General features: G+C 38.8%; 61 protein-coding genes (1 of these 61 running past the window's edge). 30 read left to right on the top strand and 31 right to left on the bottom strand.

Translation table 11 applies throughout. From position 1 onward, the window contains the following. Positions 1 to 855, bottom strand: the 5' portion of a protein-coding gene (locus A7A69_RS07150) for a CE1 family esterase (RefSeq protein WP_152876740.1). Its footprint begins 108 nt before the window's first position; 855 of the gene's 963 nt are visible here — the first part of the coding sequence; the start codon lies at positions 853 to 855; its stop codon lies beyond the left edge, outside the window. A 177-nt stretch (positions 856 to 1032) separates the two neighbouring features. Here A7A69_RS07150 and glyQ point away from each other — a divergent pair, with 177 nt between their 5' ends. The 4 genes from glyQ (at position 1033) to A7A69_RS07130 (ending at position 5443) form a co-directional block, all read left to right on the top strand. Then, positions 1033 to 2019: a glycine--tRNA ligase subunit alpha gene (gene glyQ, locus A7A69_RS07145; protein WP_152876739.1), complete on the top strand. Its 987-nt coding sequence runs from the start codon at positions 1033 to 1035 to the stop codon at positions 2017 to 2019. Next, positions 2019 to 4088, top strand: a complete 2070-nt coding sequence (gene glyS / locus A7A69_RS07140; protein WP_152876738.1) for a glycine--tRNA ligase subunit beta — start codon at positions 2019 to 2021, stop codon at positions 4086 to 4088. Before glyQ ends, glyS begins: the two co-directional genes overlap by 1 nt. Positions 4089 to 4158: 70 nt before the next feature. Then, positions 4159 to 4878 carry an adenylate/guanylate cyclase domain-containing protein gene (locus A7A69_RS07135; RefSeq protein ID WP_152876737.1) on the top strand — a complete coding sequence of 240 codons (720 nt, stop codon included), beginning with the start codon at positions 4159 to 4161 and terminating at the stop codon, positions 4876 to 4878. After that, positions 4871 to 5443, top strand: a complete 573-nt coding sequence (locus tag A7A69_RS07130; protein ID WP_152876736.1) for a hypothetical protein — start codon at positions 4871 to 4873, stop codon at positions 5441 to 5443. Before A7A69_RS07135 ends, A7A69_RS07130 begins: the two co-directional genes overlap by 8 nt. Positions 5444 to 5505: 62 nt before the next feature. On the opposite strand, the gene A7A69_RS07125 is transcribed toward A7A69_RS07130, so the two are convergent. After that, entirely contained in the window at positions 5506 to 6393 is an 888-nt protein-coding gene (locus A7A69_RS07125; protein WP_152876735.1) for a DMT family transporter, read from the bottom strand. Between the two features lie 104 nt (positions 6394 to 6497). On the opposite strand from A7A69_RS07125, the gene A7A69_RS07120 reads away from it, so the two are divergent. The 3 genes from A7A69_RS07120 to A7A69_RS07110 all read left to right on the top strand — a co-directional run bounded on the left by A7A69_RS07120 (position 6498) and on the right by A7A69_RS07110 (position 8530). Further along, positions 6498 to 7370 carry a LysR family transcriptional regulator gene (locus tag A7A69_RS07120; protein WP_152876734.1) on the top strand — a complete coding sequence of 291 codons (873 nt, stop codon included), beginning with the start codon at positions 6498 to 6500 and terminating at the stop codon, positions 7368 to 7370. An 85-nt stretch (positions 7371 to 7455) separates the two neighbouring features. Beyond that, positions 7456 to 7845 (top strand): hypothetical protein, encoded by a 390-nt coding sequence (locus A7A69_RS07115; RefSeq protein ID WP_120371336.1) that lies wholly within the window; start codon positions 7456 to 7458, stop codon positions 7843 to 7845. Between the two features lie 184 nt (positions 7846 to 8029). Then, positions 8030 to 8530, top strand: coding sequence for a hypothetical protein (locus A7A69_RS07110; protein ID WP_152876733.1), 501 nt, complete (start codon positions 8030 to 8032; stop codon positions 8528 to 8530). 22 nt (positions 8531 to 8552) lie between these two features. Here A7A69_RS07110 and A7A69_RS07105 read toward each other — a convergent pair whose 3' ends face one another. After that, a complete protein-coding gene (locus A7A69_RS07105) occupies positions 8553 to 9515 on the bottom strand; it encodes a 2-hydroxyacid dehydrogenase (RefSeq protein WP_152876732.1) in 963 nt (320 codons plus the stop codon). Positions 9516 to 9830: 315 nt separating this feature from the next. Between A7A69_RS07105 and A7A69_RS07100 the strand changes: the two genes are divergently transcribed. Further along, the gene (locus tag A7A69_RS07100) at positions 9831 to 10424 is read left to right on the top strand and encodes a hypothetical protein (RefSeq protein WP_152876731.1); all 594 of its coding nucleotides are present in this window, start codon (positions 9831 to 9833) and stop codon (positions 10422 to 10424) included. A 75-nt stretch (positions 10425 to 10499) separates the two neighbouring features. Here A7A69_RS07100 and A7A69_RS07095 read toward each other — a convergent pair whose 3' ends face one another. The 3 genes from A7A69_RS07095 to A7A69_RS07085 form a co-directional block, all read right to left on the bottom strand. Continuing rightward, positions 10500 to 11771 carry a hypothetical protein gene (locus A7A69_RS07095; RefSeq protein WP_120371346.1) on the bottom strand — a complete coding sequence of 424 codons (1272 nt, stop codon included), beginning with the start codon at positions 11769 to 11771 and terminating at the stop codon, positions 10500 to 10502. Positions 11772 to 12092: 321 nt separating this feature from the next. Beyond that, complete coding sequence (locus tag A7A69_RS07090; RefSeq protein ID WP_152876730.1) at positions 12093 to 12995, bottom strand: siderophore-interacting protein; 903 nt, start codon at positions 12993 to 12995, stop codon at positions 12093 to 12095. A 127-nt stretch (positions 12996 to 13122) separates the two neighbouring features. Next, the gene (locus A7A69_RS07085) at positions 13123 to 13971 is read right to left on the bottom strand and encodes an aldo/keto reductase (protein ID WP_152876729.1); all 849 of its coding nucleotides are present in this window, start codon (positions 13969 to 13971) and stop codon (positions 13123 to 13125) included. Positions 13972 to 14173: 202 nt separating this feature from the next. Between A7A69_RS07085 and A7A69_RS07080 the strand changes: the two genes are divergently transcribed. After that, positions 14174 to 14944 carry a class I SAM-dependent methyltransferase gene (locus tag A7A69_RS07080; protein ID WP_152876728.1) on the top strand — a complete coding sequence of 257 codons (771 nt, stop codon included), beginning with the start codon at positions 14174 to 14176 and terminating at the stop codon, positions 14942 to 14944. A gap of 30 nt (positions 14945 to 14974) precedes the next feature. Further along, positions 14975 to 15544 (top strand): hypothetical protein, encoded by a 570-nt coding sequence (locus A7A69_RS07075; protein WP_152876727.1) that lies wholly within the window; start codon positions 14975 to 14977, stop codon positions 15542 to 15544. A gap of 70 nt (positions 15545 to 15614) precedes the next feature. Here the strand turns inward: A7A69_RS07075 and A7A69_RS07070 are convergent, their stop codons facing one another. Together A7A69_RS07070 and A7A69_RS07065 are read right to left on the bottom strand one after the other, a co-directional pair. Next, the gene (locus A7A69_RS07070; protein ID WP_152876726.1) at positions 15615 to 16181 is read right to left on the bottom strand and encodes a hypothetical protein; all 567 of its coding nucleotides are present in this window, start codon (positions 16179 to 16181) and stop codon (positions 15615 to 15617) included. A gap of 196 nt (positions 16182 to 16377) precedes the next feature. Further along, positions 16378 to 16845, bottom strand: a complete 468-nt coding sequence (locus tag A7A69_RS07065; RefSeq protein WP_120371327.1) for a Holliday junction resolvase-like protein — start codon at positions 16843 to 16845, stop codon at positions 16378 to 16380. A gap of 138 nt (positions 16846 to 16983) precedes the next feature. Between A7A69_RS07065 and A7A69_RS07060 the strand changes: the two genes are divergently transcribed. Together A7A69_RS07060 and A7A69_RS07055 are read left to right on the top strand one after the other, a co-directional pair. Further along, a complete protein-coding gene (locus A7A69_RS07060; RefSeq protein ID WP_120371326.1) occupies positions 16984 to 17628 on the top strand; it encodes a ParA family protein in 645 nt (214 codons plus the stop codon). Positions 17629 to 17764: 136 nt separating this feature from the next. After that, entirely contained in the window at positions 17765 to 18874 is a 1110-nt protein-coding gene (locus A7A69_RS07055) for an AI-2E family transporter (protein WP_120371325.1), read from the top strand. Positions 18875 to 19099: 225 nt separating this feature from the next. On the opposite strand, the gene nadS is transcribed toward A7A69_RS07055, so the two are convergent. Together nadS and A7A69_RS07045 are read right to left on the bottom strand one after the other, a co-directional pair. Then, positions 19100 to 19372, bottom strand: coding sequence for a NadS family protein (gene nadS, locus A7A69_RS07050; RefSeq protein WP_152876725.1), 273 nt, complete (start codon positions 19370 to 19372; stop codon positions 19100 to 19102). Beyond that, entirely contained in the window at positions 19365 to 19685 is a 321-nt protein-coding gene (locus tag A7A69_RS07045) for a type II toxin-antitoxin system RelE/ParE family toxin (protein WP_152876724.1), read from the bottom strand. Before A7A69_RS07045 ends, nadS begins: the two co-directional genes overlap by 8 nt. 305 nt (positions 19686 to 19990) lie before the next feature. Here A7A69_RS07045 and A7A69_RS07040 point away from each other — a divergent pair, with 305 nt between their 5' ends. The 3 genes from A7A69_RS07040 to A7A69_RS07030 all read left to right on the top strand — a co-directional run bounded on the left by A7A69_RS07040 (position 19991) and on the right by A7A69_RS07030 (position 23233). After that, on the top strand, positions 19991 to 20602 hold the full coding sequence (locus A7A69_RS07040; RefSeq protein ID WP_120371068.1) for an NAD(P)-dependent oxidoreductase: 612 nt from the start codon (positions 19991 to 19993) through the stop codon (positions 20600 to 20602). Positions 20603 to 20724: 122 nt separating this feature from the next. Next, positions 20725 to 22875, top strand: coding sequence for a YccS family putative transporter (yccS, locus tag A7A69_RS07035; RefSeq protein ID WP_152876723.1), 2151 nt, complete (start codon positions 20725 to 20727; stop codon positions 22873 to 22875). A gap of 70 nt (positions 22876 to 22945) precedes the next feature. Beyond that, positions 22946 to 23233, top strand: coding sequence for a DUF3817 domain-containing protein (locus A7A69_RS07030; protein ID WP_152876722.1), 288 nt, complete (start codon positions 22946 to 22948; stop codon positions 23231 to 23233). A gap of 57 nt (positions 23234 to 23290) precedes the next feature. On the opposite strand, the gene craA is transcribed toward A7A69_RS07030, so the two are convergent. After that, a complete protein-coding gene (gene craA, locus A7A69_RS07025; protein ID WP_152876721.1) occupies positions 23291 to 24520 on the bottom strand; it encodes a chloramphenicol efflux MFS transporter CraA in 1230 nt (409 codons plus the stop codon). Between the two features lie 512 nt (positions 24521 to 25032). Between craA and A7A69_RS07020 the strand changes: the two genes are divergently transcribed. Both A7A69_RS07020 and A7A69_RS07015 read left to right on the top strand, forming a co-directional pair. After that, positions 25033 to 25626 carry an NAD(P)H-dependent oxidoreductase gene (locus A7A69_RS07020; protein ID WP_187349192.1) on the top strand — a complete coding sequence of 198 codons (594 nt, stop codon included), beginning with the start codon at positions 25033 to 25035 and terminating at the stop codon, positions 25624 to 25626. 10 nt (positions 25627 to 25636) lie between these two features. Then, positions 25637 to 25951 (top strand): putative quinol monooxygenase, encoded by a 315-nt coding sequence (locus A7A69_RS07015; protein ID WP_152876720.1) that lies wholly within the window; start codon positions 25637 to 25639, stop codon positions 25949 to 25951. A gap of 71 nt (positions 25952 to 26022) precedes the next feature. Here A7A69_RS07015 and A7A69_RS07010 read toward each other — a convergent pair whose 3' ends face one another. The 3 genes from A7A69_RS07010 to A7A69_RS07000 all read right to left on the bottom strand — a co-directional run bounded on the left by A7A69_RS07010 (position 26023) and on the right by A7A69_RS07000 (position 29455). Continuing rightward, complete coding sequence (locus A7A69_RS07010) at positions 26023 to 27492, bottom strand: AbiH family protein (RefSeq protein ID WP_152876719.1); 1470 nt, start codon at positions 27490 to 27492, stop codon at positions 26023 to 26025. An 88-nt stretch (positions 27493 to 27580) separates the two neighbouring features. After that, positions 27581 to 27949, bottom strand: a complete 369-nt coding sequence (locus A7A69_RS07005; RefSeq protein WP_152876718.1) for a hypothetical protein — start codon at positions 27947 to 27949, stop codon at positions 27581 to 27583. A 96-nt stretch (positions 27950 to 28045) separates the two neighbouring features. Beyond that, positions 28046 to 29455 carry an FAD-binding oxidoreductase gene (locus A7A69_RS07000; protein WP_152876717.1) on the bottom strand — a complete coding sequence of 470 codons (1410 nt, stop codon included), beginning with the start codon at positions 29453 to 29455 and terminating at the stop codon, positions 28046 to 28048. Between the two features lie 367 nt (positions 29456 to 29822). On the opposite strand from A7A69_RS07000, the gene serA reads away from it, so the two are divergent. From serA to A7A69_RS06985, 3 genes are all read left to right on the top strand, one after another. Next, on the top strand, positions 29823 to 31055 hold the full coding sequence (gene serA / locus A7A69_RS06995; protein ID WP_120371078.1) for a phosphoglycerate dehydrogenase: 1233 nt from the start codon (positions 29823 to 29825) through the stop codon (positions 31053 to 31055). 89 nt (positions 31056 to 31144) lie between these two features. Continuing rightward, a complete protein-coding gene (locus tag A7A69_RS06990) occupies positions 31145 to 32026 on the top strand; it encodes an EamA family transporter (RefSeq protein WP_152876716.1) in 882 nt (293 codons plus the stop codon). 101 nt (positions 32027 to 32127) lie between these two features. After that, positions 32128 to 32997 (top strand): EamA family transporter, encoded by an 870-nt coding sequence (locus A7A69_RS06985; RefSeq protein WP_152876715.1) that lies wholly within the window; start codon positions 32128 to 32130, stop codon positions 32995 to 32997. 44 nt (positions 32998 to 33041) lie between these two features. Here A7A69_RS06985 and A7A69_RS06980 read toward each other — a convergent pair whose 3' ends face one another. The 3 genes from A7A69_RS06980 to truB all read right to left on the bottom strand — a co-directional run bounded on the left by A7A69_RS06980 (position 33042) and on the right by truB (position 35324). Continuing rightward, positions 33042 to 33491 (bottom strand): hemerythrin domain-containing protein, encoded by a 450-nt coding sequence (locus A7A69_RS06980; RefSeq protein ID WP_152876714.1) that lies wholly within the window; start codon positions 33489 to 33491, stop codon positions 33042 to 33044. Positions 33492 to 33634: 143 nt separating this feature from the next. Further along, on the bottom strand, positions 33635 to 34405 hold the full coding sequence (locus A7A69_RS06975; protein WP_152876713.1) for a sulfite exporter TauE/SafE family protein: 771 nt from the start codon (positions 34403 to 34405) through the stop codon (positions 33635 to 33637). 13 nt (positions 34406 to 34418) lie between these two features. Next, positions 34419 to 35324, bottom strand: a complete 906-nt coding sequence (gene truB, locus A7A69_RS06970; RefSeq protein ID WP_152876746.1) for a tRNA pseudouridine(55) synthase TruB — start codon at positions 35322 to 35324, stop codon at positions 34419 to 34421. Positions 35325 to 35473: 149 nt separating this feature from the next. On the opposite strand from truB, the gene A7A69_RS06965 reads away from it, so the two are divergent. Continuing rightward, positions 35474 to 36517 (top strand): lipase secretion chaperone, encoded by a 1044-nt coding sequence (locus tag A7A69_RS06965; protein WP_152876712.1) that lies wholly within the window; start codon positions 35474 to 35476, stop codon positions 36515 to 36517. Between the two features lie 90 nt (positions 36518 to 36607). Beyond that, entirely contained in the window at positions 36608 to 37570 is a 963-nt protein-coding gene (locus tag A7A69_RS06960; RefSeq protein WP_120371084.1) for an esterase/lipase family protein, read from the top strand. 60 nt (positions 37571 to 37630) lie between these two features. Here the strand turns inward: A7A69_RS06960 and rplS are convergent, their stop codons facing one another. From rplS to ispH, 12 genes are all read right to left on the bottom strand, one after another. Then, positions 37631 to 38002, bottom strand: coding sequence for a 50S ribosomal protein L19 (gene rplS / locus A7A69_RS06955; RefSeq protein WP_120371085.1), 372 nt, complete (start codon positions 38000 to 38002; stop codon positions 37631 to 37633). A 259-nt stretch (positions 38003 to 38261) separates the two neighbouring features. Beyond that, entirely contained in the window at positions 38262 to 39014 is a 753-nt protein-coding gene (gene trmD / locus A7A69_RS06950; protein ID WP_120371086.1) for a tRNA (guanosine(37)-N1)-methyltransferase TrmD, read from the bottom strand. Positions 39015 to 39068: 54 nt separating this feature from the next. Next, the gene (rimM, locus tag A7A69_RS06945; protein ID WP_152876711.1) at positions 39069 to 39617 is read right to left on the bottom strand and encodes a ribosome maturation factor RimM; all 549 of its coding nucleotides are present in this window, start codon (positions 39615 to 39617) and stop codon (positions 39069 to 39071) included. 17 nt (positions 39618 to 39634) lie between these two features. Next, positions 39635 to 39892 (bottom strand): 30S ribosomal protein S16, encoded by a 258-nt coding sequence (rpsP, locus tag A7A69_RS06940; RefSeq protein WP_004923845.1) that lies wholly within the window; start codon positions 39890 to 39892, stop codon positions 39635 to 39637. 149 nt (positions 39893 to 40041) lie between these two features. Next, positions 40042 to 40488 carry a type IV pilin protein gene (locus A7A69_RS06935; RefSeq protein ID WP_151981213.1) on the bottom strand — a complete coding sequence of 149 codons (447 nt, stop codon included), beginning with the start codon at positions 40486 to 40488 and terminating at the stop codon, positions 40042 to 40044. After that, positions 40488 to 41024 (bottom strand): type IV pilin protein, encoded by a 537-nt coding sequence (locus tag A7A69_RS06930; RefSeq protein WP_151981212.1) that lies wholly within the window; start codon positions 41022 to 41024, stop codon positions 40488 to 40490. The genes A7A69_RS06935 and A7A69_RS06930 overlap by 1 nt, the downstream gene beginning before the upstream one ends. Positions 41025 to 41042: 18 nt before the next feature. Beyond that, a complete protein-coding gene (locus A7A69_RS06925) occupies positions 41043 to 45359 on the bottom strand; it encodes a pilus assembly protein (RefSeq protein WP_151981211.1) in 4317 nt (1438 codons plus the stop codon). Between the two features lie 11 nt (positions 45360 to 45370). Then, positions 45371 to 46198: a PilX N-terminal domain-containing pilus assembly protein gene (locus A7A69_RS06920; protein WP_187349191.1), complete on the bottom strand. Its 828-nt coding sequence runs from the start codon at positions 46196 to 46198 to the stop codon at positions 45371 to 45373. Next, a complete protein-coding gene (locus tag A7A69_RS06915; RefSeq protein WP_152876710.1) occupies positions 46195 to 47298 on the bottom strand; it encodes a PilW family protein in 1104 nt (367 codons plus the stop codon). Before A7A69_RS06915 ends, A7A69_RS06920 begins: the two co-directional genes overlap by 4 nt. 1 nt (position 47299) lies before the next feature. Then, positions 47300 to 47860: a type IV pilus modification protein PilV gene (gene pilV, locus A7A69_RS06910; protein WP_151981209.1), complete on the bottom strand. Its 561-nt coding sequence runs from the start codon at positions 47858 to 47860 to the stop codon at positions 47300 to 47302. Then, positions 47860 to 48312, bottom strand: a complete 453-nt coding sequence (locus A7A69_RS06905) for a prepilin-type N-terminal cleavage/methylation domain-containing protein (RefSeq protein WP_152876709.1) — start codon at positions 48310 to 48312, stop codon at positions 47860 to 47862. Before A7A69_RS06905 ends, pilV begins: the two co-directional genes overlap by 1 nt. Positions 48313 to 48457: 145 nt before the next feature. Continuing rightward, on the bottom strand, positions 48458 to 49408 hold the full coding sequence (gene ispH / locus A7A69_RS06900) for a 4-hydroxy-3-methylbut-2-enyl diphosphate reductase (RefSeq protein WP_152876708.1): 951 nt from the start codon (positions 49406 to 49408) through the stop codon (positions 48458 to 48460). A gap of 143 nt (positions 49409 to 49551) precedes the next feature. Here ispH and gmk point away from each other — a divergent pair, with 143 nt between their 5' ends. The 6 genes from gmk (at position 49552) to bfr (ending at position 54648) form a co-directional block, all read left to right on the top strand. Further along, positions 49552 to 50175, top strand: coding sequence for a guanylate kinase (gmk, locus tag A7A69_RS06895; protein ID WP_120371096.1), 624 nt, complete (start codon positions 49552 to 49554; stop codon positions 50173 to 50175). 67 nt (positions 50176 to 50242) lie between these two features. Then, the gene (gene rpoZ, locus A7A69_RS06890) at positions 50243 to 50524 is read left to right on the top strand and encodes a DNA-directed RNA polymerase subunit omega (RefSeq protein WP_120371097.1); all 282 of its coding nucleotides are present in this window, start codon (positions 50243 to 50245) and stop codon (positions 50522 to 50524) included. 391 nt (positions 50525 to 50915) lie between these two features. Then, positions 50916 to 53027, top strand: coding sequence for a RelA/SpoT family protein (locus A7A69_RS06885; protein WP_152876707.1), 2112 nt, complete (start codon positions 50916 to 50918; stop codon positions 53025 to 53027). A gap of 117 nt (positions 53028 to 53144) precedes the next feature. Beyond that, on the top strand, positions 53145 to 53528 hold the full coding sequence (locus A7A69_RS06880; protein WP_120371099.1) for a RidA family protein: 384 nt from the start codon (positions 53145 to 53147) through the stop codon (positions 53526 to 53528). Between the two features lie 217 nt (positions 53529 to 53745). After that, positions 53746 to 53940: a bacterioferritin-associated ferredoxin gene (locus tag A7A69_RS06875; protein ID WP_152876706.1), complete on the top strand. Its 195-nt coding sequence runs from the start codon at positions 53746 to 53748 to the stop codon at positions 53938 to 53940. A gap of 243 nt (positions 53941 to 54183) precedes the next feature. After that, positions 54184 to 54648, top strand: coding sequence for a heteropolymeric bacterioferritin subunit Bfr (gene bfr / locus A7A69_RS06870; protein ID WP_152876705.1), 465 nt, complete (start codon positions 54184 to 54186; stop codon positions 54646 to 54648). Positions 54649 to 54726: 78 nt separating this feature from the next. On the opposite strand, the gene A7A69_RS06865 is transcribed toward bfr, so the two are convergent. After that, on the bottom strand, positions 54727 to 55497 hold the full coding sequence (locus A7A69_RS06865; RefSeq protein ID WP_244939716.1) for a hypothetical protein: 771 nt from the start codon (positions 55495 to 55497) through the stop codon (positions 54727 to 54729). A 196-nt stretch (positions 55498 to 55693) separates the two neighbouring features. Here A7A69_RS06865 and A7A69_RS06860 point away from each other — a divergent pair, with 196 nt between their 5' ends. Continuing rightward, a complete protein-coding gene (locus tag A7A69_RS06860; RefSeq protein ID WP_152876704.1) occupies positions 55694 to 56386 on the top strand; it encodes a DsbA family oxidoreductase in 693 nt (230 codons plus the stop codon). A gap of 181 nt (positions 56387 to 56567) precedes the next feature. On the opposite strand, the gene A7A69_RS06855 is transcribed toward A7A69_RS06860, so the two are convergent. Then, on the bottom strand, positions 56568 to 56927 hold the full coding sequence (locus A7A69_RS06855; protein ID WP_171500793.1) for an ASCH domain-containing protein: 360 nt from the start codon (positions 56925 to 56927) through the stop codon (positions 56568 to 56570). A gap of 267 nt (positions 56928 to 57194) precedes the next feature. Here A7A69_RS06855 and A7A69_RS06850 point away from each other — a divergent pair, with 267 nt between their 5' ends. Then, positions 57195 to 57425, top strand: a complete 231-nt coding sequence (locus A7A69_RS06850; RefSeq protein ID WP_152876703.1) for a glycine zipper domain-containing protein — start codon at positions 57195 to 57197, stop codon at positions 57423 to 57425. Positions 57426 to 57671 lie beyond the last annotated feature (246 nt).

Raw genomic sequence — 57671 nt, 5'->3', positions numbered from 1 at the left:
AAGTACAACATCTGCCTGACAGCCCAGATTTTTTTCAATATTGAAATGTGCTGTTTGCTCGATAAAGCCTTTTGTTTGACATTGATTGACCGTCTTCCAGTAATGCATCGCATAGGCAACCGATTGAAACGGTTGTTGCTGTGCTTTTGCAACAAATCGAGTCGGGCTTATTCCTCCCTGAAAAGGCACAACCGAATCTTTTTCACCATGAATAATTAAAATAGGCACTGCATCTTTTGCTGTTGCTTCATCTCCAAATAATGCACCTGACACGATTGCTACAGCAGCCAGTTGCCGCCCCATGTGGATGGCTAATTGATGCGTTAACATTCCCCCATTTGAAAAACCCACTACATAAATTCGGTGGGAATCAAGCAGAGCATGCTGCGATGCATCTTTTAAAACCGCTTGAATAAATTGAATATCATTTACCTGCTTCTGCATCGCTTGACCACAACAACCGTATGCATTCCATGTTCCCATTTTGCTATTTGCACCTATGCCTTGTGGCGCAACTAAAATAAAGTTTTGTTGTTGTGCAATGGCTTGCCAGCGTTTTAGCATTTGATTGGCATTGCCTCCTCCGCCATGTAATGCAATCACCACTGGGCGAGCAGATTGCCTTGCAGAAGATGGGATATATAATTGATAGCTGCGCTGCATACCATCAACTTGAAGATATTGTGATGATAGCGAAATGTTCTCAGTTGTTCTTTGCTCAATTTTTTGCTTTATTTTTTCTGCAAATGGCCTCTCTGCCAACCACGCAGCTTGAGCTGAATGGATATGCACAATCAGAGCAATAACAACAAATATCGCAAGCCATCGTTTAGATATTTTTCTGAAGTCGGCCATCTCGATTAACCTTTATGTTTATTTTTAGCTCTAATCTACGCCTAAATTCAGCAGAAAAGATGAAGTTCGATCTCTGCTATTTTTTATTCGCAAGAACTCGACAGAACCTTTGCCACTCCCCTTTAAAATCCTTATACTTGAACGCAATTTTTCTTTGATTTTATTAGTGGATGCACCATGAGTCGCGCCATATCGCATATTGATACCTTTCAGGGCTTAATTCTTGCCCTACAAAACTATTGGGCCGAACAAGGCTGCGTCGTTCTACAACCCTACGACATGGAAATGGGTGCAGGTACATTCCATACCGCGACCTTCTTACGTGCGCTTGGCCCTGAAACATGGAATGCCGCTTATGTGCAACCTTCGCGTCGTCCGAAAGATGGACGTTATGGTGAGAACCCAAACCGCTTACAACATTATTATCAATTTCAAGTGGTACTTAAGCCAAACCCAGACAATATCCAGCAGCTTTATTTAGACTCACTTAAAGCGATTGGAATTGATACTCTGACCCACGATATTCGTTTTGTAGAAGATAACTGGGAATCCCCAACTCTTGGTGCATGGGGCTTAGGTTGGGAAGTCTGGTTAAATGGGATGGAAGTGACTCAGTTTACTTACTTCCAACAGGTCGGTGGTGTTGAGTGTTATCCTGTCACAGGTGAAATTACCTATGGTTTAGAACGTCTTGCCATGTACCTGCAAGGGGTCGATTCAGTTTATGACTTGGTCTGGACTAAAGGTCAATTTGGCACAGTGACTTATGGCGATGTGTTCCACCAAAATGAAGTTGAACAATCGACCTATAACTTTGAATATGCCCCTGTCGAGAAATTATTTGAACTATTTGATTTTTATGAATCAGAAGCCGTTCGTTTAATTGACGCGAAACTGTCTTTGCCTGCCTATGAACAAGTGGTTAAAGCATCGCATACCTTTAACTTACTCGATGCACGTGGAGCAATTTCAGTCACCGAGCGTCAACGTTATATTTTGCGTGTAAGAACTTTAGCGCGTGCCATTGCGCAAAGTTATGTTCAGGCGCGTGCTGAACTTGGCTTTCCAATGGCAGAGCCACATTTACGTGATGAAGTTTTAGCCCAACTCAAAGCACAAGCAGAAAATGATGCAGCGAAAGCGCAAAAAGCGGAGAACAAATAATGAGTCAACATACGGTATTATTTGAACTTGGCTGCGAAGAGCTGCCCCCAAAAAGTTTAAAAACATTACGCGATGCCTTACAAGCAGAAACCATCAAAGGTTTAAACGATGCTGGCTTAAACTTTGCAACAGTGGAAGCCTATGCTGCACCACGTCGCTTGGCTTTAAACATTGTGGATGTTGATGGCGCTCAGGCAGATACACAAAAACGCTTTGATGGTCCTGCGCTTCAGGCTGCTTATGATAGCGAAGGCAAACCAACCAAAGCCCTTGAAGGCTTTATGCGTGGTCAAGGGATTGAGGCGGATCAAGTATCGACCTTTCAGGCTGGTAAAGTCGAAAAAGTGTGTTATTACAAAGACATCAAAGGTCAAAGCCTTGATGAGTTGTTACCAGATATTTTACAAACGGCGTTGGACAATTTACCGATTGCTAAACGCATGCGTTCTGCTGCAAGTCGTACCGAATTTGTCCGTCCAGTAAAATGGGTCGTATTGCTTAAAGATGATCAAGTCATTCCAGCCACGATTCAGGATCATTCAGCCAGCAATGTGACCTATGGTCATCGTTTCCATGCGCCTGAAGCGATCACTTTGGATCATGCCAATGATTATTTGACTGCACTTGAAAGTGCCTATGTGGTGGCTGATTTTTCAAAACGTCAAACCACCATTCAGCAGCAAGTGAAACAATTGGCAGATGAAGTGAATGCAACTGCGATTGTGCCTGACAACTTACTCGATGAAGTCACTGCATTGGTAGAATGGCCAGTAGCACTACGTGCCACTTTTGAAGAACGCTATTTGGCTGTTCCTCAAGAAGCTTTGATCACCACGATGCAAGACAACCAGAAATATTTCTGTCTAGTCAATAGTGAAGGCAAACTACAACCTTACTTCATTACCATTTCTAATATTGAATCGAAAGATCCAAATCAAATTATTGAAGGAAATGAAAAAGTAGTACGTCCACGCTTAAGCGATGCGGAATTCTTTTTCTTGCAAGATCAAAAGCAACCGCTTGCCAGTCGTAAAGACAAATTAGCCAATATGGTATTCCAAGCTGAACTTGGAACACTCTGGGATAAATCTTTACGTATTGCCAAATTGGCAAGCCAGATCGCGACATTAACTCATGGTGATCGTGCTGCCGCAGAGCAAGCAGGTCTTTTAGCAAAATGCGATTTGACCTCTGAACTGGTCGGTGAATTCCCTGAATTACAAGGTACTGCGGGAACCTATTATGCACGTTTGGAAGGTTTACCAAGCGAAGTTGCAGATGCGATTGCAGAGCAGTATTTACCACGTTTTTCAGGTGATGTTTTACCGCAAACTCAAACGGGTACTGCGCTTGCGCTGGCAGATCGTTTAGATACCTTGGTTGGTATTTTTGGCATTGGTCAAGCCCCAACAGGTTCAAAAGACCCTTTTAGTTTGCGTCGTGCTGCGATTGGTGTATTGCGTCTATTGATTGAAAAAGAGTTAGATTTGCCACTAGTTGAACTGACCAAAATCGCTTCTGAAAACTATCATGGCAAGTTACGTGAACCTGTCAAAGCGCAACATGAAGCATTGAACTTTATTGAAGCGCGCTATCGTGCCATGTATGAAGATCAGGGCGTTGCCATTGATGTGATTCAATCTGTTCAAGCGTTGTCTCCAAAATCTCCGCTTGATTTTGATCATCGCGTTAAAGCTGTCAATCATTTTAAAACTTTGCCAGAAGCACAAGCATTGGCTGCTGCCAATAAACGTGTTGCCAACATTTTGGCTAAAGAAGGTCAGATTGTCGGTGATGTGGATGCCTCGCTGTTAGTTGAAGATGCTGAAAAAGCGTTATTTGCTGCACTGCAAAGTGTGACACCAGTGGTACAACCTTTGCTTGAAGCACATAACTATACCGATGCGCTGTCGCAACTGGCTTCTTTACGTTCGCCAATTGATGCGTTCTTTGACAACGTGATGGTGATGGCAGAAGATCCAAAGCTCAAAGCCAATCGCTTGCGTTTACTGGCGCAGTTACGTGGTTTATTTACCGCAATTGCGGATGTGAGTATGTTGCAGGGTTAAATCTTTAAAATTATTGATTTTTTAAATAAACCTCGCTATAAATTAGTGGGGTTTATTTTTGGAATAACTAATGGAAGCAAACTATAAAGAATATGATTTTGAAAAAAGTCGTGAAAGAATTGATGAAATCTTAAATGCTTCTGAAAATAATTATCTTGAAAGTAATCAAATACCGAGCATTGATAACTTAACATACACAAATGGCTATCATATCAATTGTTCTGCCTTATTTATTGACATACGCGGTTCAAAAGAATTAGCAACAAAACATCAAAAAAAGGTTTTAGCAAAAATTTATAGAGCTTATATTTCAGAACTTGTTGCTTTACTTAATGGAAATCCAAATATTAGACAAATCTATATTGAAGGTGATTGCGTCTGGGGTGTATTCAACACAGAAACTAAAGATCAAATCGATAAAGTTTTTCAAACTGCTTATGAAGCTAATTCATTAATTCAAACACTTAATATAAAACTAAAGAAAAGGTCCTACTCTCAACTTAAAATAGGTATAGGATTACATTATGGACAAGCATTAGTTATAAAAGCTGGCTATAAAGGAAGTGGTATTAATGAAGTTACATGGATTGGTGAGCTTATTGGCAAAACAGCACAATATTGTAGTTACGCCAGTAAAGGATACAGGAAAACTATTATCTTATCTGACGTGTTTCATCAAAATTTAAATGAACATAATAGAAATCTTTGTCAAAAAGTAAGTTATACGGATTACTATGAAGGTGACGTTGTTAGTACCTATATGAATAATTGGGTACAACAAAATGGATAAATCCACTTTTTTACAGTCTGCCATTCAAGACACTCAACAAAATATCCGTGCTATTGATTTTAAAATTGGAGCATTGCTAGCAGGGTGTATTGTTCCATTTCCACAAATTAGAACTATTTATGAGTTTTTAAGTTCCAACGGAATTTGGTGGCAACAAGGTTTAGCTTGGATTATTTTTTCAATTTGGCTAATTGCTGTTTTAATTTTATTAGCGGCACTTTCAGCTATTGATAATCCTAGTAAGCATATTAATGATGGTTATGCCCAAAAAGGCACCTATTACGGGGGTGGAATTTTTAAATTTAATGTAATTAATGGATTCTTACGCACAGATATTCGCACTAATAAAACTGTATTAAATTATTCTAATGAATTAGATGATCTTAATTTTCCATTTATAAATGAACTTGCTTTTGAACATCTAAAATTAATCTATATTCGTGATTTAAAATTATTTAGGCTCAAGTTTGCGGTAGGCTTGATTGCTTGCTTAATTTTTCTTGGATCAATTTCATTCCTTGTAACACCAAATGTAAAAAAAATAGAAGTACAAAATACACAATGACATTATGAAAAAAATTCGAATTATTACTGCCAGTTGTTATATTTATCTGGCTAATAGTAATTTTATTTCACCCAATTCATCCACCCAATACTGCCCACGATCATCATGCCGCCGATCAAAACATAAATCGACGGTCGTTCACCTAAAAACAATATAGCAATAGTCATCGCCACCAAGGGCGTACAGTACAAATAATTTGAAGCCTGCATTAAGGGCATATGTTTGAGTACATAGCCCCAAAGAATATACGCCAAAGCACTCGGGAAAAGCCCCAATAACAGCACCGCAATATTTGCCTGCCAGGTCGCCTGTTGGATTTGCACAAGCACATCAGGGCTATAAAACAATAAAGGCAGAGTGCCAAACCAGACGACATAACACATCATACTGATCGAGTCATAAGGAAGATCAAATTTTTTATAAAGAACAAAATAAATGGCCCAACACATTGCTGCCAAAAGAATCAGAACACTATGGACATTCGGCAAAATCAAACCCCGATCACCACTGACCACTAAAGTTGCACCGATAAACCCGACTAAAATGCAAATACTTTGTTTGAGAGAGATTTTATCTTTAAAAACGAATGCTGAGATCATCAGCGTAAATAATGGAATCGATTGACTTAAAATACTTGAAGCCGTTGCCGTAACATACTGCTGTCCTGTATTAATCAAGACATGATGCAAAGTCACAGAAAAAAGCCCTAAGATTAAAAATAAAGGAAGATCCTGTATTCTAGGTACTATTACTCCCTTTTGCATTGCAATCATCCCTAAAACAGCAGAAGCAATGACGAAACGTAACAGCGCAATATGTTCGGGCGAATAAGACAATAGAGCAGTATGTACGCCCACGGGTGAATAACCCCAACACATCACCACCAAAGTAATATAAAAATAGAGTTTGAGTTGTCGATGGTTTAAAAATGAAATGGCGAAGTGATGCATCGAAGATTACCAGATAAGGTCTTTGTTGCATCATAAAGCGATAGATGATTGAGTAAAATTAACTTATATTGAGCTTATCATTCATTTTTATTCAAGTATAAAATATGGATATCCAACAACTTAAAATGTTTCGAAGCATCGTGGAATGCGGCAGTATGGTTCAAGCTGCGACCAAGTTGCATTGTGTTCCGTCGAATATTACGATCCGCATAAAACAGCTAGAAGCAGAACTAAAAGCCCCTTTATTTCTACGTGAAGGAAAAACCCTTAAACTCACTGCTTCTGGTGAGATTTTTCTGGAATATAGTCAAAAAATTTTGGCGTTATGCGATGAAGCTAAGCGTAGTATTCATCCTGATGCAGCTCCATCTGGGCCATTAAGAATTGGTGCAATTGAATCTTCAGCAACGACTCGCCTACCTCGTTTATTGGCTCAGTATCATCAACTGTACCCTGATGTTTCGATTCAAATCACGACAGGAACATGGAAACAGTTATTACAAGATGTGGTTCAACATAAACTAGACGGCGCGATTGTAGCTGGACAAATTCAGCTACCATTACTACATAAGCTTGAAATTTATCAGGAAAATATGGTGCTGATTGCACCAACATCGATCGGTGAAATTCATTGTCAGGAAGATTTAATCGATCGGGAAATTTTTATGTGGACTGAAGGTTGTCCTTATCGTGCAGCACTTGAGGAATGGCTTAAATTAAAAAACCTGTCCTTACCCATGACAGGCATTACCAGTTATGCCACGATTATTGGTTGCGTGAGTGCTGGTTCTGGCGTTTCTTTAGTTCCCCAAAGTATTTTTGAACAATACAAAACCATGACCAATATTTGTGGTTATCAATTTACACAACTGAGTTCTATGCAAAATCAGTTTTTTTGGCATCAAAATGTTCAACATCATAAAGCCAGAGATGCTTTTATTGAGTTATTAAAGACAGAATTTTCAAATAAAAAATAGCTTATTTTTTCACTCATTACTCTAGCTGAATGGGCAAATATGGTTATACTTATAGCCAATAACAACACATGTAAGCAATTAAATGATGAAACTTAAAACTCTTTTTTTAGTAACTGCTACCTGTTTAACAATCACAGCGTGTTCTACCACTCCCCCTCTTCCAGAAACCACTGTTGGAGTCGTTGAAGAAGTCACAAACATTAAAGCATTTCCTGATACCAAAAATAATAAGGCCAAATTGATCAAACTGGGTGATCATTGTAATATTGAATTTACAGGTATTATGGATTCGGCTCGAGCACGTGAAAACTGGGTATTTAAAGGCAATACCTTAATTTCGGCAGGAACTGTAATCGTTGCTAAAGATGGAACCAGTTCTGCTAAATCTTTTGACCTGTATGACAAACAAGTTCAAGCAAACTTCCTTTCACTACGTGACAATTTCAAAAAAGAAAATGTTGCTGCGTGTGAATAAGCTTTTCTATTTTGCCCTTAACACGAATTAGGGGCAAAATCCGTTCAATTTCTAATTCTTATTTTTTCTCCTTGACTGTATATGGCTTGTAGCAAGCTGTATCAGTTTGATCTCTTTTATTCTTAAATTTTCATATTCCCGCTAAGATAGCCGACACAATAGAATCAAGAAAAAGGATTCCTAAATGTTCAAGCATGCTATTTATTGTGCAACGCTCAGTCTGGTTGCGATTCTACCGATGTCTGCCAATGCAAATGAAAATACGACATCTTCTTCAGATCAGCCTAAAACTATGCCTTATGGGGATAATCCCAATATTTTTCGCGTACTCACCTATAAAACTGGGCAAAGCATTAGTCGTTTAGGTCATTCAATGCAACGGGGCGCAGATAAATCTTCGGAAAAAATAAGTGAAAAATGGCAAGAAACCAAAGCATTTGGAACAGAACAATCTCAGGTAGCCAAAGAAAAAACCAGTGAAGCCAAAACTTACACTGAACAAAAGTGGCAACAAACTAAAGATGCAGTTGTGGGTACAAATGGCGGTACAGTTCCCATTGAACAAGGCAATTTAAGTCAATCCTCAACAGGACAACCAACCGCTGCACCAGCCTCTGCTGCTCCTGCAAGCGCAATTAGCCCAACAACATCGGCTGCGCCACTTCCAGAAAGTGCGAATCCTTAAACATTTTAGTTATCAACATACTTTAGGCATTGACCTGACGTAAAATTTGCCCTGAGATAAATCCTTGCACATTTTCAGCCAATTGCTCCACCATACGCTGTCTGGATTGAACACTTCCCCATGCAGAGTGTGGGGTAATGATTAAGTTAGGAAGATTTGCATCTAGCAAAACATTGCCATCTTTGGGTGGTTCGACACTGAGCACATCAGTAGCAGCACCCGCAATTTCTCCTTGTTTTAAAGCATGAACCAGATCAGCTTCATGCACAATGCCACCACGCGCACAATTGATCAAAAAAGCCGAGTTTTTCATTAACTTAAATGCATCTGCATTGATGAGATTTCTTGTGTCTTCTGTCAGTGGACAATGCAAACTTAAAAAATCCACTTTTGGCAATAACTCATTCAGCTCTAAACCATTTTTATGTTTTGGTCGGTTGGGTAAATTTGCAATTAAAATCTGCATACCAAAGGCTTGTGCCAAACGTGCAACTTCTTGCCCTAACTCACCATACCCCATAATGCCTAAGGTCTTTCCAGAAAGCTCAAGAATAGGATAATCCAGAAAACAAAATTGGGTGGATTGCTGCCAACGTCCTTGTGTCACGGCACGATCATAACGAATCAGTGACGTTGCCAAGGCAAGCATCAATGTCAGAGTATGCTGCGCAACAGAGGCAGTGCCATAACCCTGACAATTACATACCACGATTCCCTGTGCTTTAGCTGCCTGCAAATCGACGTTATTGGTGCCTGTTGCAGAGATCAGGATTAATTTTAGTTGAGAAAGCTGTTTAATCGCCTCTGCATCGATCATGATTTTGTTACTAATGGCAACTTCAACATGGCTTAGTCGTTCGACCACCTGTTCTGGTGTGGTGCTTGGATATAACTGAAGCTGACTAAAGCAGCCTTCTAATGAACTAAAATCCAGATCGTCCATATCCAATGAAGCATAATCCAAAAATGCGGCAGTTAAATTCATCATGCACTCTTTTGTAAATTCTCTAATTAAAATTGAGGAGCCGTTTTGTAAAATACGGTTCAATCCTTTGCTAAAGCACATACGACTATCTATCTGAAATAGCAATGCGTCAAGGTGATTTTTATAACGATTCTTTATGCCATTTTTTTGTTCAAAATGATGTTTTTACGGCTCTTCACAATTTCTCCTTCACTTTATAGGCGTTGTTAAATGCTTGTAACATTTTTCAATCATCTCACCAAATTGATCAATTAGTGAATATGATAGCAACGTCGAGCACCATTCAACTGAGTGGATTCACAAAAGGAAAGAAAAATGAAAATGATGAAAACCGCGATTTTAACTGCAAGTATTTTAGCTTCTGCGACTGTATTTGCAGAAAGTGCCTCTATTAATGCTGGAGCCAATGCTCAAGTAGAATCTGGTGGCTTATTAAATAGTATTGGAAATGGGGTAAAAAACGGTGTAAGCAGTACCACACATGCCGTTCATTCGACAGCAGTTAAAGCAACTGATGCAACGATAGGTGCTGGAAGTCATGTCGCACATAAGACACATGATGTAGCAGTAAGTGCTAAAGATAAAACCGTAAATGCCGCAGAGAAAGTAGGTGATAAAAGCGAACAAGCTTGGCAAGACACCAAACGTGGAACCCAAAAAGCCGTGAATAAAACTGAAAAATTTACAGCTGAGCAAAAGGCCAAAGCTAAAGCAGACTGGGCAGCCATGAAGAATAATTCAAATGGCAATCAAGGTATCAATGCGCAAACGCAAACAGGTGTAAAAGTAGGTTCTGTCAATGCCAATGCGGGCGTTGCTGCCAATGCCTCAAATCATAATATTGGTATTCAGAGTCAAGCAGGTATTGAAAGACAACCAACCAATAAACAAGCCTCTACAACAAACTAAATATGACATTGTATAGGATAAAAAAGGGACGATTCATCGTCCCTTTTCTGCATCCATATTGAATTAAATCCATCACTAGAACGTTTTAAACTTTTCTGCATCTTGTACTGAATTTTCAGTGAAAGTACATATTCCGTGTTCATCACTGTTTAAATTTAACTGCTTATAGCTCAGCACAAAATAGTCGGGATATTTTTTAATTATAATTGGACTCATATCTGTGGTCAGTGCATCTTCTTCTTTAAATAATTTCATCACACGTCGGTCATTCATCGCAACAATATAACGCTCGGCATTAATCACGATTTTGACAATCCCGCTACTTTTGGCATGAATACTAATCAGATATTTATTATTCAATTGAACAGCATCGGCAAGATAACTTTCAAGTTTATGGCTAATTAGATTAAATACCAAATGATGCCCAAAATTATCCTGTAATTGATCGTTGGTTTCTTGCTGAGACATAGGCAGATTAAATTTGATCCCCAATTTCTGCAAATCCTGCTCTGTGACCTGACGTTTACTTAGCATGACGCGGGTAATCAACTGTTTCAGGTTGGCATCAAAATATTGATCATCCAAATGCAATTCATTATTTCTTAAAATGCGTCCAAGTGCTGCGCTATGTCGCGACATTAAGTTTGAAATAACAGTCCGATAATAAAACTTACTGTTCTTCTTTACACTACGTATTTGCTGGTAAAAATAGCCCTGATCATAAGGATGGCGTATGAAATCATTTAATAGGCTTGAACTTGCCAACACTGAAAGCGCTTCATGTCCAGTAAACGGTAATTTTAAAGTATGCAGAGCGGGAATGACTTTTTTAATTTTTAAATAGTGTTCACGGTCTTCTTTATAGTAAGGATCATAGACCACAATATATTCAGCCTGAGTTTCAACATCAGTGGACTGAATCTGCATATCCCGATTTAAATTAACATCAAAAAACTCGGCATAACGGCGATCTTCAACTTGCTGTGGATCAATGCTAAATTGGGGAACAAAGGCAATCACACGATTCATTTTCAGCAATTTAGAATATTTAATCGCAGCATAGCCCCCCATCGAACCACCATATCCCACAATATGTTCAAACTGATTCAGTATGGGCTGTACACTTTCCATCATCTGTTGCATGGAAGCTTGCGGAAACCATGATTTGAGCTTGGGCATAATACCCAAGACGTTGTAATCATATTTAATTAAGGATTTTTCGGCATTAATGGTCAAACCTTTGGCACGACTAATTAAATCTCCAAATGAAATCACCAATTCACTGGATGTCCCTTTTAGAAAAATAACCCGTATATGTTCGTCTTCAAAAATAATTTGCTTGTCCATTAGGCTACCAAAAATAATGACTGGCTCAGTTCCAAACGCCATGCTCTACAGAACAACGCGGAACTTGTTATTTTATAAAGACTGTGGCGAGAAAACAGGGCAAAAGCTACCACAATGTTGCAATCTTGTTGAAACTTCCTATAAACATATACGTCCAAAAGTTATCAGCAAAATTAAAAAAGTTATCCACAATTCATAAAAAATGAGTAAATTTCAAACACCATGATCAATCCTCAGCGATGGTCAGCTTTTAAGAAACCACCCTTCTTGATTTCATAATTCCATATAAAAAAGTACGAGTTACTTTACAGTGACTTTAAATTAATCAAATACTTTTCCTTTTCGCCAATAGCCCATAAAATTCAGGCAGTTTTTATCAATGCCGCAATCCTGAATTAAAAAACGGCGTATCGCCAAAACAGCCGCAGACTCAGCCGCAACCCATGCATAAAAAGTTTGCTGTGCTTGCTGTTCATTTTTAGTCAGCCACAATATTTGCTCATCGACATTAATATCTTCTAATTCAAACTGTTGCTGTTGTGTTGGTTTAAATAATTGCTGAACCGTTTCAATCAAATGATGTCCAGCCGACTGCCCCTGTTCACGGCTAAACCATTGCACTTGAATATTCGGATGTTCAGCGAATGCAACCTGATCTTGATCCAAAGGCATTTCAATATAAACTTTGACCTGTGCCTGTGTATTTTGTTGAACAAGTTCTTCAATAATTCCCGAAACTGCCGGAAGTGCAGTTTCATCTGCCATGAGTAAAATCTGGCTCGCATGTTGTGGAGGCTGCCATTCAAAACCTGCTTGTTCTCCCTGCCAAGCGATATTTGGAGCAGCCATTTGTAAATGATCCCCCAGTTTCGCCTGTTCCGCCCACGAAGATGCGGGCCCAGTCTCGCCATGCATGGCAAAATCGATATCCACTTGTTTCTGTTTTTGTCGTAAATGTCGAATGGTATAAGTACGCATAGGTGGGCGAACCTGTTCAGGTAACTGTCGATAGTGCTGATACCATTCAGCATGGTTTTCAATCCATTGTGTTTGTTCAGGATTGTCTATTATGGGGAAAAATAACTTTACCCGCTGATCAGGTGCATAACTGAGCACCTGATCCAGTTGATCTCCTTGAAAGGTAAATCGGGTCATGGTTGGAGATAATTTTTGAATTTGAGCCAATTGCATATTCACAATCAAATAAGGCTGTGCCTGATTCATGATCACATCCTAATATAGGAAAAGTCATTTCAATATAGCATCAAAAGATAATGATTATCAATTTCATTATCACGCTTGTATTCACATTTCCATCAATAAGATATGATCTGAATCCAATCACCAACCTTTAAAATTCCTCATATACAGCAGGGTTCTGATTGGCTAAACGACCATCTGTGCGGGTCAATTGGTTGATCTGCTGCATCTGCTCATCACTCAGGCTAAAGTTAAAAATTTCCTGATTCGCCAATTGGTTTTTATCGCTACTGGCCTTCGGAATCGGGATTACACCCAGTTGATGCTGCCATCTTAAAATCACTTGCTGCACTGAATAATTCAGCTCTTGAGCAATCTGCTGCAAGACCTCATTTTTAATGACCTCACTGCCCCGCCCCAAAGGACTCCATGCCATCGTCAAAATCTGCTTGGATTGATCATATCGACGCTGCTCTGCCTGATTAAAATAAGGATGTAGCTCGACCTGATTGATCACAGGCAATATACCTGTTTCACGTTGTAAGGTATCAATATGCTCAGGCAAAAAATTACTGACGCCAATGGATTTGATCAAGCCCTGCTTTTGTGCCTCAATCAGCGCTTGCCATGCCTCAACGTATAATCCCTGTTTTGGATTCGGCCAATGAATCAGATAGAGATCCAGATAATCCAGTTGCATACGATATAAAGATTCTTCAATGGTTTCCATTGCCTGTTTATATGGATGACGACGACCTGGTAACTTAGAGCTTATAAAGACTTCTTTGCGCTCTAATCCAGATTGCCGCAATGCTTCACCCACAGCGCCTTCATTTTCGTAGTTAAATGCCGAATCCAACAGACGATAACCATTGTTCAAGGCACGTAACATGACCTCAACCCCTGCTTTGCCTTTTAATGTATAAGTTCCAAAGCCAAGTGCAGGAATCTGATGACCATCATGAAGTTTGAAAGAAGGGATGTTAATCTGCTGAGTCATTTTTCACTCTTTTATGTATGCATTGTATCTAAAGTTTTAACATGTAAAACCGTATAGCTCTGCTATATCCACATATAAAAATGTTATAAAACTCATCGAATTGTATGAAAAATGCTATTTTCTAAACGCTTCGTATAGATGCGGGGTTCATAATAGAAAAAGGTTATCTGCATTAAAAAATACTATTTTTGGGTCAAAGCTTATGAAACCGTTTCATCATGCTGCACAACAAGGATTTAGTCAGGCTGCCGAACTATACCAACAGGTTCGACCAGATTATCCAAATGAAATTGTGAACTGGCTAAATCAGGAGTTGCAATTAGATCAAAGCTCGTGTGTCGTGGATTTAGGTGCTGGTACGGGTAAATTCATCCCTTATCTTGAGCAAGTTACATCAGAAATTATTGCGGTTGAACCCGTTCAAGCTATGCGTGAACAGTTGAGCCTTGCACACCCTAAAGTTAAAACCCTAGATGCCCATAGCACTGAAATTCCATTGCCCCCTCAAAGCGTCGATGCGGTGCTATGTGCGCAGTCATTTCATTGGTTTGCCAATATCGAAACACTCAATGAAATCTATCAACTTCTCAAAATTGAAGGGCATTTAGGGTTAATCTGGAATCAACGTGATATTGAAGTAGACTGGGTCAAAGCACTGGCAGATATATTGCAACCGTTAGAACAAGATACCCCTCGTTATCACAGTGGCGACTGGAAAAAAGTATTTGAGCATCAATTTCTATTTCGACTCGAAAGTGTCAAAGTTTATTCTCAAGTTCAAAAAGGGACAGTGGAACAAGTGGTGAGTAAACGCTTGCTTTCCACCAGTTTTATTGCCGCGATGACTGAAAAACAACAGCTCGAACTTAAAAAACAATTTGAACAAGTCGTATATGAGTTTACGGGTAAACAACCACAGGATGAAATTGAATTCCCTTATATCACCTATGCTTACCACTTTAAAAAAATCTAATGCTGATCCAAACTCAATAAGGAAAACATCATGAGCATCCAAAATAATAAGCCCTTGCAGATATTTGCTTTGGTTTTAGGCAGTACATTGTTACTCAGTGCATGTAATAAAAATGATCAAAGCAAAACAGCACCATCAACTGAACAACAGACCAATGAGCATCAGGCAAATGTAGATCAATTAAAAACGCCACCGATCAAAGAGTTTCCTACGACAGAACAAGATACTCATGACATTGCGCTATTAGATGAGTTTGATGAAAAATTCACTGCAATGACAGATGATATGGACAATGAACTGGCAAAAATGCAACAGGATGGAAACTTAACACCTGAATTTGAACGTAACCGTAAACTCGATCATATTCAGTCGGCACTGACCATGCTAAAAGATTTAGATTTAAAAACAGCACAAGGACGATATATTCAGGGATTGTTATATCAATACTGGGAAAATCAGGGCAAATTAATCAATGAGCAAACCAGCTCTGCAAATGCTCAGAATCAGAAAAAAGCCGCAATCAATGTACAAGACCTGAGTGATTATTTACATGCTCAGGAACAATTAAAACACTGGAAAGACCAACAAAAGCCAGCATAGAAATAAAAGCAGCGACATTATTCAAAAGAACTGTGCCGCTGCGGATCATTTTTAAAGTTTGAGCAGGAAATTAAATTTTTTGACGCTCAATCCATTGAATGGAATGAACACGAAATACCTCACAAGCACCATCACCTACACCACCAGGAGCAAGTGATGACGTCCACACCAGATTATTATCCTTCACTTCAACCAATTCACCTTTCAATCGAACTAAATCACCACGTTTGACTTGGGTAATCTGTTTAGCAATATCTGGGTTAGCAGGAATAATATGCATGTTTGAAACCAGTTTCATGGCCTGATCAGGGGACACAGGAAGTGTTTGCATACTCCAGTTCAAGTAACGATCGTACTGATTAATTTTAATTTGTGAAGCAATTTCAGGATGTGCAAATAAGCCATAACTGACAGCAAAATCGATAGGAGAGAATTTTGCCTGTTCATCATCACGATATTGTTTAGAACCCAAAATACGAAAATCACCATTAAAGGGTTTTAACACTGAAATAGACTGACCTTTAACCGCAGGAGCCAAACCTCGCGCAATATTATAGTCACTGGAGGTTGATGCAGAAGCACTGACTTGCCCAATACTCAATGCCACAATCAATCCTATACACATCTGCTTGAGCATATTGAGTCCTCCACTAAAAAAGCATCATTACATTGAGATTGATGTTTTTATCATAGGCTCAAATTTTATAAAAAGTTGCAAATTTGAGTAACAATAAAGATGTATTCAGTCTCTTTTTTGTGGCACGTTAATAGTTGTGAACTGTCGGTTTAGCTTCAAATAAAGCATGTTTGATATAAATAAATTACAGCTCAAGCTAATCTTCAAAATCAACTCTTAAAGTTTCAAAGCGTACTCGTCCATCTTGAACCGCCTGTGCAATCGCTTGCTGACCTTTTGTGAGTCGTGCGCCTCCACTTTTAATATCCATCAGAATCACTTCGATATCTTCAGCTTGACCTTCACCATCACGAAAATCGGTATAGCCATCAAACACCACATAATCTACAGGATCTCCCAGAAACTTGGCATCACTTGGTAAATAGCGAAATTCGGGTAATATCGGCGCGAATTGTTCTGCCATTTTGCCTTTTAATACCGCGCGACTGGTATTTACACTGCGCTTTTGTGCCTGAGCTAAAGCCTGTTGATGTTCAAGTTCCAACTCACCAATATATTGTTCATATTCCGCCCGAATGCGCCCATTTCGTGTATTTGAAAGAATTAATGTGGTGACCACTACACCTATACATGCTCCAATTAACATTGCCATCCAAATGGACATGAACTTATTTACTCCAGATTCGGTTAAATACTTTAACTGTTAAACACTTTAAATAAGCGAAAGACTTTTGTCATGTGTAACCTTTCGGCGTTAAAAAGATGCTAATCTAATCGAGTAAATCAAGAATATATCTCGGGCATGAAAACGATACTTATAGCAAATCAAAAAGGCGGATGCGGTAAAACCATTACAGCAATTACACTGGCTTCAGCATTGGCGCAAAAAGGATACAAAGTCGCACTAGCCGATGCGGATAATCAAAAATCAGCCTTACAATGGCTTAAACAACGCCCAAAAACCGCAGTAACGATTCAGAGTTTAGATTGGCGACATGAAAAATCGATTGGTGATGCACCTAAAAATATAGATTATCTGATTATTGATGCACCTGGTGCATTATCTGGTGAACATGCTGAACAACTGATTAGTGAAGCCCACGCAATTGTCACACCACTCCAACCCTCTTTTTTTGATATTGACAGTACCAAGCGTTTTTTAAAACATTTACAAGATATCAAACGGATTCGTAAAGGCAAAATTGGTATTCATTTACTTGCCAATCGGATGAAAGCCAACACATCAAGCAGTAAAGATATTCAGCAATTTTTTGAGAAAATTGAACAACAGCCTGTCGCTACAATTTCTGAACGTAGTGCTTATGGTCAATTGGCAATGCAAGGTTTGAGTATTTTTGATCGATCTCAAAAGAATTTTTTGTTATTACAAGCACAATGGCAACCGCTGCTAGATACTTTGATTGAAGATCCGACTGAATGGTTTTAATCATAGGTTGAAGGTTTATAAGCTACAGAAAATGTTGGCATTCATTTTAACAACGTAATGAAACTCAACATTTATTTTCGGATGGTTTTTTTTCAGTTAAGATAATTTGCCTAATATTTAATACATAGAGAGTTCAGTGCAACAATACGCGCCCACGTTACAACGAGCTTTATTGTTCGGATTACTTATTATCCTGCTTTTTTTGGGATTTAATATCCTGAAATACTTTATTGTTCCTGTGGTTTGGGCGGCCATTATTGCCTATATGACTTGGCCAATTTATCAGTCCGTACAACGTTTCTGTGGTGTTCAGCGTCCGAATCTTAATGCATCTATCATGATTTTGCTGATTATTCTGGTGATTGGCGTACCGCTGACTTTTGGCGTATTTATGCTACAACACGAAGGTCGCAATCTTTTTTTTGAACTGCAAAAACAAATTTTTTCGGGTCATTTAGATGTTCCAGATTTTATTCGTGAGCTGCCGATTATTGGTAAGGAAGTTTCACGGATTCTTAATGACATCAATAATGACCCTAATAGTATTACCCAGAATGTAGCCGCGTGGATTCAGGGGCATATGGGCTATGGGCGTTTTGTTTTAAGTGAAATTAGCCGAAATCTGGTTAAATTGGGTTTTGCGCTTTTATCACTCTATTTCTTTTACCGTGATGGGCCGACCATTTTAAATCAAGTGAAAAAAGCGATGGAAATGGTGATTGGGCCACGTGTTCATCATTATATGGACACCATTTCTGAAACCACTCGTGCAGTTGTATATGGTGTTGGCTTAACCGCAGTCGCACAGGCGATTTTGGCAGGACTCAGTTATTTTATAGCGGGTGTTCCTAACCCAATGGTATTAACCATTGTCACCTTTTTATTGGCTTTAATTCCGTTTGGTACGCCTGTCGCATATACCTCTGTCGCACTTTGGTTGTTTTCTCAAGATCATATGATGGGAGCAATTGGTGTGATGCTGTGGGGTGTTTGTATCGTCAGTACTTCTGATAATGTCATTCGTCCTTTGGTGATTTCAGGTGCCACCAAAATTCCATTCTTGCTTATTATGTTTGGCGTATTGGGTGGTTTGGCGAGTTTTGGTTTGGTGGGCTTGTTTATTGGCCCTGTGATTTTGGCAATTTTACTTGCAATCTGGCGTGAATGGTTGCATGAAAATATTGAACCTGAACCAATGCCGAAAACCACCATGATTTATGATGATCTAGACGATCCTAAAATTTAATTTTTGAATGTTTTAGAGTCTACAAGCGAAGGGTTGAAAAGATTCATCATTAATCGATTTCACCCTTTTCTTTACTTAGACCTCTGCATGTAAAATTAAATTGATCTTGATTCAACTGTTATTTATATCTAGTCCATGGTGTTGATAGGCATCATCGACCAGACATTTTTATTTGGGGCTTACACAAAAATGGGAACCTTAAGCTCCCAGTTTTAGATAATCTTTTCAAATAAGGCTTGGGTGAGCATCTAGAATTCGAATTAATGTAGCTGCTGGTCCAGTTGGATAGCGTCGTCCCTGTTCCCAATTTTGCAGCGTACGGGGGCTAATATTTAGACGTGCCGCAAATTCATTTTGGCTTAAGCCAGTTTTTTCACGCACTTCTTTAATATCTGGCAATTCGAGCTCTGTAACTCGACTTGCTTTAACTTCTTCACGTTTGATAGCTCCAGCTTCTTTGATTGAAGCAACCAAGTCCTCAAATAAGTTGTTATCCATGAAATTGCTCCTTCACGAGTTGGCGCAGAATAGCTGTTTCCTTATCTGTTAAATTATCTTTCACTGATTTGGGATAAGCCACTAAGAAAAAGATCTGATCATCCTCGGTAACCCAATAATAAATCACCCGTATGCCACCACTTTTCCCTTTGTTACCTTGAACACAACGTACTTTGCGAATACCACCGCCATTCTTGATTAGGTCACCTCTATCAAGCTGTACCAAAAGATCTTGCTGAAGTTGACGATATTCCTCATCAGATACAAGGTCTTTAATTTGCTTGGTAAAGATGCTGGTTTCAATAAATAACATGAACTCTTTATACGTCAATGGCGTATTTTGATTTTAGCAGTTTCCATAACAAAAAACGAGAGCTATCAGCTCCTGTTATTCCCAAATAGCTTTGTATTTAACCTCGCCTATCTGTCCGTATCAAAATTACCACCAAGCTTATATTTCTTATTGATACGCCAACACTTATACCCAAACTGTTACAGGGCATGGACATAAAACGAACGTAATTTACAAGCCAGACTGGCATGATAGATATCATTCTGTACAAATCAATATCATTTAAATTTGGTTAAATTTTCTGATAAAAAACAAAGAGGCTTACAATGAAAATTGCTTTAATTGGTGCAACAGGTATGGCAGGTTCACGTATTTTAGAAGAACTGGTTTCACGTGGTCATTATGTCAAAGCCATTGCGCGAGACACGCACAAAGTGGCGGATACAGAACGTGTGATGGCAGTTAATGTCGATTTAAATGATCATGAGGCTTTAGTAGATGCATTAAAAGGACAAGACGCGGTGATTAGTGCCGTTCGTTTTCAGGGCTTAGATGCTCATGCATTGATTGAAGCGGTACGTGACTCTAAAGTAAAACGCTATTTGATCGTGGGCGGTGCAGGAAGTTTACATGTACCTCATCAAAATATCCGTGTTTTGGATACACCTGATTTTCCTGATGCTTATAAACCTGAAGCAGAAGCGGCAGCAATATTTCTCGATAAACTCAAAGAAATCGATGATCTCGACTGGACGTTTATTTCGCCTTCTGCTGAATTTGGTCCAGGGAAACGTACAGGTGAATTTCGCTTAGGTAAAGATGAGCTTTTGATCGGGGAAGAAGGAAGTAAAATCTCGGCTGAAGATTTTGCGGTGGCGCTTGCTGATGAGCTTGAACAAAACAATCATATCCAGCAACGTTTTACCGTGGGTTATTAAGGTCGTAAATCGTTTTTGCAAAGGAAGCGAATCATTCGCTTCCTTTTTTGTAGAATCAGGATTGACAGGCTTTTAAAAAAAGCCCAACCTCAATAAAAATATAAATGAAATCCTCCCAATTCATGAATGGCCTCACCCGTTTCTTCAAACATTATAATTTTAATGCAACGCTAGTTTACTGCTTTCAAATATTGATTGTTCTTACAGGAACAACACTAGGTTTACGCTGGCTCGGACATGATGAACTGATTGTACCTGTCACACTGGGTACGATTGCCACAGCATTAACAGACTTTGATGATCGCTTAACTATTCGGCTTAGAAATTTATTTTATGTGGCCGTGTTATTTTTTGCGGTCAGTAGTATTTTAGAGTTTTTAGCACCTCATAAATTTCTACTGATTTTATACTTATCACTTTCTAGTGGTTTTTTGATTTTATTAGGTTCACTTGGTCAACGCTATGCAACCATTTCTTTTGGCACCATTTTACTTTCGGTATACAGCCTTTTTGGCTTAGGTGAGTATCAGCACTGGTATCAACAACCTATCTATTTTGTTTACGGTGTGATTTGGTACGGCATTACCTCAATTGTTTTTTTTCTGATTAAACCAACGCTGCCTGTTCAGGATAATCTTTCGCAAGTCTTTAGCCATTTGTCTGATGTGTTAATGACCAAAGCCCGACTCTTTGACCCCGATAACAAAGACAATGTAGAACCTTTACTTTTTGAACTCTCAACTGAAAATGCCCAAGTGGTTCAATATCTAAATATTAGCAAAGCGTCATTATTAACAAGAATCAAAGCATCGCGCGTCAATAAAAACAGCATCTACTGGCTGCATTTATATTTTGTCGCGCAAGATATTCACGAGAAAGTGAGTGCCAATTATTTGCACTATGAACAGATTCAGCACAACTTTAGTCGCAGTGATCTCATCTTTCGGTTTCAAAAAAATATTCGACTATTAGCACTTTCCTGTCAGCAATTATCTGAATGTATTTTGCGAAATGAAGCATTTACGCCCAGTCTTGATCCAAGCTACGCTTTACAAAATCTGGAACTTTCACTACAAGACTGGATTCAGGATCATCCTCATAATACTGAAGTCAAAAATCTGAAATTGATCGTAAAAAACTTAAAAGATTTACACGATCAACTCAGTCATTTACAAGACGTGCAATTTACTTATGCTTATCGTTTTGAACAACATGCAGATAATTTAAATCTGCTCGATGATGATATTCACGGTATCAAAGATTTATGGCTTAAATTCAAACAACATTTAACACCAAAATCTGCCCTATTTCGCCATGCAACTCGGATTGCTTTTGTCTTTGCAGCAGGCTCGCTGGTTTCACTTTTACCATTTGCCCAAAATGGTTACTGGATTGTTCTGACCAGTTTATTTGTGTGTCAGGTGACTTATTTCGCGACCAAAAGTCGTTTAAAACTACGAACTTTAGGTACTTTACTGGGTGTAATTTTAGGTCTACCGATTCTTTATTTTGTGCCAAGTGTCGAAGGTCAACTGATCATCACCGTGATTTGTGGCGTATATTTTTTCTATCTACGTCAAAAGAAATATGCGCTTGCGACTTCAATGGCGACCTTAATGGTTTTACTGATTTTTAACCTTAAAGGCTTTGGTTATAGCATTATTGCCCCACGTATTTTGGATACCCTCATCGGCTGTGGTATCGCATGGTTTGCCGTGAGTTTTATCTGGCCAGACTGGAACTTTCGCAATATTTCCAACAATATTAAAAAAAGCAGCCAAGCGAGTATGAACTACTTAAATGCAGTGCTAAATCAATACCAGTTTGGCTGTACCAATAGTGTTGAATATCGTACTGCAAGGCGTTTGGCACATAATGCACAAACTGAACTTTCCAGTATGATTTCCAGCTTGAGTGCAGAACCGCAACCGAATCAGGCGTTGATTCATTCTGCGTTTCGCTATCTGGTTTATAGCCATAGCCAGCTCAGTTATATTTCAGCGCTCGGTAGCCATAGAGAAAAAATCAATGATCGGGAAGTCATGGATTTATTGGTCTGGTGTACTCATACCCTGCAACAGACGTTACTGGAACAAAAAACACTTCCTACTCAAGAAATTGAACACAAATTATTAGAAATTCGGCAACTTTCTGAACAGGATTCGACATCGGATGACCTCATGTTGATTTTAAAGCAAATCAGCTTATTGCTTGAAACTTTGCCAGAATTACTCATGCTGCAAAACAAACTACTCACGATGGAAATTAAATAAACCCTATTTTTATGTAGCTTTCATTCGATCTGAGCTACACTCGGACTTTGTTTGTATTTCAGGGCAAATTATGAACGTAAATACGTTACGGATTGTGGGATTTTTAGAAGGTCTGTCTTTTTTGTTACTCCTGTTTATTGCCATGCCAATGAAATATATTTGGGATAATCCACTTTGGGTCAAATATGTCGGTATGGGGCATGGTCTGTTATTTATTTTATTTTTAGTGATTTTAATTGCGGTATGTCAGCGTATGAAATGGTCGATTCATATGTTTATTCTGGGTTTTATAGCTTCGATTTTACCATTTGGCCCTTTTGTTTTTGATCATAAATTAAAAAAATCGATCCAACCGTAAATCATACATACAATAAATCATTCGTAAAAAGAGCGAATCTATAGATTCGCTCTTTGCTTAAAACTGCCCGTCCTGCCTACGTTGCTGCATCAATTTAAGCAAAACTTGCTTAGGTTTTAAAAACCAAAAACCGATCAGAATCAAACAGGTGAAACTAAATACCATGATATGAAAATGTATATAGAGTTCGCGCACCAGTTCAATAACCACAAAGAAGCTCAACATCAATAACATCGACACTGCTGCTGCCACGGTTCCTTTACTCATCTCAGATGACATCAAGGCAAAACGATACATGACCGAAAAACTAATACCCTCACCAAAGCTAATCAACGTCATTCCAATTAATAGACACAGCACTAGAGATTGTTGCCAGATTGCGCCAATAACTAAAATAAGCGTACCCAATAACATAATTGGCAAACCCATTAAAATAGTTTTTCCTAAAGGATAGCGGTCAATAATTTTAATCAACACAATATTACCCAAAATCAGCCCGATAAAAACGGGGAACTGTGCCAAGCCATATTGCACACTACTAAACTTGAGTTCTTCCACCAACATCACAGGGGACAATGCAATCCATAGCATTAAAGGTAAACTCACCAAAGGCAATGCCAGAGTAAGACCTAAAAACTTCTTATCGGTAAAGATTTTTTTAAAATCATCAAACAGATAAATAAACGGTTGACGCGTCACACTCTGCTGCTGACTTGGCATTTTGGCTTTTAATCCAAACCAACTAATAAATGCCAACAAAGCGATTGCAACAAAACCCCAGTGCCATGACACAGAATCAATCAGAAAAGCACCTAACACTGGCCCAAGTAAAGGTGCAAGTAGGGAAATATTGGCCATTAATGCCATTACTTTAATCGCATCACGTTCAGCAAAAGTTTCCTGAATAGCGGCATAACCGACCGCAGCTATCACAGTCAAACCAATACCTTGTAAAAAGCGCAAGATCAGAAATTGCGCCATATTCTGTGTCAATAAAATGAGTAAACAACAGACGCCAAAAAATAATACTCCAGTTAATAAAACCTTTTTACGACCTAAACGATCAGAAAGGGGGCCGAGCAACCAAGCTACACTTGCTCCACCCAATAAATAAAAGGACATTGATGAGGGTGCCCATGTCGAACTGACACCAAAATCCTGTGTAATGGCCAGCATCGCTGGCTGGATTAAATCATTACCAATATAAACCGCAAGTTCAAACAGAACCAAAGCTAGCGGAAACATTAAGGTCTTACGATTTAATGTTGTCGTTTGCATATTTTGCATTGTGATCTACTTATTCAATATATCTGTTTGCAAGCTGAACATTATTTTTTAATCAATATGCGCCAGCCCAATGGCAAACATTGAGTTTTAAAAAATTGGATTTTTAATGTGCTGAACACTCAGCAATAAAACACTGTATTCACAAAGTGTCTGAATTTTGAGGAGAGAATAACAACGTGAGATTTAGGTCAAATTACATGACCAAGATTTGTAGAAAAATCTGCGATAACCATAGCATTTTTTATTTTCAGCGTCGATATTAAAATGTTAAATGAAGTACAACATTATTATTTCTTTCAATTTTTTTAAAATTTAACCACAAATTATGCATGTTGTGACTGTGAGTAAACGCTAAGTTATCCACAGATTGAGTTAAAAAATAAACACCATAATGACTTATGCCCTTTTGATTATTGATTTTTAAACAATAATATTTTGCATATTCATGCATTTTTTAAACGCAATAAACACCCTATAGTGATCCTCATTCATTTTAAAAATCAGGTTCTCCCGTGAGTCATATCTTAATCATCAACGGTGCTAAAGCATTTGCGCATTCCAATGGACAATTGAATGATACCTTAACCGATTTTGCGCAACGTCATTTAATCCAGTTAGGTCATGACGTCAAAGTAACTCGGACGGACAGTGACTATGATATTCAAGCTGAGATAGATAAATATGTCTGGGCAGATGTAGTGATTTATCAAATGCCAGCTTGGTGGATGGGCGCACCGTGGACGATGAAAAAATATATTGATGACGTATTTACCATTGGTCATGGTGTACTGTATGCCAGCGATGGACGTAGCCGTTCCGATGCCACTAAAAAATATGGTTCTGGTGGATTGATTCAAGGCAAAAAATATATGCTTTCTTTGACATGGAATGCCCCCATCGAAGCATTTAAGGATCCTGATCAGTTTTTTCACGGCGTCGGTGTAGATGGTGTGTATTTACCTTTTCATAAGGCAAACCAATTTTTGGGTATGGACTCACTCCCCACTTTTATCGTCAATGATGTGATTAAAATGCCAAACGTGCCCAGCTATATCGACGCTTACAAAGCCCATTTAGATCAAGTTTTTACAGTTGAATATGAATAAGGAAAATACAATGTTGACGATTATTGCCGAAATTCGTACCCATGCAGCTACGGAACATCGTCAGGCTGTTTTAGATGCTTTCCAAAAAATCACCCCTATGGTGTTGGCAGAAGATGGTTGTTATGGTTACGAGACTTTGATTGATCACTTACCTGCGCTTGAAATGCAAACTCAAGATCCAAATTTAATTATGATGCTGGAAAAATGGCAAAGCACTGCACATCTTAAAATGCATATGCAAACTGCACATATGCAGCAGCATTTTGAAATGATCAAAGATCATGTGAGGGATGTCAAAGTTCGTATTTTGGAGAGTGGGGTTTAGAACATTAGAGGTTATCAGTAAAAGTGTATTTCACTGATAACGTCAAATTTTTTTATTTATATTTCGTTATTTCAGCTTATAGAATCACTCATCATTATTCTTGGATTTTTCTCAAATTTTAACCAATTTTTCTTCATCCATGTCTCAACTTTTTCTTTACCTAGAATAGCTAATAAATTGTTAAGTAATGAAAATTTTGCGTTTTTATCAAAATAGTAAACAGTAACGCGTACATTACGATCCATATCATCGTTTAAACTAAAAAGATCAATAATATAATCCTTATCGGAAATATCTAATGAATGCCCCCAAATATAAAAAGTAATATTTAGTTTACTTTCCACTTCCATTAAATTTTGTCGAGCAAATCGCTTGCCTAATGAATCCGAACTATCAAAATCTTTTTCCAAATTTTCTATTTTCAACTTATGATTCTCTATTTTATCTTTACAATCATTTAAAAATAAATAATCAGTATCTTTGAAAATTTTCTGATGATACTTAGTAAAACCATATGCCTTTAATTTTATCAAATTTTCATGCTCTAGTTCAGAGATTCCTAAAACAATGTTCTGATTCTCACCGAAACTACCATGTAAGTAATCCACCTCAATAGCATCATAAAATCTTTGATAAGTATTTGTATAGTTAAAAGAATAAATTTTCTCAGGATATATCCAATCCTTAGCATCAATTCTCAATTGATCTTTAGGTTGAAGTTTGCTTACTGTTATTTCTAAGTAATGATTAAATATTTTAATAAACTCATCTAATGATGTGTAAATCTCATCAAGTATTTGGCCTACTTTTATTTTTAAAAAACCTGAGTGCAAGATAATATATTTTTCTCGAATATAAAATCTAAAATCGCCATCAGTTTCTTCATCTCCAACATCATGATTTTGAGTATAAAACCTTCCTAACTCATCTTGACAATCTTCATCAATATAATATCCTGATTTTAATATTTTGAATAATTCTAGTATGTTACAATACTCTCTTGTTAAGAATAATTGCTTCGGCTCTTTTTGACCATAGAAACAAATTTCTGTTGAAAAACTTCCAAATTCATCTATTTTATTTTCTAATTGAATAAGGAAACTAGCTATAACTTTAAGTGCTTCACTTATTTTTATCTCAAAATCAATCCAGCTTTTCACTTCCCTTACATGATTATCGAAATATTGATACCAATCATTTTTTTTAAGTTGATGCTGAATTTTTATGATCTGTTCAAAAGATAATTTAATTGAATCTGTAATATAAATTTCTTTAGTTTTATCAATAAACCATTTATCACGACATTCAGCAAATAACTCATCAAAATTCATCTGATACGTTTTTTCAGTAAATGCATATTGAAATTGTTGTATTTTTATTAATAGAGTCGTAAGATCATCTACTGAGGTATCAAAAATATTTTTTATCGGCTGTCCTAAATCTTTTTCTTCAATTGCTTTCATCACATCCATAAAATGATCATACTTTGTTGGCAAATAATGTGACAAATCGAATCCATTTCCAATGATCAAAATATTCATTATTATAAAATTCTCATAAAAAAAGCATATCTTCCGATATGCTTTTACCTAAAATTTATTATTTATTCAAGCAATAAAGCCTAAAACACTAAGAACATAACTTGCTCTGAAAACCTCGAGTATTCTTGCCTCTGGCACACTGATAACTTTGCTGTTTATTTTGCAACAGCCATTTTTTATCATCCAACTTAAATAAATATTCAGTCTTAATCGCAGATACAGAATCATCCATCAAACCTGTTTGAATAACTGTAATTCTGGAAACAGTAGGAGATTCAACTCGATTAAACACTTGCTGAATCGAAGTGTTTTGATGTTCTTTACTAATTTCAGGTTGTGCTTTAAGCACTTGCTGCATCGGACTTTCGCCACTGCCAAATGACATCAACTTGGTCGTTGTGGCACAACCCGTCATCAGTCCCAAACATAATCCAGAAATCGCAAATAAACGTAACATCTTTTTCACACATCTAATAAAAAAAGGCGTAGCTTTATGATGCTACGCCAATCTCATTTACACTGTAGAAACTATGTAGCTTCTATTTCAATAGTTTTATAAATCAAATAATTTACCAGGATTCATAATTGCATTTGGATCAAATGCCAATTTCAGCGCTTTCATATATTCGATTTCCTCTAGCGAACGCGAATATTCCAAATATGGTTTTTTGGTCATTCCCACGCCGTGTTCAGCCGAAATTGAACCATCATATTTTTTTACAGTATCAAATACATATTTATTCACCACCTGACATTTAGCAAAGAATTCATCCTTGCTTAAATTTTCAGGTTTTAAAATATTTAAGTGTAAGTTACCGTCACCAATATGACCAAACCAACAGATTTCAAAGTCTGGATAATTGTTCTGCACAATTGCATCAATTTCTTTAATAAATGCAGGAACATGAGTAATTAATACTGAAATATCATTTTTGTAAGGCGTAAATGGCGCAATTGACTCGGAAATATCTTCACGCAAACGCCATAAACTTTCAACCTGATCCAGACTTTGACTCATCACCCCATCAAGTACCCAACCTTGCTCCATGCAATGTTCAAAGATCTGCATGGCTTTATCCATAATCGGTTCATAAGGTGCTTCAAATTCAAGTAACACGTAAAATGGGCATTGAGTTTCAAATGGGCGTTGTACATGACCACGATCCAACACTTTTTTCATCGCAAGTTCACCAAAGAACTCAAATGCCGTTAGGTCAATTTCCTTTTGGAAAGCATGTAGCACTGGCATCACCGCATCAAAATCAGGAACACCCAGAACCAAAACTTGTAGGTTTTGTGGTTGACGTTCCAATTTGATTTCAGCTTCAGTTACTAAACCTAAAGTTCCTTCACCACCAATAAACAAATGTTGCAATGCATAGCCAGTTGCGTTTTTAACCATGCCTTTGTTTAAGCGTAAAATATCGCCTTTACCTGTGACTACGGTCAAACCTAGCACCCAGTTACGCGTCATGCCGTATTTGATAACTTTGATACCGCCCGCATTGGTGCCAATATTACCGCCAATCTGGCTAGAACCAGCAGATGCAAAATCAACAGGATAATACATGCCCTGTTCTTCAGCATAATTTTGTAATTGCTCAGTCACAACACCTGCCTGCACTCTTACCATACGATCTGCTGGGAAAAATTCCAGAATCTGGTTCATCTTGTCCATACTCACGACAATTTCACCGTTGGTCGCGACTGCACCTGCGGACAACCCTGTACGCCCACCCGATGGTGTAATGGCGACATGAAATTGATTTGCCAGTTTTACGATGGATTGAACTTGCTCCGTGGTCGATGGAAAAACGATGACCGATGGGTTTGGATCAAAATGCTTGGTATGATCGCGCCCCCAATTTTCAAGACTATCCGCATCAGTTTTAATGCGGTTTTCACCCACGATTGCGGTTAATTGAGTAAGCAACTCAGGTGTTAAAGCGACTGGAGCATTCATCGTTTACAGGCCTAGCAAGAAATAAACAGGTGGGTTTGGGAAATTTGCGAATACGATGGAAATCAATTGCACGTCTTGCAAATTTCTAAAAGCTTTTGAGATTCTACCAAAAATCTGCGTTTATTTTACATGTAAGCACGAGCAGGATAAAGCATGGCTTAAAAATGCAGTCGCTACAAAATGTGTTGAATCTTCAGGCATAGTGCCAATATTTTTCTTAACGTCAATCACAGCCTAAATAAGTTTGTCAATACACTGAAATTTATTCATCTATTGAATCCATATCGTATATTTATAACGCATCAACAACTGGCAGGACTTGTGATATAATTTCGCGACTAAATTTGGCCTTTGTAGCGGAGCCGTAATGAGCCAACATCTATCACTACCTAAAGATAAAATTCGTTTCTTATTGTTAGAAGGTGTTCACCAAAACGCCATCGATACTTTAAACGCAGCGGGTTATACCAACATCGATTACCATAAAACTGCACTTGAAGGCGAAGCTTTGAAAGAAGCCGTTAAAGATGCACACTTTATTGGTATTCGTTCGCGTACTCAATTGACTGAAGAAGTATTTGAAGCAGCGAACAAATTGATTGCGGTCGGCTGTTTCTGTATCGGAACAAATCAGGTTGATTTAAAAGCCGCGATGTCACGTGGTATCCCAGTTTTCAACGCCCCGTATTCAAATACGCGCTCTGTTGCTGAGTTGGTACTAGCTGAAACAATTTTATTGTTGCGTCGTGTGCCAGAGAAATCAACAGATACCCATGCAGGTGGATGGAATAAATCTGCAGTCGGTTCTTTTGAAACTCGTGGTAAAACTTTAGGTATTGTCGGTTACGGTTCGATTGGTTCTCAACTTTCTGTATTGGCAGAAAGTATGGGCATGAAAGTGATCTATTTTGATGCTGTGACTAAACTACCATTGGGTAATGCACGTCAGGTCGGTTCACTTGATGAACTACTTGCAACTGCTGATGTCGTCACTTTGCATGTTCCAGATGTACCATCTACACGCAACTTCTTCAAAAAAGAACAGTTTGCCAAGATGAAAGAAGGTGCAATCTTCTTAAATGCTGCACGTGGTACATGTGTAGTGATTGAAGATTTGGCAGATTCTTTGAAATCTGGTCATCTTGCAGGCGCAGCGGTTGACGTGTTCCCGAAAGAACCAAAAGCCAACGGTGAAGAATTTGTTTCGCCATTACGCAACATTCCAAACGTGATCCTCACCCCGCATGTGGGTGGTTCAACAATGGAAGCGCAAGCCAACATTGGTCTTGAAGTTGCTGAAAAATTTGTTGCGTATTCTGATAAAGGTATGACACTTTCTGCGGTGAATTTCCCAGAAATTGCATTACCATTGACTGAAGGTAAACACCGTCTATTACATATTCACAAGAATATTCCAGGCGTATTATCAAAAATCAATAATCTATTCGCAGAACAAGGCATTAACATTTCTGGTCAAAGCTTAATGACCAAAGGTGATATTGGCTATCTTGTGATGGATGTTGATGCATCTGCTTCTCAGGAAGCACTTGATATGTTGAACGAAGTCGAAGGCACAATTCGCGTTCGCATCTTGTTCTAATTAAATATTGATGAAAAGCCACAGCATCGTCTGTGGCTTTTTTATGTCAACATGAATTATCATAATCAAAAATATACCGTTTGTTCAAAATGTCCTTATCCAGCTCAAAATCGCAATTACAAGCGTTAATCTTTCTGCTTGTAGCGATGATCTGTGTACAAAGTAGCGGTTCTCTCGCCAAAATTTTATTTCAAAGTTATCCAGTTTTAACTGTCTCTGCCATGCGTCTATTTTTTGGCGCAATCATTTTAGCCGTAATTTTTCAAGCATGGAAAATCCAGTGGCAGCAAGTGCGCTGGAAAGCCATTTTCAGTTATGGTATTGCGCTAGCAGGGATGAATGCTTTGTTTTATTTATCATTACAACGCTTACCTTTGGGTATCGCAGTGGCGTTTGAGTTTGTTGGCCCACTAAGCATTGCTTTATATTATGCACGGCAGAAATATGATTTGATCTGGGTATGCTGCGCCATCATAGGTTTACTCTTATTATTTCCTTTTCATCAGGCCAGCCATCATCTTGATCTGATTGGAATAGCTTATGCCTTAGCCGCAGGTGCTTGCTGGGCGTTATATATTATTGCAGGTCAAAAACCTTCAGGCGTTTCAGGTAATCACACCGTTCTTTTAGGGATGACTGTTGGTATGCTGGTTCTACTCCCTATCGCCGTTTTCACGGGTTCAGTTGATCATGTGTTTGAACTTCCGAATATTTTTTATTTTATTGCCCTTGCAATTTTAGCCAGTGCTTTACCTTTTTCTCTAGAAATGCTGGCATTGAGACGACTGACCGCACTTAGTTTTGGTACGCTCATGAGCATGGAACCTGCTGTTGCTGCATTTTCTGGTTTTATCTTTTTGGGCGAAAAATTAATATGGAGTCAATGGTTAGCTTTAGCAACGATTATTACAGCCTCCATTGGTTGCACAGTGACAACTCAACGGGCACGGCACTCCAATACATCAGATTGATAACTGCTTGTTTATTTGCTCGATATGGATTTAATTGAGCTACTATTGAATCCATATGGCTTTAATTTATTTAAAACACCTACAAATGTTGAGTCTTAATCATGCCTAACACGCCATTGATTGCTATTGTTGCCATGTTGCTGTCGATGATGTGTTATCAGATTAGCGCATCTTTTGCCAAGCAATTGATTGCGGTATTAGACCCATTAAGTGTGACTATCTTAAGGCTCTGCTTTGCTTCAGTTTTAGTCTTTTTGATGTTTCGATCTTGGAAAATCTTAAGCAAACTTTCAACTTTAAAATGGCGTGACTTACTCGGTTATAGCGGCGCTTTAGGTCTCATGAACGTGTTGTTTTATATGTCTCTTGGCAAATTGCCTCAAGGGATTGCCGTTGGATTAGAGTTTATTGGTCCATTAGGACTTGCATTGCTTTCTATTCAGCAACGCCGCGATTATATTTGGGTTTTATGTGCCATCTTAGGGATTGCTCTGATGGTACCGTGGCAACAAGCAGCTCAGACTAATTTTTCCATGACTGGCGCTGCTTTTGCACTTGGGGCAGGTTTATGTTGGGCATTTTATATTTATTTTGGTCATAAAGTTGTCCGCCAAAATATAGGTATGCATGCTTTGACCATTGCAATTAGTCTTTCTGCATTGGTGCTACTGCCTATCGGCTTAGTCCATCAACCTGAACATTTAATCAATCCAGAACATTGGCCCAAAGCTTTACTGATTGCCATTCTCGCCACTGCAATCCCCTATGCATTAGATCTATTTGCACTAAAAAGACTAACTAAACTCAGTTATGGTACACTTTCTAGTCTTTCGCCTGCGCTAGCTGCACTCGCAGGTCTGGTTTTACTCAGTGAAAAAATCTCGTTATTACAATGGATTGCGCTTGGTTTCATTACATTGGCGTCTATTGGTGTAACTTTACGAGCAAAAACTGAAAATATCACTGAGTAACACTGAATAGCCCGCGATTTAAGTGGTTTAAAAAATCTCTGAATTTAAACTAATTCAGCTTTTTTATACTTGGCATATTCTTTTAAATATTGTTGACCAAGCTTTTCTTTTTGCTTGTCATCCAAAATTTTCCCAGCCTGTTGGAAAAATTTATGCTCCTCTTCTTTCAAATGATGGTGTACCACTTCACTTAACTGTTTAGCAATCGCCAACCAGCTAGGGCTACTCATATCGGTTTCTTCCAGTTGCTCAACTAATTCATCCATTTCATGATGTTCCGACAATGCATGTCGGCTAATATCCAGCCCAATATCGTTAAACATCAAAGGAATATAAAGATAGCGATCTTCAGCAACTGAATGCGCCCACAGTTCATTTTTTAGAGCCTGAAATAATTGTTCCCGTTCTTCACTATGTCCATGCGTCTGTACTAAACGTTCAGAAAGCAAGCGTTGATTATCATGACTTTCACGTAATGCTTCAAAAATATTCATTGTTTGATAGTCCCTATTCTGGCTATTTTATTATTGGCTAAATAGAAAAGGCAGCATGCCTTGCTACCTTTTAGTTTATTTTTTCAATTTTTTAAGAATAGATACTTCGTGTCAAAATCTGTTTCAGAACGTTGCTTAGGCCATTAGCCAGTTACAAACATTTGATATCCAATGCGACAGATGAGGATTGAAACCAAAATTAAAAAGATAATCCGAACAAAGCCACTGCCGTATTTCAATGCAACACGTACACCCACTACCGAACCAATGACATTGGCAACTGCCATCATCAAACCAATATGAAAAATAACATGACCTGTCGGTGCCAAAAAGCTAAGAGCAGCAATATTAGTCATGAAGTTTCCTATTTTTGATAATGCAGAAGCATGTAAAAAATCAACATTCAAAAAGCGGATAAAGAAGAAAATAAAAAAACTACCTGTCCCTGGACCAAAAATTCCGTCATAGAATCCAATCAGCAAGCTCCCAATTGCAGCAAGCATCAGTACTTTAGGCGTGATACTTAAAGCAACATGTACCTGTCCAAAATTCTTTTTTACCAATGTATAAATCGCAATAACGATTAGCATGATAAAAACAAAAGGGCGCAAAACAGATTGTGGAATTAATGACAGACAGGCGGCGCCTAAAAAAGAGCTAATCAATGCACAAACAGCAATCACTGCGAGTAACTTCCATTGCAGCTTCACCTTTCGTACAAATGTATAGGCTGCGGAAGCCGTTCCAAAAACTGAAGAGAGCTTATTGGTTCCAATCACGGTTGCAGGTGACATTTGCGGGAAGGTACTCATCAGAGCAGGAATCTGAATCAGACCACCTCCCCCAACCGCTGCATCAATTGCACCTGCACAAAACGCAAAAAAGATTAAGCTGAGTATGACTTCAATTTCCATCTGGGAGCTATGCCTATAAATTTAAAAGACGCTTTGGCACCAATCTTTTTTTATCGGTAATTTCAGCCAGACCCAAACATTGATCTTGATCAAACACCAGAACTTCAGGCGCAGGTGTATGTTCGATATTACTTTCCTGACCATTACAAAAATATTTGTGACGGCCTTCAGGAATTTGAACTTTCGGTAAATATTCGACTGGTGCGTAGGCTGGCAATAATAGCATATCGCGGGCGGTTTCATTAAGCTGCTCTAAATATTCAATGCTATATTCAGGAATTAACTGGAAATGTCCCGTCTGGGTTCGATGCAAATGGGTGAGATGACCACCACAACCGAGCACCTCACCAATATCTTCACCTAATACTCGAATATAAGTTCCCTTAGAACAAGTCACATCTAACGTAAGACTTTCTGCATCAAAATCAATAAGTTTTAAATCATAGATTGTTACAGGACGAGCGGCTCGCTCCACCTCAATGCCTTGTCTGGCTAATTCATATAAAGGACGTCCATCACGTTTTAAGGCAGAGTACATCGGAGGGATTTGCTGAATATCTCCACGAAATTGATCCAGTACTTGTTCAATACTTTCACGGGTCAAAGCAGGGACATTTCTAGTCTGAAGAATCTCCCCTTCTACATCGCCTGTCGAAGTAGTTTGTCCAAGCTTAACTATAGTTTGGTAACGTTTGGTTGAGTCTAATAAATAATGTGAAAACTTGGTTGCCTCTCCCAGACAAATAGGCAATAGACCCGTTGCCAAGGGATCAAGCGCTCCCGTATGACCTGCTTTTTGCGCCCGAAATAACCAGCGAACTTTTTGCAATGCGGCATTTGAACTTAGCCCTAAAGGCTTATTCAACAGAAAAACACCACTGAGGTGGCGACGAGGAGTTTTTTCAGATTTAGCCGTCATGTATGTCCAGTGCAAGGCAGTCAATGCTGCCGCCATGTTATCAAATCCGCTTATCCATTTTTACAGTATTTTATGTTTAGTGTGATATTTTTATGCATGGATTCTTTAAATCTACTAAAACAAAAAATGAAATAGGGATGGATCTCTAGATGCAAGGATTTCGCAATCATAAAGTTTGGATCGCCATTGGTTTTATTGTTCTTTTGGTGATCGGTTTAGTATTTTGGCTTAAGCCCCAGTCTGCCAATGGTTCGATATCTAGTCATGATAATTCAAAGCAAAATACTTTCACACAGACGACTTTAGTTGCTCCATCCCCTGTATCAAATTTAGCTTCATCGACATTGAATAGCCCAAGTCAGGCAGATACCCAAATTAACTGCCAGCTTAAGTTGGATCAACAAAATAGTTTAATCGTGAATGAACAAACTAAAAATTGTTTTGAATATTTTATTACTCAATATGGTGAAAAAAGCATTGCCCAAATTGATGAGGATTTTAGAAAGTATTTACAGCAAAATTATCAAGAACCCGCTTTATCACAAATTCAAAATCTGTGGAGTCGCTATTTAAAATATCGACAGCAGCTTGGCGAAATTAGCCCACCGAATTTAAAACAGGATGATCCTGCTTATTATCGTGCCATTTTCAGCAATATGAAAAATCTACGCCAACAATTTTTCTCAGCGTATGAAATTTCTGGATTGTTTGGGAGTGAGGATATTTATCATGAATACACCTTAAACCGCATGGCAATATTGGATGACAAAACGTTAGCAGAAAGTGAAAAAGCCAAACGCTTAAAAGCCCTGTTCGATCAACTTCCCCAAGATTGGCAGGAAAACCTACAACAAACCACAAAATTAGAAGAGCTGAGACACCTAACTCAAGCCATTCAAGATCGCCATGGCTCCGCAAGTGAATTACGACAAATGCGTTTGAATCTGGTGGGGGCTGAAGCGACTCAACGGCTAGAAACATTAGACCAAAATCGGGATGTCTGGAAAAGTAAAGTTAATCAATATCTGGATCAGCGCGACACTATTTTAACAAGTGGAATGTCTGATGTAGCCAAGCAACAAGCAATTACTCAATTACGAAAGCAGTCCTTTGAACAACCACAAGAACAACTTCGCTTACAAACATTTGAATCTGTGCACGATCAAGGCGGAAAACTTCCCTTTGCCAATTAAGAGCACGTTAGCCACAGGAGGAAAATTTTTAACAACCTGCTGGAGAGGACAACCAGCATAAAACCAAAACAAAAAAGAGGATAAGATCAAATGCGATCAAGATTATTTATAGCAGGACTTCTTAGTTGCCTTGCAATCCAGAGCAGTTTTGCTGCGGAAGGATTACAAAGCGCGGAAACAAAAAATGTCATTTCAGACTATGCCAAAACCAAATATCCTTTGGTATTTGTACATGGTATGTTTGGATTTAACCGTTTAGGTTCAGCAGAGTTTGGGCTCGATTACTGGTATCAGGTATTACCCGATTTAGCTAAAAATGGAGCTACCGCCTATGCTACACAGGTTTCACCACTAGAATCTACAGAAGTACGTGGTGAACAACTTCTACAGCAAGTCGAAGAAGTCGTTGCACTGACTGGAAAAAATAAGGTTAATCTGATTGGGCATAGTCATGGTGGCCCAACCGCACGTTATATTGCAGGCGTCAGACCTGATCTAGTTTCATCGGTCACCAGTGTAGCAGGTACGAACTTTGGTTCTCCTGTCGCCGATCTTGTTCAAAATGTGCCGTTACTCAATACTGCACTGGCTGCTGCGGTTGATGCTTTAGTTTCGCCAATCATTAGCTATGCTCAGCTTCGTTCTAAATTACCAAGTGATTTTAAAGCATCTATTCATAGTTTATCCGCTCAGGGGGCGGCAGACTTTAACGCTAAATTCCCACTCGGATTGCCAACAAAAGCCTGTCAAGATGGGCCTGCGAATGCCAATGGGATTGCCTTCTATTCATGGACAGGTGCAGCACAAACCACTAATCTTCTAGATCCAGATACCCTACTGACCTCGATGGGTTATGTCGCCTTTGGCGGTCAAAAGAATGATGGACTAGTAAGCCAGTGTAGCAGCCGCCTCGGAAAAACTATTCGAGATGACTACTATCATAATCATTTTGATGAAGTGAATCAGGTACTCGGGTTACGCAGTGTTTTCTCCGCAGATCCTGTATCTCTTTATCGTCAGCATGCTAATCGACTCAAATTACAAGGTCTTTAAAACAGGCATAAAAAATGCGCCAAATCTGGCGCATTTTTTTGCTTGAAAACAAAGTTAAGATTAACCTTGTTTACGTGCTGGCAATTTTTCACGAATACGTGCAGCTTTACCAGACAAGTCACGAAGATAGTAAAGTTTCGCACGGCGAACATCACCACGACGTTTCACTTCAATTTTAGCAACAACTGGAGAGTGAGTTTGGAAAACACGCTCAACACCAACACCGCTAGAAATTTTACGAACAGTGAACGCAGAGTTTAGGCCACGGTTTTTCTTCGCAATCACAACACCTTCAAATGCTTGAAGACGCTCACGATCACCCTCTTTTACTTTAACCTGAACGATAACAGTATCGCCTGGAGCAAAAGCAGGAATGTCTGATTTTAACTGTGAATTTTCAATTGCTTGAATTAAAGGATGCTTACCACTCATTGTGGAATCTCCAATATGCGCGGGAGAGAAGAGGTCTCTTACACCGCTGGGGACAGAGGCTAAAACGCATATCAACCCGTTTAACTTTCCCTTTAAAACAAAACTGCCTTAAAGAGCCTATTTTTAACTTAAACCAAGTTTAAGCAAAACTCGAAGCGAAGCTTCTCGTTGGGTGTGAGGATATGTATTGCTACCTATCCTCTAACTTGAGCATAGCTCTCGTCTTGTTGCAGAGCATTGCTCTTCAGGGCAGCGATACTTAATCGCTGATATTCCCTCGTTCATCTTTTAGCCATTTTTTTTGCTGTTTAGTCAATGTCACTTGCTCAACCAACTCAGGTCGACGTTCAAGTGTGCGTTGATAACGCTGCAAAAAACGCCATTTTTCAATATTGGCATGATGTCCTGATTTAAGTACCTCAGGTACATCTAACCCTTCAAAATGGTCAGGCTTGGTATATTGTGGGCAGTCGAGTAGACCATCCACAAAAGAATCCTGTATATGCGATTGCTCATCGGACATGACATCAGGCAAACGCCGAATAATACTATCCAAAAGCACCATCGCGGGCAGTTCACCACCCGATAAAACGTAATCCCCAATTGACCATTCTTGATCAACATAATGCTGGATTAAACGCTCATCGACTCCCTCATAACGACCACACAGCACAATTAAACCGTCATATTGAACAAATTGTTGTACTGCCTGTTCATTTAAGGTTTTACCTTGTGGCGACATATACACCACAGGTGCATGAACACATCCTGCTTGGCTTGCAAGCTGTTTGGCATGTTGAATTGCTTTTGCCAAAGGCTCAGCCATCATCACCATACCTGGGCCACCACCAAATGGACGCTCATCCACTCGTTTGTAGTTACCCTGTGCAAATTCACGTGGGTTAATACAGGTTAACTGCACTATGTCCCGCTTGGCTGCACGACCGCTAATCCCGTATGCAGTAATCGCATCGAACATTTCAGGAAACAGTGTAATGACTGCAAAAAACATCGCAGACTCCTCTATTTTCCTACTGCGTTCGCACTAAAACCACTTAGCCGTAGTTTAGTAATCTACGCCCCAATTGACGTAAATACGACCCGCTTCAAGATCAACATGCTGCACCACATCTTTATGCCACGGAATCATACGCTCTTCGGCATCAATACTTTCAGCAGTGGCGCGAACCACCATGACATCATTGGCACCTGTTTCAAAAAGCTCATGAATTTGTCCGAGATTAACTTCCTGTTCATCCTCATTCAGTCCTAGCACTGTAAGACCTTTGAGATCAGACCAGTAATACTCATCTACATCTGCTTTTGGCAATTGTGACTTGGCTACCCAGATATTAGCACCGACTAGACTGTCAGCTCCTGTGCGATCATTCACACCCTTTAAGCTTACAACCAGACCTTTGCCATGTGGCTTCCAACGTTTTACATCTATAGTTTGCCAACCTGCTTTGGTCTCGATGTACCAAGGCAGATAGTCAAACATATTGCTCATGGGTTCTGTATTGGAATACACCCAGAGCCACCCATTTAAACCATAAGCTGAACGTAACTGTCCAATCTGGATACGATCTTCGGGAACATTCAGCGCTGGTGTCATGGATGATCTACTCGCAATTAAGCAGCAGTTGCCGCTTTTTTAGCTTGAGCAGCTAAAGAAGCAACACGCTCAGATGGTTGAGCACCTTGAGATACCCAGTGAGCAAAACGGTCTGCATCTAAACGAAGTTTTTCCGCTTGACCTTGAGCAGTTGGGTTAAAGAAACCAATACGTTCGATGAAACGACCATCACGTGCATTGCGGCTATCAGTCACAACGATTTGATAGAATGGACGTTTTTTTGCACCACCGCGCGCTAAACGAATAACAACCATGATAAAAGCCTTATAATTCTTACGGATTATCCCTGTAACCGACCACCGATCACGCTTCAAACCCCTTTCATAGAGGGCGATATTCTACGTGATATTTGATCTGAATGAAAGATGCTTTTTTGAGTTATCCGCAGTTTTGAATTTATATTTTAACGCCCGTCCCAGTTGGAGGTGGCAGAAAGAGCGCAAGCCGTTGCACCTTTGGCCCAATATTTTTGACCTTGATCATTGAGGCAAATGATTCCATTGCCAGTTTGAGGAGTACTGTTAATTGGAGTAGCAGTTAAAGTCCATGCTGTGCTTGTGAGTGTACTAAATGCCAATGTATAAAGTGCTGTTCCTTGTTGCGGACTAGTCGTGGAACCATAAATCGATCCAATAGTATTTTTAGTAGAGTCCGAGTTGAGATAACTATTATTTGCCAATTTTCGCGATTCAAGTTTTTGGGCAATATTCATCATTTCGACTTGCATATCAGCACGATTGGTACGAACTTTATATTGAGTATATGAGGGATAAACTATGGCCACTAATACACCAATAATAACAACCACAATCATCACTTCAATCAATGTAAAACCTCGTTGTTTAAACATTACCAACTCTCTCCACCTACACCACACTCCCAGACATTTGTTGAGGTGTTAAATTTAATATTTGCTGTAGTTCTATTTTGACAACGAACACCTGTACTGGTCATTAACAGAGAATAGTTTTGTGCATCTGTACTTACAGCTTGAATTGCCCAACTCTGACCAGATGTCGAAGCGGGTAATAATGTCCCAGAACCATTGCCATCAACAATAGTCACATTATATTTTATTCCTGTACCTGATGCATTTAAAGGCAATGTCAATGTTTGGCTTGCTGCATTAAAAGGGATTGTACCTGTAGAATTATATAAATATTGTGCATCAAACCCTCTATAACTAAAATTTCTAGATTTATGGCGCTCTAACTGTTCTGCTAATTTTTGCATTTCTTGTTGAGCTGCTGCCGCGTTAGCTCGACGCATATACAATTGATAGCCTGGAAAAGCAATAGATGCAAATATTGCAATAATCACGAGTACAATCATAAGTTCAATCAAGGTATAACCTTGATTGAACTTAACAGAGTGGTATCTTTGCATAATTCGTCCTTTTTATAGTTAACGGTAACGCTCATACCATCGTGTCTGGATTAAACGGCTAGTACACTGCCATTCCCCTGTCCCTTGGGTATTACCAGCTATTGTCAATTTACCGCAACTGTTTGTTGCACCGCTATCGGGTTTTGGTACGAAAGTAATACCCCGAATACCTGCTCCTAGAACATTATCATTGCACTCACTTACACCAGCAGGGCAGTTAGTAGTTTTTGTTAGAAAACCACTTTTCCGCTCCAAGTTCGTATTTAATGTTCCATTGGAATTTAAGCAAGCCCCATAAGGTAAACAGTATCTTTGCCAATCTGTTTCACCGATAACGCGAGGTTTACATGGATTTGGAGGTTCAATACCACTTCCTTCAGGATCATATACAGGTACGAGTAAATTATTAGTAATGGCTATAGGCTCTTCCTCAAAAGCTTTTAGCCCCCCTTTAGTTCTAAAACTATTATCAGCTCTTTCTATACTATTAATCCCTGATGTAGACGTGTTTTGGCTAGATAAAGAACGATACCATCCAGCGACACCCGAACCAGAACTTGGGAAAAAGAAATCCACCACTCTCTGTGTTCCTGTAAGAATCTGAGGATCCTTTTTAAAAGATATACGCTCTTTATTTTGAGTATCTAATGTAGGATTTCCTGTAATTAAGTCTCTTTTTATAAAGTCACGATCCAAAATTCCATATACATTATTGCTTGGTTGATTACTCAGAGCATTTGCTGGCAACATCCCTTCACGACCTTTAATTGGATACACATCCAGAGGCGTACTACGATTACCCGAAGCAATCCCAACAACAATAAAAGTATTAGCACCTTGATCATGGATGGTCACTGTTGGTTGCACATAAAATCTAGGTGCTTTTGATCCCCTATAGTCGTTATTTGCATCGTTATTTGTATCATTAGTTGCTAAATTCGCCAAACGAACCACACGTACACCAAATCCACTGGTACTCGTTGCCTTATTATTCAAGTCAACGCGAAAAACTTGCCCTCCCAAGTCGCCAAAGTATAAATGATCAACTAAACCATCCGCATCACGATCCAAGGTACTAATACGACTGACAATACTATGCGTCATATATTGTCGACCATCTAGCACACCAGTACTATTTGTCGCTGACCATATTAAGTCCCCTGTTTTAGCATTAATTATATAAACGGCATTTCCTTGTGCCTGTGATTTATTATTACAGCTAGTATCAGTAAAATCCGTGTTTGAAACATTTGCACCTAAACTAAAATTAGGATTTTCATAACATTGGTCATAACCACCAGCCACAATCATGACACGGGTAATTTTTCCATTATAACGAACATTTGCCAAAACTGGTTTAGACCAGGTTTGACCCAAACGCTCAAATCCTGAAGTGGTTTTATCAATTCTAAATAATAATTTTGGACTACTTGGATTAAGCACATTTAAACCATAATAGCTATTGCCCCCCATACGCATACCACCATAAATATTCATTTGGCGTGCCGTTACTTTAGTTACTGTGCTTCCACCAGATGTTGCAGTGCTAATTGCATAACTTGGATCAGAAACCCAAGTTGCATCCACTCCATGTGAAGGAGAGGCCATATCTGTTTGCCCAACAACTAAGGCTTTTGATTTTGTCGTATCATTTAATATCTCAGATGGAACAAAAACCATTTGTTCTTCGCCAGATGAAGCATCGACAATATGCAACCCACCTTCCATAGAGCCATATACAATAGATTGATCACGCGTACTGGTTAAATTACCCTGACTATCTAATGTTCCAGAATAGGTTAACTGCACTGGTAATGAATGGATACTTCCTCCCATTGATAGATAAGGCGCATCTTGAGCAGTCAAGCTTGTTGGCAGTGAAGATGAAGTGATATCTGCAGTGTAGCCTAAATAGTTTAACAACTTCAGTTTAATCGTTGTTGGAAAATCTTTTAAAATTGCCTGTCCATTTGAAGAATCAAACTTTCCTAAAACATAAGTTGCTACTGATGATACATTATTAAATGCTGAATTTGGTTTTTCAGGAATCTGTAATAAACTCGTACCAGCTTGGCTTCCTGTAGAAGGCGTTAATGACGATCCTGTAACTGCTGAAACATCAGTAAAAAGGTTACGAAGCTTACTTGAGGCTATATAAGCATATCTTGTGATTAACCCATTGGTGTCAGTAGTTTGTGTCTGACCATTATAGGGTAAAGGTACTTGTGAATAAGCCCCCCCTAAGAACACCTTACCACCATCGTTATAAGCTGAACTATTCCAGTAATCTTTTGTCTCGGTTTTGAATCCACCTGTATCATCATAAACCAAGCCACCTGAGACTCCTTGAAATGCTCCTATATTAGCTCCGCTCATTGCAACGCTATACTTTTTAAGATTTCCTTTCCATGTTAGATAGCTACTTGCAGGATCTGGTTCAAATGCTCGCAAATAACCCGTTTGAGATAGATTATTTGGATTCAACGCATCATAAGGAACAGAAATTTGCCCAGTAGTTAATGGATCTAGTGGAATCCCACCTATCGCATTAATAAATTTAATCACACTATTTGTTACATCAGCTGCATCAAAAGCCGCATTAAAAACCCCATTACCATAACCTGGTGCTGTAATCGCCTGACTACTTGGTGTTGTTCCAGGTGAACATTGATCATTACCCCTGCGTTCATTTTGAGAGCGAGAACCTAACTTACAAGAACTTAACGCATAATCTTGCGAAAATACTCCATTCAACCCCGCTTTAAAATCATTACCAAACCCTACAAATGCAGTTTGAATCGAAACCCCTACTGGATTTCTAGTTCTATCAAACAGAGCTTTGGCATATTCACCCATACAATTATATGCAGCCGAGCTATCACCCGTTGTTAAACCACCTGAATTGGGACAACTAAAACTTCCAGCTGAACTATCTAAAGAATTTTTCATTAAGGACTGTGCAATAGCTGTACTAGAACTATTTGCCGCACCATCTGACAAAATATAAACTCCTTGCCCATCACAACTGACTCGATCAGCAGTTGCTGGCAAGGGAGAGATATAAGCCGTTGCACTATTAGTCGATGTACCATTTTTAGATGTACTGACTGATTTTGAAAAACCACTGTAACTGTTATAACCACTAGATGGATTACTCTGACTATCATTCACATAATATATTGTGGTTGTAGTACTTGAACCTGTCGTTGAACCGCTGCCACTCGTAGTTGTAGTATTTGTATTGCCATCTTGATCCAAATCCGATGGGGCTGTTGAGCCAAAAGATATTGTCCAACCCGATGTCGAACAACTTTGACTTGGCGTTCCATTGAAATTCGATGTATTCCAAGCAGTACACTGATAGTAAGCATTAGTTAAAGTAGAGCTTGCAACTGTGGATGTCCCTGAAAATGAGGATCTAGTCCAACATTTACCAGTAGTAGGATCTAAATACTTAGCAGGATTAGAACCAGATGTCGGACATGTATAAGCTGTTGTTGCAACCTGTTTATACCAATCCTTCTGTACAGTGACAAATGGGGCCAAGGTTGTGGTTCCCATTAAATACGCTGCTGCTTCTGCGTAAGCATTCGCAGTCGGAGTACCATTATAAGCTTGTAAATGTGCAATCGCATCTTTTAATAAATAACGTTGCGAACCTGCAGTATTAGCTGTACTTACATCACCCAATTTTGCGCTAGGAACTAAAATTTGTCCTGTTTTGCCATCGCCATCTGTACTATCACGACTACTTGAGGAAAAATTACCCACGCCAACCAATGTCGCTGGTAAATTTGAATCCCCACTATCCAGAAACTTAAACATTCCATCTTTTAGCCGAGTTAGCCGGTCAAAACAACGATAACCTGTAACGGTAATACCTGTAGGTAAAGGGTAAGTGTATTCATTACCACTTGCATCCACAGGCTTGCACCCCGTTCCATCCATTGCTTTTACAGTAGCACTTGCTGAAGAAGCTGAAATATAACAAAAATTACGAGAATAGTTTGGTGTAGTAGTAGACGTTACTGAATAAAGATTATTATTGGAATAGCTTGTACCATTAGACATTGCTTTATTAGAACAAATGCCACCATAATCATCAAAAATACCCAGACCTTTTGAGTTACCGCCATAACCTACCCCATAACCCATCGACCCTGATGTATCCAACATCATAATAATCGTTTTTTTACCTGCTTTAGGTACAGCATAAATCTGCAAATCACTGGCTTGTACCACCGAAGCAGTCATTAACCACGTCATGGCTAAGGAGCTTGAACAAATCGCATACCACGACTTAGGTTTTTGAAAGTTTTTTAATTTTGTATTCATGGTATTTTTCCTTAACTTCCTGGTGCCGTGACTTCAGTTAGCTGGTTAAGATAATTAAATTCCTGCACCTGTGAACTAAAAGGCACACCATTATCCGAAAGACATTTCCCCAATGTATATTCGCTACCTGCCCCTAATGTCGCTGTGAGATCATCACTAATTTTAGCCGTACTAGAACTCAAACAAGCTTGTTGAATAGATGAAATACTACTAGCTGAATATGCTGGTAGCATTGCTGTTGTTGTCACGCGAATTCTCTGAGTAGATGTCATACTTTTAGGTAACTGTGTCCCTTCTGATACGTTTATTCCTCTCGGCAGACTTGAACCTGGTGTTGTATTACTCGTATCTGTGGGTATGCTCACAGCAACCTGTGTGACTACAGCTTGTCTATTACTACCAAAATCACGACTTAGATTACAAAAACCAGCTACCCCGCCTGTGTCTACAGTCGCATTATTTCCTGAATCGGCTTTTCGGATTAAACTTGCATCTACTGTTTGTGCAAATCCAACAGCTGACGACACTGGTTTATAGCAAAAGATATATTCACCACCTGGATTACTTTCATTTTCTTTTAAAGCGGCGCCTATAACATTGTCGAAATCAGTGATCGTTGTTGGATCAACATTATTAAACCATGCTAATGGCGTATCTGATGATTGGAAATTTAATTGATTGACCTGACTATTTGTTGCTACACGTAAAGAAACCAAAGCAACACGTATAGCAAGAATTCCAACTACAACAATAATCAGTAAAATAATCATGACTATAATTAATGTCGCACCTTGTTGATGCTTCATAATTTTATTATTTATGCGATATGAAGACCTCATAAGGACTCTCCCATAGCATTACGCAAAGCAATCGTAGTGCTATAAACCCGACGTTGAAAACGCGTTGAAGCATCAGTAGCTGTTGCTGTTTGATCCAGCATAATCAAAGGTTGTGTGGGATCTATGGCACTGTTTTGAGCATTATTTGCTGAACGAACTAAAACTGAAACCTGAACAGATAAAATACGAGTTTCAACAGGTACAGTAGATGTTGATGCTGTCCGAGCCGCAGTAGCAGCAGTTCGATATTGAGGTATCGTATAATATGCAAACTGATTGGTTATAGTCGGCGGGTTTGTTGAGGTATTTGTCGTTGTTGTCATAGCACCTAATAAAACATGAAAATGATCAACGCGAGGAATAATAATTTGCCCTGCATTTCCAAATCCAGTTATTGCCTGAGGTGTTATCACCTTAGTCGTTTCATCAGGTGTTGTCCTTGCTGTAGCTGCCGCAGTCACAGCAGCAGCCGTTGTTAATGGTGTATTCGCATCACAAGCTAAAGCATAATCTGTTGCAACACCATTACTATCTGGACGAACAAAATAACGCTCTACAACCAAATCACCCACAAGTACATTACTGCCTTCACAATTGACCATATTCGTTGGTGCAATAAATTGAATTGTTAATTGGTCACTTATTGGACTTGAAATCGTACTCCCAGATCTATCTTTTAAAGTAACCGCAGTCAAACCTTTCCAATAATCTGGTGTAGTTGAAACAACATCTCCCTGTCCTCTACTGAGTAATGCAGGATCCACATATGTAGTACCGACTTTAGGCACAAAATTTACATTTATGGTACCAGTAGCAGTTGATCCAGTAAGCACGACCCCACCGTAAGCAGTTTGGTCGTCGAGTTTTAAGTTGGTTAAATTATCTTGATTAAGAAGACGAATATCTTTCATCACATAATCCAGACCAAAAATTCCACTATCTTGAATTTCAGCATTTGCTTGTTGTAAACGACTTGAGAGTATCCCACCAATAAACAATTGCATTGCTGCCGCAACAACCACAAGTCCCAGTGCAAGAGCAACCATTAATTCAATAAGGGTAAAACCATTTTGGACATTATAATGAGAGAGTTTTTTCATATTAATAAAGCTCCATCATTAAGCATGATGCACCTGAAGTGTAAATGCCATTATTCCCCATACAGCTAGATACATCTGCTGAAGTAGTTACAGCACTCCCAGTTCCTGAAGTATTAATTATTGGAGAAGTTTTACCCCAAAAGGCATAAAGACATTGGCGACGTAATGTCATACTTGATGTAACGCCAGGGCAATTATCCATTGTAAGTTTTATGCCTAATTGATCAGCATTTCTAGCTGCCTGATATGCATCAAATTGAGCGAAATCGTTTGGTGTACAGTTTGAGTTAAAACAATTTATTGGTGCTGTTGTACTAGATGAAAAGCCAGTGTAATTACGAACAAAAGTTGGATAGTTTGCCATCTGAGTTTTATTGACTCGCATGCTCTCAGCCAAACCTCGCATTATTACAATAGACTGAGACTTCCTTACCGCTTCAGCAGAAGCATCAAATGCTCTTAATTGTAAAGCGACATATCCCAATACACCTATTGCCAATAATAGTAAAGCAACAAGAACCTCCATCAGCCCCACACCAGCCTGTATATTTTTTATTTTCATTAGCACGCACTCACTATACTGTCTGGTTTAATAATGTATGCACCCAAACGCGTCAAAATAATGGTTTTCTTAATATTCAATTTGGAGTTGCATAGAATAATCGAAGTATCTCCCGCAATATTTGAAACCAATCCATTTTGATCAAATATAAATGTAGCCGATGGTACTGGAGGGGTAACAACCAAGGTCGTATAATTATTGAGTACCACCCAATTTAATGTTGTTGCATTATTGGGATTATTTGAAGAAAGATTGGCATTTACATTAGTACGATTTAAAATTGCCTGACTTTTAGCTTGTGATAACACTAATAACAACTCTCTTGTATTATTTTCATAACGACGTTTTTCCATTAAATTGGACATAGAAGGCGCAGCCATCGTCGCAATGATCGCCAATACAGCAATAGTGACCATTAACTCAATTAGCGTAAATCCCAAACTTTTACCCATTGTCCGCCCCTACTTTTTTATAACCGCTTTTTTATTATTCTAGATTATCTGTTTTTTTTACAGAACCAATACAATCAAGATTAAGGGCATAAAAAAGCGGATGAGTAGCACTCATCCGCTTTTTAAAAGTTTTTTTAGTTAAAAATTAAGCCTGTGTCACTTGTATTCGTAACTCTTTCGGCAAGCTAAAAGTAATATTTTCCTCACGTCCATCCAACTCTTTAGGTGCTTCTGCACCCCAATCTTGTAAACGTTGAATGACCTGTTTAATTAAAATTTCTGGAGCAGATGCACCTGCCGTAACGCCAATTTTATCCGTCGCTTTAAACCATTCGTGCTCAAGTTGATCGGCGTTATCAACCAAATAAGCCGACTTCCCCATACGCTCTGCCAGTTCACGTAGACGATTTGAGTTGGATGAATTTGGAGAACCGACCACAAGTACAACATCACACTGCGCAGCTAAGTCTCGTACCGCATCCTGACGGTTTTGGGTAGCATAACAAATGTCATCTTTACGCGGTCCCTGAATATGAGGAAAGCGTGAACGTAAAGCATCAATGACTTTAGCCGTATCATCAATCGATAATGTCGTTTGAGTCACAAAAGCCAACTTTTCAGGATGTCTCACCGCTAGCTCAGCAACATCCTGTTCATCTTCGACCAGATAAATATCTCCGCCACTTTTTTTGTCATATTGCCCCATGGTTCCCTCAACCTCTGGATGACCTTCATGACCAATTAAAATCGCCTCTGTACCTTCACGCGCATATTTAGTCACTTCAATATGCACTTTGGTTACCAATGGACAAGTGGCATCAAAAACTTTTAGGCCCCGTTGTTCAGCCTCAATCTGTACTGCTTTAGAAACACCATGAGCACTAAATATTACAATCGAGTCATCTGGAACTTGGTCCAGTTCATCAACAAAAATTGCGCCACGCTGACGTAAGTCATCAACCACAAATTTATTATGAACCACTTCATGACGGACATAAATCGGAGGACTAAAACATTCGAGTGCACGATTGACGATCGCAATTGCACGGTCTACCCCAGCACAAAAACCTCGTGGATTTGCCAATACGATTTGCATATGATCCTCAACAAATGACTGAAATGAACAATATTTTAAATTTTTTACGGAGATAGCGATCTAAACTTTGGCTTCAACTCTTTAGTTTAGGCTGTCGGTACACTACAATAGCGAAGATATTTTATCATATCAGGAAAAATATCATGTCGGGTCTATTGTTTGTCGTTTCTGCTGCTTCAGGAACGGGCAAAACATCCTTAGTCAAAGCCCTACTGGAACGCGTGACCAATTTACACGTTTCAGTTTCGCATACCACCCGTGGACAGCGACCTGGCGAACTCGACGGTGTACATTATCATTTTACCACAAAAGATGCTTTTCTAAGCCATGTCGAACAGGGTGGTTTTATTGAATATGCTGAGGTTTTTGGTAACTATTATGGAACATCACAAGCCACTGTAGAACAGCAACTTGCAAAAGGTCATGATGTATTACTCGAAATTGACTGGCAAGGCGCACAGCAAGTTCGTCGACTTTTTCCTGATTCTAGACAGATTTTTATTCTTCCTCCAAGCCAGTTTGATTTGCGTCAGCGTTTATCCAACCGTGGTACAGATTCCGTTGAAATCATTGAGCATCGTTTAAGTTGTGCAGTTGAAGATATGCAACAATACGTCAATTTTGACTATGTGATTATCAATGATGACTTTAATAAAGCTTTGCATGATTTAGAGTCTATTATTACAGCAAATCGTTTGACGCTCACACAGCAGGTTTATCGTCATCAGCCGTTGATTGAGCAGCTCATCACCCCGAACAACGAATAAACTTGAGTCTGCGACCAATACATTTTATACTTTACAGTCTAGTTGTATTTATAACCCGAGAATTTATATGGCACGCGTAACCGTTGAAGATTGTTTAGACCATGTAGACAACCGCTTTGAGCTTGTACTAGTGGCAAGCAAACGCGCGCGTCAACTCGCTCGTCAGGGCATTGAACCGACTGTAGAGTGGGACAATGACAAACCAACTGTCGTTGCATTACGTGAAATTGCAACTGGTCATGTCACCAAAGATATTTTAAAACAACGCGATCAAGACTATCAAACTTCTAGCCTTGATTTAGCTTTGTCTGCAAACAGTTTAAATCTGGAAGGTTTTTCTTTCCAATAATTGTTTAAACAATAAAAAAGAGTGCGATATCGCACTCTTTTTTTGTACCTAAAAAATTTAAAGATCTGCCATTCAACATTACAATTTATTTTTTTCAGATTCATCTATTTGTCATCACTTTTTCTCTATGCTTTATTTCAATCTCGCTATTTTGCTCAAAAATAAAACACTTGCATCACCATATTGTTTAAAAAAATGCATCTAACCCATCAAAAATGATGCATCTCAATAAAAGATTTGATACAACTGTAAGATTCGATTGATTCTGCCGATGTCCTCTATTGAAATTTACCAGCGAATATTTGTGTGAACGAATTGACAAAATTTGCAATATGCATTTCATTAAGAGATAGGTACATTCTAGTTATTCACTGCAAATAAAAGGTGCTCTATGCCAGGCGAAGAGGTCAGCCAAGCCAAGCGACAGCTCAAACTTATTATCGATGCCTATTTAAAAGTTGAGGATGTCGAGCGTGTGCTTGCTGCCTGTGATTTTGCCGATCTGGCACATACGGGCATTACCCGTAAAAGTGGAGAGCCTTATGTGCTCCATCCCATCGCGGTATGTTGTATTTTGGCGCATATGCGGCTAGATGCAGAAACCTTAATGGCTGCACTATTACATGATGTGATAGAAGATACGGATTATACCAAAGATGATGTGGCAGAACGTTTTGGCCGCACCGTTTCTGATTTGGTCGATGGTGTGACTAAGCTGACACATTCAAGCGATAAACAATTTAATAAAGCAGCTTCTTTTCGTAAAATCTTACAAGCGACTTTGCAAGATCCCCGTGTCATTATTATCAAGCTTGCAGATCGCTACCATAATATGACGACGCTAGATGCCTTACGTCCAGATAAGCGCGCACGCATAGCACAGGAAACGCTTGATATTTTTGTACCGATGGCACGTATCGTCGGCATGAATGAAATGGCAGATAACCTAGAATTACTATGTTATCAAAATCTTGATCTGGATATGTACAATAACGTACAGACCGCATTACTCGAAAGTAAGCCTAAACGCTGTGAATATCAGACCCAATGGGAAAAGCATTTAGCTGATTTGCTGCTTGCTTATCAATTAAATGGTCGAATTAAAAAGAAAAATAATAATATTGAGTTATTACGCCACTTTGTAAAAAACGAAATTGATTTGCATGAACTCACTCATAGCCATGCCTTTGAGATTATTTTGCACAGCATTGCTGACTGTGACCGATTAGTTGAGGCACTACGTGAAAATTTTGAAGTATTACATTTTGAAGATCATATTCGTAGACCACTACCAGGCGGTAATCAATCTTTATTAATGAAATTGAAAGGTGAAAGTACTACGCTTTCATTAACTATTCAGACTGAACTCATGCGTAAAGCAGCACGTTTTGGCGTTGTTCTTGGTGAAAATGCGCCACAAGCCTGCCGTTCTGCCATACAAGCTTCTATGCAGAATTTAAACCTGCTGATTGATGATGCCTGTGCCAAAACCACTTTCAATGATTTACTCGATTATTTACATCAGGAAAAAATCTGGGTTTATACACCTCACGGGCATTTACATGAACTGCCCCAAGGGGCAACAGTTGTTGATTTTGCCTATGCCGCTAGTTTATTTTTAGGCAATCATGCTGTAGGCGCCAAAGTGGATGGTGAAATTCGCCCACTTTCCACCCCACTGATTAGTGGTCAGGTGGTTGATGTCATTACAGATGTTTTAGCGGCACCTAACCCTGATTGGCTAAGTTTTATTAATACGCAAAAAGCACGACGTGCTTTGCAAAATATACTGCGTGATCAGGATATTGATGAACAGCGTTTGGTCGGTCAACAAGCCCTCAATCGCGCATTAAAATTATTTAACCGATCCATCAATGATTTATCTGAATCAGATTGGCTAGATTTATTACAATGGCGGCATGTTGAAAGCAAAGACGCTTTATTTGAGCAGATCGCAGTTGGAGATCTTTTACCACAACTGGTCGCCAATCATTTATATGTGCAGCAGGATACTGCCCAGTTGCAAGCACATGAGTCTGACCGATTGATTCAGGGAACTGAAGGCATTGATGTCAAATATGCGCATTGCTGTAATCCCGTTTTAGGTGATCCAATTCAGGGACATCTGTCACGTCGTGGTCTGATTGTACATCGTGCTCGATGTCATAACTTATTGCATGAACAACATTTGCATCCAGAAAATATCATGCCTTTACACTGGCAGTCTGATGATCTGGACGATGTTAGTTTTAATGCCTATTTGTGTATCGAACTCGCGATGGACGATGAACAAGTCTCTGAGTTGATCTATTTATGTCGTAAATCGCATATTGGTGTAGAACAGGTTTATCCTGCTACAGATTCAACCTATGTCAATATTGTCGTCAACAATCGCAAACAAATTGCACAGATTATCCGCGACCTGCGCATGCAATTTAATTTCCCACGCATCTCGCGCCTTGCTCTCCCTCCTTCTATTATGGAAAGCTCTCAAGCGAGTTAGCACACTTGTTTTTGGAAAAAACAAGACTGAATTAATTTCCCATAATTCATGAATTAGCCTTTTGTCTAGAAGCAGCATGGATTATGATGAAATCTAGTTTAGATTGAGGAAAATTCAATGACCCGTCAAGTGATCCATACTGAAAATGCACCTGCTGCGATTGGAACCTATTCTCAGGCAATTTTAGTCGGCAATACGCTTTATTTATCGGGCCAAATTGGTTTAGACCCTTATAGTATGGAACTTGTTGAAGGTATCGAAGCACAAATTCGTCGTGTATTTGATAATTTAAAAGCAGTCTGTGAAGCGGCTGGTGGAACATTAGCAGATATCGCCAAACTCAATATTTTTCTTACCGATTTATCTAATTTTCAACTCGTTAATCAAATCATGGGCGAATATTTTGCTCAACCTTATCCTGCGCGTGCAGCTTTGGGTGTCGCCAGTTTACCTAAAGGCGCACTGGTTGAAATGGATGGAATTGTAATTATTAATCAATAATTTATAAAATATTTAGCTCTCTAGTTTTAAGTATTTTAATATTAAATTAGAAGTATTTTCAGCAAAATCCGAGCAATGCTCGGATTTTCCGCTCAAATGGCGATTTTTCATTCAAAATGTCAATGCTTAAAATCGAATATTTAAATGAATTTCATTGACAAACGATAACAATTATCAATAATATCAGTTATCCCATTTATCAATGCGAATAAGTCTGATGTACGTATGTTTATGTCGCGGTATTACCGATCAAGATATTAAAGATGCTGTTGCAAATGGTGCTGAAAGCTATCGTGAAATTCGTGATTTATTAGATTTAGGTACATGCTGTGGACGCTGTGCGCCAGAAGCTCGTAGTATTATTAGTGATGAACTTTCCGAAATTGCTGCGCGCCTTTCAGTTGCTGCTTAAGTTTTATTTTGAACATAATTATAACAATATCATCATGATCCCCAGATCATATTCTCCTCCCCGCTTGTGACTCTAAGCGGGTTTTATTTTTCCTCTCTTTTATATTTAGTTGTTTTTGATTGCGATTTTCATTTGCTGTTCCATAAATTACTCGCCTGAACCTAAAATCTTGATTAAACTTATCTTAAAAGATGGCCTTGAACCTTACTTTCGGGGCAAAACTTGTTTTTGGGAGTCAGCGCAATGAAAGGCAATCGTGAAGTTATTAATCAACTTAATCAGGTGCTTTATCATCATTTAACCGCAATCAATCAGTATTTTTTACATTCACGAATGTGTAATGACTGGGGTATCGAGAAATTAGGATCAAGTGAATATAAAGAATCGATTCGTCAAATGAAACATGCCGATAAAATTATTGAACGTATTTTATTTTTAGAAGGCCTTCCAAACCTACAACATCTGGGCAAACTTTATATCGGCCAACATACTTCAGAAGTTTTAAAATGCGATGTACGCAAAGTAAAAGAAAACATTGAAGTTGAAAAGAAAACGATTGAAGTCTGTGAGTTGGCTCAGGATTACGTCTCTCGTGATTTAGTTCGCGAAATTCTTGAAAAAGAAGAAGAATTTTGGGACTGGACTGAAACACAAATTGACTTAAATGAAGATGTAGGAATTGAAAACTATATTCAGAGTCAAGTTTAATCGATTCGCATTGATGTTGAGCAAACTTATCCTCTAAAAGAATGAAGAAAAGGGCAAATATAAGTGATTTGCCCTTTTTTATTGTGCAATTGAAGCTACATCCTGTTCTAGCGTTTGCGCATTCTGACTTTTGATCTTTTCAATTTTTTCATTTAAGCGCAATACATCTTGGTAAAGCTGATTGAATTGTTTCACCTGAGCAGTGTCATAAAATGAGATTTTACCTTCTTGTTTTTGCCAGCGATGATTTTTTAATAACTCAAACATTTGCTCTGCTTTGCTGTAAATTTGTTGTTCCAGATTGAATAGCGCATATTCTTTTCGCTGATCTTGTTTTTGGTTAATTTTTACCAAAAGTGCCGCTTTCATTTCAGGATGAATGGATAAACTACGTGCCTGATTTAAAAAATGCTGTTGTGATTCGCTATTGTCTTGCAAATAGCTAGTTTCGATCATTTTAACATCTGCCAGCATTTGCGTTGTTTCTACATAGTTTTGTTGACGATCACGATCAAGTCGATCTACGTCCAGAAATTTATCCCATTTAGCAGCTTTTAGTTCACGTAAATATAGATTTCTGGCTTCGGCATTTTCCATCCAGTAATTGAGTAAAAACTCCGACATGATTTTATAGTCGCCATAAAGCCGCTTATCATGGACATCCAGACGAATAGGCTGTTCCCAGTTTTGAGCTTGATCATAAAGCTGCTGCATTTTTTCAGCCATGACCACATCGAACATTTTTTGGTTATAAGCATCATCACGTTGGTATTGTGAGTTTTTATAGAACCAAAATACACAACCTGCCAGCAGAATCAGTATCATTCCACCCACCATAAAACGGCGTATCAACATATACACCTCCTTGATTTATTTGCTTGTTTTTTTGTTTTATCGTGATGTATTTATGGAATATACACTACCATTATCCAATAAGTAGTGGCGTGATTGCATAGATTGTAATGCTGTATTGCAGTTTTCGCACTTTAAACTACTTCTGCTCACCCCTATTATAAAAGTATTATCCGATTATTGAGTATAAATTATGCGCGTAGATATCTGGTCAGATGTAGTCTGTCCATTTTGTTATATTGGGAAGAAACGTCTAGAGCATGTCGCAGAACAAGCAGGTATCGAATTAGAAGTTCATTGGCATAGTTTTGAACTCGATCCAAATGCCCCTGCTAAACATGAAATGTCCAATACTCAACGTTTGGCAATTAAATATGGTCGTAGCTTTGAGCAAATGGAAGAAATGGAGCGTAATATTGCAACAATGGCTGCCAGTGAAGGAATCGATTTCCAATGGCAACAAGCCAAGTCTGGCAATAGCTTTAATGCGCACCGAATTATCCATTTAGCACAAAGTAAAGGTTTGGGTAATGAGGCCAAAGAAGCCTTTTTCCATGCCTATATGACTGAAGGTCTTGCGATCGGTGAACGTGAAGTGGTTGAAGAAATTGCATCCAGAATTGGGTTAGACCTTGCTGAAGTTGAGTTTGTACTAAATAGTTATGAATTGGCTGATTTTGTCCGCCACGATGAAAAGATCGCACATGAACAACTTAATATCAGTGGTGTTCCTTTTTTTGTTTTCGATCAAAAATTGACTTTGTCGGGCGCACAACCCAGTGAAGTTTTTCTACAGGCGTTACAACAGGCGCAAGTTCAAGATTCGGTTGCAGCATCGACTACGGCGACCTGTAACGATGAAGGTTGCGAAATTCCACCACAATAAATATTGTTTACAGTCGAGACTTATTTTGCAATGCTGCGTTGCAAAAATAGACTATGCGCTCATCTATTTAAATCCTAAAATTTAGATAAGTAAATGCGCTGTAATTTTCTTCATCACACTTATCTTGTCAAATTAACTGCTAGATAAGCTTGAGTTTATCCCCCCGCTTAAGGGGGATTTTTTATAGATCGATCTCAATCTCATAAATCTTACGTTTTGCCATTATTTTAATCCTTGGCACAATGGGACGTACATTACTTATTTCCCAAGCCCAATATCCCTCTTCCCAATTGTTTGCACAGGCAGCTTCAAGTTCATCTATGCGCCAAGCATGTACAGCAAAAATATCAATCATTGCAACCGCGTCTCCCATTTGTTCATTACCCTCGAGATAGAGAAACTGCGTGTTTTGTACAATAACCAAATCCAGTAAGGGTAATTTTTTAGGTCGCCATGAACGGATTTCTAGTTTTTTCTGTCCTGAAACAATTCGTTCACAGGCAGGTGCAACAATTGAAAGTGCTTTAAATTTCTTCAACAAATGAATACTCCGTTTATTTTCGCATATTTTATCAAGTGCTCACTTATTTATAAGATACAAAACAATAGACTGAATCACGCGACAAATAAGTTATTTCACCCAATGCATCTAACCTGCAACCAAACTGTCAAGGTTGTTACTAAACTCAGTTTTTTATTAACAGCTCTGCCACAAAAGCAGCATAAATCTATGTTTAGATATTTTTAATGACTCGTTCGACTCAATTCAGGTCATGGATATTTGCAACCTAAATAAGAGGAAATGAAAATGGCAACTGATCAAAATTCTAGCATATTAGATACCGCCAGTACTTCAACAGCAAATGAGCAGGAATCAGCAAAAAAATCGCGTTTCTCACCTACGGTTAAAGGTGTCGTTATTGGTGCTGTGGCAGGGAGTATTCTTCCCGTTTTTGGTACGTTTAGTGGTGCACTAATCGGTGGTATTGCAGGTAAACTTTATTCTCGTCGCTGTCAGCAAACACATGCTTCCGCCTGATCAAAACTCATTTGAATAACTTTAATCATTCATTCTAATATTTTTAAAAAACTCTCCCATATGTGGAGAGTTTTTTTATTAGCGTTTAACTTTGAGCATGCTTTATATCATCTACTCAGATGCAGGAATTGTTTTTGGAGATAACTATTCAATTTATTGTTCCCAGTCAAAATTTGGCGCTATTCGTGTTACTAGGTATTTTTTCTAATCATTACAGAGGTACTGTGTATTAGCCCCGAATTAAAA

The organism is Acinetobacter guerrae, from assembly GCF_009372255.1.
GTDB classification, from domain to species: domain Bacteria; phylum Pseudomonadota; class Gammaproteobacteria; order Pseudomonadales; family Moraxellaceae; genus Acinetobacter; species Acinetobacter guerrae.
The sequence above is the reverse complement of the archived record's forward strand: the minus strand, read 5'-3'. Positions and strand labels throughout refer to the sequence as shown.

Coding starts and splice junctions, on each gene's coding strand:
- bfr (WP_152876705.1), top strand. CDS start 54,184: ATGAAAGGCAATCGTGAAGTTATTAATCAACTTAATCAGGTGCTTTAT.
- A7A69_RS06850 (WP_152876703.1), top strand. CDS start 57,195: ATGGCAACTGATCAAAATTCTAGCATATTAGATACCGCCAGTACTTCA.
- A7A69_RS06925 (WP_151981211.1), bottom strand. CDS start 45,359: ATGAATACAAAATTAAAAAACTTTCAAAAACCTAAGTCGTGGTATGCG.
- A7A69_RS07065 (WP_120371327.1), bottom strand. CDS start 16,845: ATGTCCATTTGGATGGCAATGTTAATTGGAGCATGTATAGGTGTAGTG.
- A7A69_RS06885 (WP_152876707.1), top strand. CDS start 50,916: ATGCCAGGCGAAGAGGTCAGCCAAGCCAAGCGACAGCTCAAACTTATT.
- rplS (WP_120371085.1), bottom strand. CDS start 38,002: ATGAGTGGTAAGCATCCTTTAATTCAAGCAATTGAAAATTCACAGTTA.
- A7A69_RS07030 (WP_152876722.1), top strand. CDS start 22,946: ATGAACGTAAATACGTTACGGATTGTGGGATTTTTAGAAGGTCTGTCT.
- A7A69_RS07015 (WP_152876720.1), top strand. CDS start 25,637: ATGTTGACGATTATTGCCGAAATTCGTACCCATGCAGCTACGGAACAT.
- A7A69_RS07125 (WP_152876735.1), bottom strand. CDS start 6,393: ATGCATCACTTCGCCATTTCATTTTTAAACCATCGACAACTCAAACTC.
- A7A69_RS06920 (WP_187349191.1), bottom strand. CDS start 46,198: ATGAGGTCTTCATATCGCATAAATAATAAAATTATGAAGCATCAACAA.
- A7A69_RS07080 (WP_152876728.1), top strand. CDS start 14,174: ATGAAACCGTTTCATCATGCTGCACAACAAGGATTTAGTCAGGCTGCC.
- A7A69_RS07075 (WP_152876727.1), top strand. CDS start 14,975: ATGAGCATCCAAAATAATAAGCCCTTGCAGATATTTGCTTTGGTTTTA.
- A7A69_RS06935 (WP_151981213.1), bottom strand. CDS start 40,488: ATGTTTAAACAACGAGGTTTTACATTGATTGAAGTGATGATTGTGGTT.
- A7A69_RS06990 (WP_152876716.1), top strand. CDS start 31,145: ATGTCCTTATCCAGCTCAAAATCGCAATTACAAGCGTTAATCTTTCTG.
- gmk (WP_120371096.1), top strand. CDS start 49,552: ATGTCGGGTCTATTGTTTGTCGTTTCTGCTGCTTCAGGAACGGGCAAA.
- glyS (WP_152876738.1), top strand. CDS start 2,019: ATGAGTCAACATACGGTATTATTTGAACTTGGCTGCGAAGAGCTGCCC.
- rpoZ (WP_120371097.1), top strand. CDS start 50,243: ATGGCACGCGTAACCGTTGAAGATTGTTTAGACCATGTAGACAACCGC.
- pilV (WP_151981209.1), bottom strand. CDS start 47,860: ATGAAAATAAAAAATATACAGGCTGGTGTGGGGCTGATGGAGGTTCTT.
- A7A69_RS06960 (WP_120371084.1), top strand. CDS start 36,608: ATGCGATCAAGATTATTTATAGCAGGACTTCTTAGTTGCCTTGCAATC.
- A7A69_RS06905 (WP_152876709.1), bottom strand. CDS start 48,312: ATGGGTAAAAGTTTGGGATTTACGCTAATTGAGTTAATGGTCACTATT.
- A7A69_RS06965 (WP_152876712.1), top strand. CDS start 35,474: ATGCAAGGATTTCGCAATCATAAAGTTTGGATCGCCATTGGTTTTATT.
- A7A69_RS07110 (WP_152876733.1), top strand. CDS start 8,030: ATGTTCAAGCATGCTATTTATTGTGCAACGCTCAGTCTGGTTGCGATT.
- A7A69_RS06985 (WP_152876715.1), top strand. CDS start 32,128: ATGCCTAACACGCCATTGATTGCTATTGTTGCCATGTTGCTGTCGATG.
- A7A69_RS06860 (WP_152876704.1), top strand. CDS start 55,694: ATGCGCGTAGATATCTGGTCAGATGTAGTCTGTCCATTTTGTTATATT.
- A7A69_RS07130 (WP_152876736.1), top strand. CDS start 4,871: ATGGATAAATCCACTTTTTTACAGTCTGCCATTCAAGACACTCAACAA.
- A7A69_RS06975 (WP_152876713.1), bottom strand. CDS start 34,405: ATGGAAATTGAAGTCATACTCAGCTTAATCTTTTTTGCGTTTTGTGCA.
- rpsP (WP_004923845.1), bottom strand. CDS start 39,892: ATGGTTGTTATTCGTTTAGCGCGCGGTGGTGCAAAAAAACGTCCATTC.
- craA (WP_152876721.1), bottom strand. CDS start 24,520: ATGCAAAATATGCAAACGACAACATTAAATCGTAAGACCTTAATGTTT.
- A7A69_RS07115 (WP_120371336.1), top strand. CDS start 7,456: ATGAAACTTAAAACTCTTTTTTTAGTAACTGCTACCTGTTTAACAATC.
- A7A69_RS07095 (WP_120371346.1), bottom strand. CDS start 11,771: ATGGACAAGCAAATTATTTTTGAAGACGAACATATACGGGTTATTTTT.
- A7A69_RS07000 (WP_152876717.1), bottom strand. CDS start 29,455: ATGAATGCTCCAGTCGCTTTAACACCTGAGTTGCTTACTCAATTAACC.
- yccS (WP_152876723.1), top strand. CDS start 20,725: ATGAATGGCCTCACCCGTTTCTTCAAACATTATAATTTTAATGCAACG.
- A7A69_RS07135 (WP_152876737.1), top strand. CDS start 4,159: ATGGAAGCAAACTATAAAGAATATGATTTTGAAAAAAGTCGTGAAAGA.
- A7A69_RS06880 (WP_120371099.1), top strand. CDS start 53,145: ATGACCCGTCAAGTGATCCATACTGAAAATGCACCTGCTGCGATTGGA.
- serA (WP_120371078.1), top strand. CDS start 29,823: ATGAGCCAACATCTATCACTACCTAAAGATAAAATTCGTTTCTTATTG.
- glyQ (WP_152876739.1), top strand. CDS start 1,033: ATGAGTCGCGCCATATCGCATATTGATACCTTTCAGGGCTTAATTCTT.
- A7A69_RS07040 (WP_120371068.1), top strand. CDS start 19,991: ATGAAAATTGCTTTAATTGGTGCAACAGGTATGGCAGGTTCACGTATT.
- A7A69_RS07085 (WP_152876729.1), bottom strand. CDS start 13,971: ATGACTCAGCAGATTAACATCCCTTCTTTCAAACTTCATGATGGTCAT.
- rimM (WP_152876711.1), bottom strand. CDS start 39,617: ATGACACCAGCGCTGAATGTTCCCGAAGATCGTATCCAGATTGGACAG.
- A7A69_RS07105 (WP_152876732.1), bottom strand. CDS start 9,515: ATGAATTTAACTGCCGCATTTTTGGATTATGCTTCATTGGATATGGAC.
- A7A69_RS07090 (WP_152876730.1), bottom strand. CDS start 12,995: ATGAATCAGGCACAGCCTTATTTGATTGTGAATATGCAATTGGCTCAA.
- A7A69_RS07005 (WP_152876718.1), bottom strand. CDS start 27,949: ATGTTACGTTTATTTGCGATTTCTGGATTATGTTTGGGACTGATGACG.
- A7A69_RS07070 (WP_152876726.1), bottom strand. CDS start 16,181: ATGCTCAAGCAGATGTGTATAGGATTGATTGTGGCATTGAGTATTGGG.
- nadS (WP_152876725.1), bottom strand. CDS start 19,372: ATGGATAACAACTTATTTGAGGACTTGGTTGCTTCAATCAAAGAAGCT.
- A7A69_RS06930 (WP_151981212.1), bottom strand. CDS start 41,024: ATGCAAAGATACCACTCTGTTAAGTTCAATCAAGGTTATACCTTGATT.
- ispH (WP_152876708.1), bottom strand. CDS start 49,408: ATGCAAATCGTATTGGCAAATCCACGAGGTTTTTGTGCTGGGGTAGAC.
- A7A69_RS06915 (WP_152876710.1), bottom strand. CDS start 47,298: ATGAAAAAACTCTCTCATTATAATGTCCAAAATGGTTTTACCCTTATT.
- A7A69_RS07100 (WP_152876731.1), top strand. CDS start 9,831: ATGAAAATGATGAAAACCGCGATTTTAACTGCAAGTATTTTAGCTTCT.
- A7A69_RS07120 (WP_152876734.1), top strand. CDS start 6,498: ATGGATATCCAACAACTTAAAATGTTTCGAAGCATCGTGGAATGCGGC.
- trmD (WP_120371086.1), bottom strand. CDS start 39,014: ATGTTTTTTGCAGTCATTACACTGTTTCCTGAAATGTTCGATGCGATT.
- A7A69_RS07045 (WP_152876724.1), bottom strand. CDS start 19,685: ATGTTATTTATTGAAACCAGCATCTTTACCAAGCAAATTAAAGACCTT.
- A7A69_RS07010 (WP_152876719.1), bottom strand. CDS start 27,492: ATGAATATTTTGATCATTGGAAATGGATTCGATTTGTCACATTATTTG.
- A7A69_RS06980 (WP_152876714.1), bottom strand. CDS start 33,491: ATGAATATTTTTGAAGCATTACGTGAAAGTCATGATAATCAACGCTTG.
- truB (WP_152876746.1), bottom strand. CDS start 35,324: ATGACGGCTAAATCTGAAAAAACTCCTCGTCGCCACCTCAGTGGTGTT.
- A7A69_RS06875 (WP_152876706.1), top strand. CDS start 53,746: ATGTACGTATGTTTATGTCGCGGTATTACCGATCAAGATATTAAAGAT.
- A7A69_RS07060 (WP_120371326.1), top strand. CDS start 16,984: ATGAAAACGATACTTATAGCAAATCAAAAAGGCGGATGCGGTAAAACC.